The 45,599-nt window shown below is 73.3% G+C and carries 42 protein-coding genes and 2 pseudogenes; 13 read left to right on the plus strand and 31 right to left on the minus strand.

All coding sequences use genetic code 11. The features are described 5' to 3' along the window. The first annotated feature begins 924 nt into the window (after positions 1–924). Entirely contained in the window at positions 925–1,887 is a 963-nt protein-coding gene (locus ACIGNX_RS33920; RefSeq protein WP_396545521.1) for a hypothetical protein, read from the plus strand. A gap of 1 nt (position 1,888) precedes the next feature. Here the strand turns inward: ACIGNX_RS33920 and ACIGNX_RS33925 are convergent, their stop codons facing one another. The 8 genes and pseudogenes from ACIGNX_RS33925 to ACIGNX_RS33960 form a co-directional block, all read right to left on the minus strand. After that, entirely contained in the window at positions 1,889–3,052 is a 1,164-nt protein-coding gene (locus tag ACIGNX_RS33925) for an acyl-CoA dehydrogenase family protein (protein WP_396545523.1), read from the minus strand. Continuing rightward, entirely contained in the window at positions 3,049–4,950 is a 1,902-nt protein-coding gene (locus ACIGNX_RS33930; RefSeq protein WP_396545525.1) for an acetyl/propionyl/methylcrotonyl-CoA carboxylase subunit alpha, read from the minus strand. Before ACIGNX_RS33930 ends, ACIGNX_RS33925 begins: the two co-directional genes overlap by 4 nt. A gap of 46 nt (positions 4,951–4,996) precedes the next feature. Further along, positions 4,997–6,592 carry an acyl-CoA carboxylase subunit beta gene (locus tag ACIGNX_RS33935; protein WP_396545527.1) on the minus strand — a complete coding sequence of 532 codons (1,596 nt, stop codon included), beginning with the start codon at positions 6,590–6,592 and terminating at the stop codon, positions 4,997–4,999. Then, positions 6,589–7,743, minus strand: coding sequence for an acyl-CoA dehydrogenase family protein (locus ACIGNX_RS33940; protein ID WP_396545529.1), 1,155 nt, complete (start codon positions 7,741–7,743; stop codon positions 6,589–6,591). Before ACIGNX_RS33940 ends, ACIGNX_RS33935 begins: the two co-directional genes overlap by 4 nt. Then, positions 7,740–9,247: pseudogene (locus tag ACIGNX_RS33945) on the minus strand (acyclic terpene utilization AtuA family protein). Before ACIGNX_RS33945 ends, ACIGNX_RS33940 begins: the two are co-directional and overlap by 4 nt. A 56-nt stretch (positions 9,248–9,303) precedes the next feature. After that, positions 9,304–10,056, minus strand: a complete 753-nt coding sequence (locus ACIGNX_RS33950) for a TIGR03084 family metal-binding protein (protein ID WP_396545531.1) — start codon at positions 10,054–10,056, stop codon at positions 9,304–9,306. Next, positions 10,053–10,682, minus strand: coding sequence for a TetR/AcrR family transcriptional regulator (locus ACIGNX_RS33955; RefSeq protein ID WP_396545533.1), 630 nt, complete (start codon positions 10,680–10,682; stop codon positions 10,053–10,055). Before ACIGNX_RS33955 ends, ACIGNX_RS33950 begins: the two co-directional genes overlap by 4 nt. Before the next feature lie 71 nt (positions 10,683–10,753). Beyond that, positions 10,754–11,155 carry a nuclear transport factor 2 family protein gene (locus ACIGNX_RS33960; protein WP_396545535.1) on the minus strand — a complete coding sequence of 134 codons (402 nt, stop codon included), beginning with the start codon at positions 11,153–11,155 and terminating at the stop codon, positions 10,754–10,756. Between the two features lie 105 nt (positions 11,156–11,260). Between ACIGNX_RS33960 and ACIGNX_RS33965 the strand changes: the two genes are divergently transcribed. Beyond that, complete coding sequence (locus ACIGNX_RS33965; protein WP_396545537.1) at positions 11,261–12,643, plus strand: FAD-binding oxidoreductase; 1,383 nt, start codon at positions 11,261–11,263, stop codon at positions 12,641–12,643. Between the two features lie 22 nt (positions 12,644–12,665). Here ACIGNX_RS33965 and ACIGNX_RS33970 read toward each other — a convergent pair whose 3' ends face one another. Next, positions 12,666–14,570 carry an intein-containing Rv2578c family radical SAM protein gene (locus tag ACIGNX_RS33970; protein WP_396545539.1) on the minus strand — a complete coding sequence of 635 codons (1,905 nt, stop codon included), beginning with the start codon at positions 14,568–14,570 and terminating at the stop codon, positions 12,666–12,668. A 46-nt stretch (positions 14,571–14,616) separates the two neighbouring features. Between ACIGNX_RS33970 and pnuC the strand changes: the two genes are divergently transcribed. Together pnuC and ACIGNX_RS33980 are read left to right on the plus strand one after the other, a co-directional pair. Continuing rightward, a complete protein-coding gene (pnuC, locus tag ACIGNX_RS33975) occupies positions 14,617–15,258 on the plus strand; it encodes a nicotinamide riboside transporter PnuC (protein ID WP_396545541.1) in 642 nt (213 codons plus the stop codon). Beyond that, positions 15,255–16,406 carry an AAA family ATPase gene (locus ACIGNX_RS33980; protein ID WP_396545543.1) on the plus strand — a complete coding sequence of 384 codons (1,152 nt, stop codon included), beginning with the start codon at positions 15,255–15,257 and terminating at the stop codon, positions 16,404–16,406. The genes pnuC and ACIGNX_RS33980 overlap by 4 nt, the downstream gene beginning before the upstream one ends. 4 nt (positions 16,407–16,410) lie before the next feature. On the opposite strand, the gene ACIGNX_RS33985 is transcribed toward ACIGNX_RS33980, so the two are convergent. Next, positions 16,411–17,037 (minus strand): nitroreductase family protein, encoded by a 627-nt coding sequence (locus ACIGNX_RS33985; RefSeq protein ID WP_396545600.1) that lies wholly within the window; start codon positions 17,035–17,037, stop codon positions 16,411–16,413. A 257-nt stretch (positions 17,038–17,294) separates the two neighbouring features. Between ACIGNX_RS33985 and ACIGNX_RS33990 the strand changes: the two genes are divergently transcribed. Beyond that, positions 17,295–18,698, plus strand: a complete 1,404-nt coding sequence (locus ACIGNX_RS33990; protein WP_396545545.1) for a YibE/F family protein — start codon at positions 17,295–17,297, stop codon at positions 18,696–18,698. On the opposite strand, the gene ACIGNX_RS33995 is transcribed toward ACIGNX_RS33990, so the two are convergent. Beyond that, positions 18,625–18,987 (minus strand): DUF1304 domain-containing protein, encoded by a 363-nt coding sequence (locus ACIGNX_RS33995; protein WP_396545547.1) that lies wholly within the window; start codon positions 18,985–18,987, stop codon positions 18,625–18,627. The genes ACIGNX_RS33990 and ACIGNX_RS33995 overlap by 74 nt on opposite strands. 102 nt (positions 18,988–19,089) lie before the next feature. On the opposite strand from ACIGNX_RS33995, the gene ACIGNX_RS34000 reads away from it, so the two are divergent. Both ACIGNX_RS34000 and ACIGNX_RS34005 read left to right on the plus strand, forming a co-directional pair. After that, positions 19,090–19,389 carry a hypothetical protein gene (locus ACIGNX_RS34000; RefSeq protein ID WP_396545549.1) on the plus strand — a complete coding sequence of 100 codons (300 nt, stop codon included), beginning with the start codon at positions 19,090–19,092 and terminating at the stop codon, positions 19,387–19,389. A gap of 7 nt (positions 19,390–19,396) precedes the next feature. Further along, positions 19,397–20,260, plus strand: coding sequence for a spermidine synthase (locus ACIGNX_RS34005; RefSeq protein WP_396545551.1), 864 nt, complete (start codon positions 19,397–19,399; stop codon positions 20,258–20,260). 32 nt (positions 20,261–20,292) lie between these two features. Here the strand turns inward: ACIGNX_RS34005 and ACIGNX_RS34010 are convergent, their stop codons facing one another. Genes ACIGNX_RS34010 through ACIGNX_RS34020 form a run of 3 tightly spaced genes read right to left on the minus strand, consistent with a single transcriptional unit; the run spans position 20,293 to position 22,888 of the window. Then, complete coding sequence (locus ACIGNX_RS34010; protein ID WP_396545553.1) at positions 20,293–20,922, minus strand: hypothetical protein; 630 nt, start codon at positions 20,920–20,922, stop codon at positions 20,293–20,295. After that, a complete protein-coding gene (gene hisS, locus ACIGNX_RS34015; RefSeq protein WP_396545555.1) occupies positions 20,919–22,181 on the minus strand; it encodes a histidine--tRNA ligase in 1,263 nt (420 codons plus the stop codon). Before hisS ends, ACIGNX_RS34010 begins: the two co-directional genes overlap by 4 nt. A gap of 5 nt (positions 22,182–22,186) precedes the next feature. Then, complete coding sequence (locus ACIGNX_RS34020; RefSeq protein ID WP_396545557.1) at positions 22,187–22,888, minus strand: MBL fold metallo-hydrolase; 702 nt, start codon at positions 22,886–22,888, stop codon at positions 22,187–22,189. Between the two features lie 144 nt (positions 22,889–23,032). Between ACIGNX_RS34020 and ACIGNX_RS34025 the strand changes: the two genes are divergently transcribed. Beyond that, positions 23,033–23,899, plus strand: a complete 867-nt coding sequence (locus tag ACIGNX_RS34025; RefSeq protein WP_396545559.1) for a peptidylprolyl isomerase — start codon at positions 23,033–23,035, stop codon at positions 23,897–23,899. Between the two features lie 145 nt (positions 23,900–24,044). Here the strand turns inward: ACIGNX_RS34025 and ACIGNX_RS34030 are convergent, their stop codons facing one another. The 4 genes from ACIGNX_RS34030 to ACIGNX_RS34045 all read right to left on the minus strand — a co-directional run bounded on the left by ACIGNX_RS34030 (position 24,045) and on the right by ACIGNX_RS34045 (position 27,966). Next, positions 24,045–24,440, minus strand: a complete 396-nt coding sequence (locus tag ACIGNX_RS34030) for a hypothetical protein (protein ID WP_396545561.1) — start codon at positions 24,438–24,440, stop codon at positions 24,045–24,047. A 40-nt stretch (positions 24,441–24,480) separates the two neighbouring features. After that, entirely contained in the window at positions 24,481–26,781 is a 2,301-nt protein-coding gene (locus ACIGNX_RS34035; protein ID WP_396545563.1) for a RelA/SpoT family protein, read from the minus strand. 155 nt (positions 26,782–26,936) lie between these two features. Next, positions 26,937–27,113 (minus strand): DUF397 domain-containing protein, encoded by a 177-nt coding sequence (locus ACIGNX_RS34040; protein WP_396545565.1) that lies wholly within the window; start codon positions 27,111–27,113, stop codon positions 26,937–26,939. After that, positions 27,106–27,966, minus strand: a complete 861-nt coding sequence (locus ACIGNX_RS34045; protein WP_396545566.1) for a helix-turn-helix domain-containing protein — start codon at positions 27,964–27,966, stop codon at positions 27,106–27,108. The genes ACIGNX_RS34040 and ACIGNX_RS34045 overlap by 8 nt, the downstream gene beginning before the upstream one ends. 98 nt (positions 27,967–28,064) lie before the next feature. Between ACIGNX_RS34045 and ACIGNX_RS34050 the strand changes: the two genes are divergently transcribed. Next, complete coding sequence (locus ACIGNX_RS34050) at positions 28,065–28,814, plus strand: hypothetical protein (protein WP_396545568.1); 750 nt, start codon at positions 28,065–28,067, stop codon at positions 28,812–28,814. A gap of 24 nt (positions 28,815–28,838) precedes the next feature. On the opposite strand, the gene ACIGNX_RS34055 is transcribed toward ACIGNX_RS34050, so the two are convergent. From ACIGNX_RS34055 to ruvC, 7 genes and pseudogenes are all read right to left on the minus strand, one after another. Continuing rightward, a complete protein-coding gene (locus ACIGNX_RS34055) occupies positions 28,839–29,357 on the minus strand; it encodes an adenine phosphoribosyltransferase (protein ID WP_396545570.1) in 519 nt (172 codons plus the stop codon). After that, a complete protein-coding gene (secF, locus tag ACIGNX_RS34060; protein WP_396545572.1) occupies positions 29,354–30,547 on the minus strand; it encodes a protein translocase subunit SecF in 1,194 nt (397 codons plus the stop codon). Before secF ends, ACIGNX_RS34055 begins: the two co-directional genes overlap by 4 nt. A gap of 1 nt (position 30,548) precedes the next feature. Continuing rightward, positions 30,549–32,387: a protein translocase subunit SecD gene (secD, locus tag ACIGNX_RS34065; RefSeq protein ID WP_396545574.1), complete on the minus strand. Its 1,839-nt coding sequence runs from the start codon at positions 32,385–32,387 to the stop codon at positions 30,549–30,551. 152 nt (positions 32,388–32,539) lie between these two features. Then, complete coding sequence (gene yajC, locus ACIGNX_RS34070; RefSeq protein ID WP_396545576.1) at positions 32,540–32,920, minus strand: preprotein translocase subunit YajC; 381 nt, start codon at positions 32,918–32,920, stop codon at positions 32,540–32,542. A gap of 97 nt (positions 32,921–33,017) precedes the next feature. Further along, positions 33,018–34,070 (minus strand): Holliday junction branch migration DNA helicase RuvB, encoded by a 1,053-nt coding sequence (gene ruvB, locus ACIGNX_RS34075; protein WP_396545578.1) that lies wholly within the window; start codon positions 34,068–34,070, stop codon positions 33,018–33,020. After that, the gene (ruvA, locus tag ACIGNX_RS34080; protein WP_396545580.1) at positions 34,067–34,657 is read right to left on the minus strand and encodes a Holliday junction branch migration protein RuvA; all 591 of its coding nucleotides are present in this window, start codon (positions 34,655–34,657) and stop codon (positions 34,067–34,069) included. Before ruvA ends, ruvB begins: the two co-directional genes overlap by 4 nt. Before the next feature lie 215 nt (positions 34,658–34,872). Continuing rightward, positions 34,873–35,451, minus strand: a pseudogene (gene ruvC, locus ACIGNX_RS34085) (crossover junction endodeoxyribonuclease RuvC); the annotation flags it as partial. Positions 35,452–35,648: 197 nt separating this feature from the next. On the opposite strand from ruvC, the gene ACIGNX_RS34090 reads away from it, so the two are divergent. Together ACIGNX_RS34090 and ACIGNX_RS34095 are read left to right on the plus strand one after the other, a co-directional pair. Beyond that, on the plus strand, positions 35,649–37,172 hold the full coding sequence (locus ACIGNX_RS34090; protein WP_396545582.1) for a diguanylate cyclase domain-containing protein: 1,524 nt from the start codon (positions 35,649–35,651) through the stop codon (positions 37,170–37,172). 56 nt (positions 37,173–37,228) lie between these two features. Next, positions 37,229–37,675, plus strand: coding sequence for a cupin domain-containing protein (locus ACIGNX_RS34095; protein ID WP_396545602.1), 447 nt, complete (start codon positions 37,229–37,231; stop codon positions 37,673–37,675). Between the two features lie 3 nt (positions 37,676–37,678). On the opposite strand, the gene ACIGNX_RS34100 is transcribed toward ACIGNX_RS34095, so the two are convergent. Continuing rightward, a complete protein-coding gene (locus tag ACIGNX_RS34100) occupies positions 37,679–38,209 on the minus strand; it encodes a DinB family protein (protein ID WP_396545584.1) in 531 nt (176 codons plus the stop codon). A 115-nt stretch (positions 38,210–38,324) separates the two neighbouring features. On the opposite strand from ACIGNX_RS34100, the gene ACIGNX_RS34105 reads away from it, so the two are divergent. Beyond that, entirely contained in the window at positions 38,325–39,377 is a 1,053-nt protein-coding gene (locus ACIGNX_RS34105) for an ATP-dependent DNA ligase (RefSeq protein ID WP_396545586.1), read from the plus strand. 12 nt (positions 39,378–39,389) lie between these two features. Here ACIGNX_RS34105 and ACIGNX_RS34110 read toward each other — a convergent pair whose 3' ends face one another. The 5 genes from ACIGNX_RS34110 to ACIGNX_RS34130 all read right to left on the minus strand — a co-directional run bounded on the left by ACIGNX_RS34110 (position 39,390) and on the right by ACIGNX_RS34130 (position 43,014). Beyond that, positions 39,390–39,866 carry a TspO/MBR family protein gene (locus ACIGNX_RS34110; protein ID WP_396545588.1) on the minus strand — a complete coding sequence of 159 codons (477 nt, stop codon included), beginning with the start codon at positions 39,864–39,866 and terminating at the stop codon, positions 39,390–39,392. Positions 39,867–40,052: 186 nt separating this feature from the next. Next, the gene (locus ACIGNX_RS34115) at positions 40,053–40,655 is read right to left on the minus strand and encodes a uracil-DNA glycosylase (RefSeq protein ID WP_396545590.1); all 603 of its coding nucleotides are present in this window, start codon (positions 40,653–40,655) and stop codon (positions 40,053–40,055) included. A gap of 77 nt (positions 40,656–40,732) precedes the next feature. Beyond that, positions 40,733–41,485 carry a DUF427 domain-containing protein gene (locus ACIGNX_RS34120; RefSeq protein ID WP_396545592.1) on the minus strand — a complete coding sequence of 251 codons (753 nt, stop codon included), beginning with the start codon at positions 41,483–41,485 and terminating at the stop codon, positions 40,733–40,735. Positions 41,486–41,551: 66 nt separating this feature from the next. Beyond that, positions 41,552–42,106, minus strand: a complete 555-nt coding sequence (locus ACIGNX_RS34125) for a DUF305 domain-containing protein (protein ID WP_396545594.1) — start codon at positions 42,104–42,106, stop codon at positions 41,552–41,554. Beyond that, positions 42,103–43,014, minus strand: coding sequence for a DUF1996 domain-containing protein (locus tag ACIGNX_RS34130; protein ID WP_396545596.1), 912 nt, complete (start codon positions 43,012–43,014; stop codon positions 42,103–42,105). Before ACIGNX_RS34130 ends, ACIGNX_RS34125 begins: the two co-directional genes overlap by 4 nt. A gap of 186 nt (positions 43,015–43,200) precedes the next feature. Between ACIGNX_RS34130 and ACIGNX_RS34135 the strand changes: the two genes are divergently transcribed. Continuing rightward, positions 43,201–45,336: a discoidin domain-containing protein gene (locus ACIGNX_RS34135; protein WP_396545598.1), complete on the plus strand. Its 2,136-nt coding sequence runs from the start codon at positions 43,201–43,203 to the stop codon at positions 45,334–45,336. The last annotated feature ends 263 nt before the right edge of the window (positions 45,337–45,599 follow it).

Consider the following 45,599-nt stretch of genomic DNA (forward strand, 5'->3'; position numbering starts at 1 on the left):
GTCCTCTGGGCACTGCTGCGCGACGGCCGAACCTTCACACCGACCGCGCCACCACCGGCCACCACCGCAGCTTGACACGATCATTCAGATTCCTTTGCAGGGTGGAGGTGACTACCTGGCGGGCGGCCGGTTCAGGAGCCGGCCGGGTCGGGGTGGGCGGGCGCGGTGAGCGGCACGAGGGTCGACGCGGCGGTGGCGGGGCTCGGTGGGAGTCTGCGCAAGGCTTTCCTCCGCGGGGTGAGGAGACCCGGCGCGGATCACGCGCGGACTGCCAGTGTGCCCGAACCCGGGCCGTCGGGAGGCCGTGTCCGCACAACGGCGGAGATGCACGTGCGCCGCACCCGGACTACGTGATTGAGAAGCGTTTCAACGCTGTGGAGAAAATACGGCAGACCACCCGACCGAAACGAGAGGCGCGCGTCCCCGGCGGCGTCCGGAGAAAGTCCTCCCGGGCAACCGGGCGACTTTCGAGGCCGGCGCCCGGTCCCGGAAGGCGTCGCCGTCACCGCCGGCGGGGTCCACCACCAGCGAAGACGGGATCGGGTACCGACAATGCCACGCGGTCAACGTGACCTTCGGCATAGGGGTCGACCTTCTCGATCGGCAACGCTTGTCGGAACGGATTGCGATCGTTGCCGCAACGGGCCGACCGGGGCGGATGTGCGCCGCGTCACCTCAAGAGCCCGCGGACCGTGGGCCGCACCGCCCACCGGGACGGGGCCGGACGTCCGAACCCGGTGCGTCGATCGCCGGTACGTCCGCTGCGCGCCGCCGATGTTAATGAGAATTCAAACACGGCCCGTCCGGCGGGATTTCACCGTCCGATTCGGTCAAATTCACGCTCCGAAACCCGATCGGCTGTACCGCGCCGGTGATTTCGCACGATAACGTCGCTCGCCTTGTCCTTGGGAGAACGGAGCGAAGATGCCTACGCCAGTCGTCGGACCGGAATCGGGGACCCGCGATCCCCGACGGATCGACGCGGGGGCCGACCCCTTCGCGGACGCATTGCGTGCGGCGATCCGCACCAAAGGGCTCAGCCTCGAACGCATCCAGCACAAGCTGCGGAACCGGGGCGTCGCGGTCAGCATCGCCGCGCTGAGCTACTGGCAGTCCGGCCGCAGGCGACCGGAGCGACCCGGCTCGCTCACCGCGGTGGGCCACCTGGAGGAGATCCTCGACCTCGGCCCCGGCGCGTTGAGCTCGCTGCTCGGCCCGCCCAGGCCGCGCGGGAAGGCCCGACCCCGGTCGCGCGTGTCCGGGCCGGAGGGCTGGGTCGGCGAGAACGACTACGACACCATCGCCGAGCTGCTGGCCGACGTCGACACCAGCACCGACCAGGACCTGACCCGGCTCAGCCTGCGCGACCAGGTGGAGCTGGCGATGGACGGCAGCACCCGCCGGGTGCGCTCGCGGCAGGTGCTGCGCGCCGAGCGGTCGGGCGTGGACCGCGTGCTGCTCGGCTACGACACGCGCCTGCCCGGCGACCCGCTGCCGGTCATCGGCACGCTGCGCTCGTGCCGGCTGGGCCGGGTCTCCGCCGACCCGCGCAACGGCCTGATGGTCGCCGAGCTGCTGCTGGACCGACCGCTGCGCCGGGGCGAGCGGACCGCCGTCGAGTACGAGCTGATCCACGTCGCACCGCACCACCCCACGTTCGACAACACCCACTCGCGCCGCTTCCGCCACCCCGTCCGGGAGTACGTGCTGGAGGTCCGCTACGACTCGCGGTGCCGACCCGTGCGCTGCGAGCAGTTCACGACCGGCCTCACCGGTGGGGACCCCACCGACGTGCGCGAGACCCCGGTGGACACCTGGGGCTACGCGTACGCGGTCGCGCTGGACTTCGGCCCCGGGGTGGTCGGCCTGCGCTGGGAGTGGGCCTGATTCAGTAGGAGCGCGGCAGCCCCAGGGTGTGCTGCGCCACGAAGTTCAGGATCATCTCCCGGCTGACCGGGGCGATGCGGGACAACCGGGACGCGGCCAGCATGGCGCCGAGTCCGTACTCGGACGACAGCCCGTTGCCGCCGTGGACCTGGATGGCCTGGTCGACCGCCCCCGCCACCGCCTCCCCCGCCGCGTACTTGGCCATGTTGGCCGCCTCACCAGCCGCCCGGTCCTCCCCAGCGTCGTAGAGAGCCGCGGCCTTCTGGGTCATCAGCCTCGCCAGCTCGACCTGGATCGCGCACTGCGCCAGCGGGTGCGCGATGCCCTGGTGCGCGCCGATCGGCGTGTCCCAGACGGTCCTGGTGCGGGCGTACTCGCTCGCCTGGTCCAGTGCGCGGCGGGCCATGCCGGTGGCGAAGGACGCCGCCATGATCCGTTCCGGGTTCAGGCCCGCGAACAGCTGGGCCAGGCCCGCGTCCTCGGTGCCGACCAGCGCGTCCAGGGGCAGCCGGACGTCGTCGAAGAAGCAGGTGAACTGCTTCTCGGGCGACAGCACCTCCATTGGGATGTGCCGGAACGTGAAGCCGGGCGCGTCGGTCGGCACGACGAGCAGCGAGGGGAGCAGCCGCTGACCGGTCGCGTCGACGTGCCGCGCCACCACCATCACGGCCTCGACCTCGTCCACGCCGGAGATGTAGGTCTTGCCGCCGTTGAGGACCCACTGGTCGCCGTCGCGGTGCAGGGCGGTGCTGAGCTTGTGCGAGTTGGAGCCCGCGTCGGACTCGGTGATGGCGAAGGCCATCTTGGTGGTGCCGTCGGCGAACCCGGGCAGCCACCGCCGCTTCTGGTCGGGGGTGCCGTAGCGGGAGACGACCGTGGCGCAGATGGCGGGCGAGACGACGGTCAGCAGCAGCGGGCAGCCCGCCCTGGCCAGCTCCTCGCACACCGCGGCGAGGTCGCCGATGCCGCCGCCACCGCCGCCGTACTCCTCGGGCACGGCCACCCCGAGGTAGCCCAGCCGCCCGGCCTCGGCCCACAGCTCGTCGGTCTTCTCCCCCGCCTTCGCCTTGGCGGTGAAGTACTCCTGGCCGTACTCGCCGGCGAGGTCGGCGACGGCCCGGCGCAGCGCGCGCCGCTCCTCGCTCTCGGTGAAGTCGATCGTCATGCCCCGGCCGTCCCTTCGCTCGACCCCGCACCCGGGTCCTCCGCCACCACCGCGAGCACGTCGCCCGCGTCGACCTGCTGACCTGCCCGCACGGGCACCTCGGTCACCGCTCCGCCCGCGGTGGCGAGGACGCGGTGCTCCATCTTCATCGCCTCCAGCACGAGCAGCTCCGCGCCGGCCTCGACGCGCTGCCCGGGCTCGACCGCGACCCGCACCACCGTGCCCGGCATCGGCGCGACCGCCGCGCCCGCGGCGACCTCGGCCCGCGGTGGCGGGAACCGGGGCAGCAGCCGCAACGACACCGCGCCCACCTCCACCCGGTCCCCGTGGACGGCGACGGGGTGGGTCGTGCGCACCCCGCCCCGCTCGAACGTCACCGCGTCCGGCGAGGCCGCCACGACCACGAGGTCCAGGCCCGTCTCCACGCCCGCGCGGGTGTGCCGGTAGTCGACCTCGACGGTGTCCTCGCCGTGCCCGAACGCGACCCGCTGCGGCTGGGAGGCCAGGTTGCGCCAGCCCAGCGGCAGGTTCGCGCGCCTGCGCTCGGCCAGCGCGAGGGCCGCGGCCAGGGCGGCGGGCCGGACGTCGACCAGCTCGGGGGTGGTCAGGCCGTGCTCGTCGAGGAAGCCGGTGTGGGTCTCGCCCGCGCCGAACGCCGGGTGCCGCAGCGTGCGGACCAGCAGGTCGCGGTTGGTGACCAGGCCGTGCAGCTCGGCGCGCTCCAGGGCGGCGGCGAGCTTGCGGACGGCGGCGTGCCGGGTCGGGGCCCAGGCGATCACCTTGGCGAGCATGGGGTCGTAGTGCACGCCGACCTCGCTGCCGTCCTCCACGCCGCTGTCCACGCGCACCCCGCCGGGCACGGCGAACCGGTGCAGGGTGCCGCTGGACGGCCGCCAGTCGTGCGCCGGGTCCTCGGCGTACAGGCGCGCCTCGACGGCGTGGCCGTCCGGGGTCGGCGGCACGGCGGGCAGGCGGGCGCCCTCGGCGATCGCGAGCTGCCAGGCGACCAGGTCGAGGCCGAACACCTCCTCGGTGACCGGGTGCTCCACCTGCAGCCGCGTGTTGACCTCCAGGAAGTGGAACGAGCCGTCGTCGGCGAGCAGGAACTCCACCGTGCCCGCGCCGACGTACCCGATCGCCTCGGCGGCCCTGGTCGCGGCGTCGAACAGCCGCGCCCTGACCTCCGGCGTCACGGCCGGGCTCGGCGTCTCCTCGATGATCTTCTGGTGGCGGCGCTGGACGGAGCACTCGCGCTCGCCCAGCGCCCACGTGGTGCCGTGCGCGTCGGCCAGGACCTGCACCTCGACGTGCCGCGCGCGTTCCAGCAGGGGCTCGCAGAACACGGTGCCGTCGCCGAAGGCGGACTCGGCCTCGCGCCGGGCCGCGGCGACCTGCCCGGCCAGCTCGGACGCCGACCGCACCACCCGCATCCCGCGCCCGCCACCGCCCGCGGACGCCTTCACCAGCAGCGGGAACTCGTCGGCGGTCGCCGGGTCGAGCTCGGGCAGCACGGGCACGCCGGCCGCGGCCATCCGCTCCTTCGCCGCGACCTTGGACCCCATCGCCTCGACGACCGCGGGGTCCGGTCCGACCCACGTCAGGCCGGCGTCGAGCACCGCGCGGGCGAAGGCCGCGTTCTCGGACAGGAAGCCGTAGCCGGGGTGCACCGCGTCCGCGCCGGCGGCCAGGGCGGCGGCCACCAGGGCGTCACCGCGCAGGTAGGTCTCCGCGGGCGCGGCACCGGGCAGCCGGACCGCCGCGTCGGCCTCGCGCACGTGCGGCGCGTGCTCGTCGGGGTCGGCGAACACGGCCACCGGCGAGACGCCGACCTCGCGGCACGTGCGGATCACCCGACGGGCGATCTCGCCCCGGTTGGCGATCAACAGCCTGCGGATCATCGGCCCTCCAGCGGCGGGTTCGGACGGACATCGCGGTTCATCGCCCTCACATCCGGAAGACGCCGTAGCGGTCGGTGCCCTCGACCGCGCCGCTGTGGATCGCCGACAGGCACAGGCCCAGCACGGTGCGGGTGTCGCGCGGGTCGATCACGCCGTCGTCGTAGAGCCGGCCGGACAGGAAGGCGGCGACCGACTGCCGCTCGATCTGCTCCTCGACCACCGCGCGCATGGCGGCGTCGTGCTCTTCGTCGTAGGGCAGCCCCTTGGCGGCGGCGGCCTGGCGGCCCACGATCGACAGCACGCCCGCGAGCTGCTTGGGCCCCATCACGGCCGACTTGGCGTTGGGCCAGGTGAACAGGAACCTCGGGTCGTACGCCCGGCCGCACATGCCGTAGTTCCCGGCGCCGTAGGACGCGCCCATCACCACGGTCAGGTGCGGCACGCGGCTGTTCGACACCGCGTTGATCATCATCGCGCCGTGCTTGATGATCCCGCCCTGCTCGTACTGCGCGCCGACCATGTACCCGGTGGTGTTCTGCAGGAACAGCAGCGGGGTGTCGCTCGCGTTGGCGAGCTGGATGAACTGGGTGGCCTTCTGGGCCTCCTGGCTGAACAGCACCCCGCGCGCGTTCGCCAGCACGCCGACCGGGTAGCCGTGCAGGTCGGCCCAGCCGGTGACCAGGCTGCCGCCGTAGTCGGGCTTGAACTCGTCGAACCGCGACCCGTCCACAACCCGGCCGATCACCTCGCGCGGGTCGAACGGCACGCGCAGGTCGGTCGGCACCAGGCCGAGCAGGTCCTCCTCGTCGTGCAGCGGCGGCTCGACGGCCTTCGGCGCGGGCCCGAGCTTGCGCCAGTTGAGCCGCGCCACCACGCGCCGGGTCAGCCGGAGGGCGTCCAGCTCGTCCTCGGCCACGAAGTCGGCCAGGCCGGACGTGGTGCCGTGCATCCGCGCGCCGCCCAGCGACTCGTCGTCGGACTCCTCGCCCGTGGCCATCTTGACCAGCGGCGGGCCGCCGAGGAACACCTTCGAGCGCTCCTTGATCATGACCACGTGGTCCGACATGCCCGGGACGTACGCGCCGCCCGCGGTGGCGTTGCCGAACACCGTGCTGATCGTCGGGATGCCGGCCGCCGAGAGCCGGGTCAGGTCGCGGAACGCCCGGCCGCCCGGGATGAAGATCTCGCTCTGGCCGGCCAGGTCCGCGCCGCCGGACTCGACCAGCCCGATCAGCGGCAGCCGGTTGGCCAGCGCGATGTCGTTGGCCCGGAACGTCTTGCGCAGCGTCCACGGGTTGCTCGCGCCGCCGCGGACGGTCGGGTCGTTGGCCACGATCACGCACTCGACGCCCTCGACCACGCCGATGCCCGTCACCACGCTGGCGCCGACCGGGTGGTCGGTGCCCCACGCGGCCAGCGGCGACAGCTCCAGGAACGGGCTGTCCGGGTCGACCAGCAGCTCGATCCGCTCGCGCGCGAGCAGCTTGCCGCGCCGGTGGTGCCGCTCGGTGTACTTCGGCCCGCCGCCGGCGAGCGCCTTGGCGTGCTCGGCGTCCAGCTCGGCGAGCCGGTCCAGCAGGGCCTGCCGGTTCGCCGCGTACTCCGGCGAGCGGCGGTCGACCGCCGTGCGCAACGTGCTCATGCCGTGTACCCCAATCGCCGTGCCGCCAGCTCCGCCATGACCTCGGTCGCGCCGCCGCCGATGCCGAGGACGCGGGCGTCGCGGTAGTGCCGCTCCACCTCGGCTTCGCGCAGGTAGCCGAACCCGCCGTGCAGCTGCACCGCCGCGTCCACGACGAACGAGCACGCCTCCACGGCCGCGTTCTTCGCGAAGCACACCTGCGCCACGACCTCCTCGCCGGCCAGCACCCGCGCCGCCACCTCGCGCGTGTACGCGCGGGCGAGGTCGACCCGCTGCGCCATCTCCACCAGCCGGTGGCGGACGACCTGGCGCGCGATCAGCGGCCGGCCGAACGTCTCCCGCCCCCGCGCGTAGGCCGCCGTGAGGTCGAGGCACCGCTGGGCCGTGGCGTAGGCCTGCACCGCCAGCGAGACCCGCTCCACCTGGAACTGGCGCATGATCAGTGCGAACCCGGCGTTCTCCGGGCCGACCAGGTTGGCCGCGGGCACCCGCGCGTCCACGAAGGACAGCTCGGCGGTGTCCGAGCAGTGCCAGCCCATCTTCTCCAGCCTGCGGTCGACGGCGAACCCGGGCGTGCCCTTCTCCACCACCAGCAGGCTCACGCCCTGGTGGCCGGGACCGCCGGTGCGCACGGCCGTGGTGACGAAGTCCGCCCGGTCACCCGAGGTGATGAACGTCTTGGTCCCGTTCACCACGTAGGTGTCACCGTCGCGACGGGCCGTGGTGCGCAGGGCCGCCACGTCCGAACCGCCACCCGGCTCGGTGATGGCGAGCGCCCCGATCAGCTCACCGGCCACCGTGGGTTGCACGAACCGCTCGACGAGGTCCGCGTCGCCCGCGTCCACGATGTGCGGCAGCGCGATGCCGTGCGTGAGCAGCCCGGCGACCAGCCCGGACGACCCGCCCGCGAGGATCAGCTCCTCGGTGGCCACGACGGTGTCGATCAGGTCGCCCGCGCCGCCGACCGACTCGGGGAAGCCGAGCCCGAGCAACCCGATCCCGGCCGCCGCGCGGTGCAGCGACCGGGGCAGCTCGCCCGCCCGCTCCCAGTCCGCCAGGTGCGGCACGACCTCCCGCTCGGTGAACCGGCGCACCACGGCGCGCAGGTCACGGCGCTCCGGTGTCTCGAACAACGCGGACGTGGTGGTCACAGCAGGGCCTCCGGGACGTCGACGTGCCGCGAGCGCAGCCACTCGCCCAGGGCCTTGGCCTGCGGGTCGAAGCGCGTGGACGAGGCGACGCCGTCGCCGAGCAGGCCGTGCAGCACGAAGTTCAGCGCGCGCAGGTTCGGCAGCTCGTGGCGGTCGACGTCGCCAGCCTCGGGCAGCAGCTCCTTGAGCCGGGCGACGGTCAGCTCCGCCCGCAGCCACTCGTACTGCGCGTCGGTGCGCACCCACACGCCCAGGTTGGCGTCACCGCCCTTGTCACCGGAGCGCGCGCCCGCGATCGTCCCCAGCGGGACGTTCCTGGTGCTCATACCTCCACCACCTCCCCGCCGGGCAGCACGGCCCGGTGCGGCACGGACGCCCGCGGCACGTACGCGGCCCGGTAGACGCCGAACGGCGTGCCGTCGCCGGGCGGCGCGGTGACGTGGAAGCCCGGGTAGGACGCCAGCGCCAGCTCGACCCCGGCCCGGGAGAACGCCTTGGCGCGCTTCGGGTCGGGCGTCTTCACGGTCACGTGCAGCAGCGCGCTCGCCGTCTCCTCGGTGTCGGCGTCGGGGTGGTCGGTGCGCGCCAGGGTCCACGTCAGCCCCTCGCCGCCGATCGCCGCCTCCAGCTGCCGCCGGACCAGGTCGGCCTTCGCCTCGACGTCCAGCCCGGTCAGCACGAACGTGGTGGCGTTGCGGAACCCGCCGAGCGCGTTCAGGCACACCTTGAGCTCCTCGGGCGGCGGCGAGCCCCTCACCCCGGAGATCCGCACGCCGCGCGGGTGCGGGTCGAGCCGGATCGTGTCGAAGTGGCTGACCACGTCCGGTCCGGGGTAGGCGGGCGCGCCGATCTCGTAGAGCAGCTGGGCGGTCACGGTGTCGACGGTGACCGCGCCGCCCGTGCCGTCGTGCTTGGTGATGACCGACGAGCCGTCCGCCTCGACCTCGGCGACGGGGAAGCCGGGCGCGGTCGCGTCGAGGGAGGTGAAGAACGCGTAGTTGCCGCCGGTGGCCTGCGCGCCGCACTCCAGCACGTGGCCGGCGACCGTCGCGCCGGCCAGCGCGTCGAAGTCCTCCCGGCCCCAGCCGTGGTGCGCGGCGGCCGGGCCGACGACCAGCGACGCGTCCGTGACGCGGCCGGTGACCACGACGTCCGCGCCCGCCTTCAGGCACTCGGCGATGCCCCACGCGCCCAGGTAGGCGTTCGCGGTCAGCGCGTCGGGGAACCGCTCGCGCAGGTCGTCCCCGGTCACGTGGGCGACCTTCGCGCCGAGGCCGAGCCGGTCGATCGCCTCGGCGAGCCCCCGCGGGTTCAGCCCGCCCGCGTTGGAGACGATCTTCACGCCGCGGGCCAGCGCGTCGGCGAGGTTCTCCTCGAGCTGGCGCAGGAACGTGCGGGCGTAGCCCAGGCCCGGGTCCTTCGCCCGGTCGCGGCCCAGGATGAGCATGGTCAGCTCGGCCAGGTAGTCGCCGGTGAGCACGTCGAGGTCGCCACCGGTCAGCATCTCGCGGACCGCGCTGAACCGGTCGCCGTAGAAGCCCGAGGCGTTGCCGATGCGGATCACGGCCGCACCTCGCGGTCGCGCCCCGGGCCGGGCGGGCCGGCGAACGCCTGCGCGACGGGCAGCCAGGCCGTGGCCACCTCGCCCACGGCCGTGACGGCGAGGTCGTCGCGGTGCCGGCGTTGGGTGGCCAGCAGGCAGAAGTCCAGCGCGGGCCCCGTGATCCGGTCCGCCGCGTCCTCGGGGCCCCACGTCCACGGCTCGCCGTCCGGTGCGACCAGCTCCACCCGGACCGGCACCTGCGGCACGGGCAGGCCGTTGACCAGGAACGACCAGCCGAACGTGCGGACGGCGAGGTGCGCGACGTGCTTGAGCCGGCGCGTGGGCTCGCGGGTCGCGCCGAGCGCGTCGGCCACGTCCTGGCCGTGCGCCCACGTCTCCATCAGCCGGGCGGTCGCCATGGAGGCCGCGCTCATCGGCGGCCCGAACCAGGGCATCTTCACGCCCGGCGGCAGCGTCGCGAGCGCGTCGGCCAGCTCCGCCCGGCCCCGCCGCCACTGCTCCAGCGTGACCGGCTCGCGCGCGCCCTCGTCCACCATGTCGGCGGTGGCGCGCGTCAGCGCCGCGGTGAACGCGCCCGGGTCGCGCGCGGCGAGCGTCGCCACGCGGTCGGTCCAGCGCAGGTGGCTGATCTGGTTGGCGATCGTCCAGCCCTCGGCGGGCGTGGGGACCGACCAGTCGGGCAGCGGCGCGACCAGGTCGTCGAGCACCTGGCTCTCGGCGCGCAGGTCGTCCAGGAGCGCGGTGATCACGGTGCCCGCCCTTCGAGGAGTGCCTCCAGCACGTGCGACCAGTGCCGGACGATCCGGTCGCGCCGCCTGCCGTCGTCGGTGAGCTGGTTGGCCAGGGCGAGGCCCCGCACCAGGTCGAGGGTGGCCTGCACGGTCTCGCGGACGCCCGGCCTGGCCTCGTCGGCGCCCAGCAGCTCGACCGCGAGGCGGTGCGTCTCGCGGCCGAGGCGGGCCTCCAGCGGCACCACCACGGTCTTCAGCTCGGGGTCGGTGCGCGCGGCGACCCACAGTTCGAGCGCGGCGGTGAACAGGTCGCTGGCGTAGAAGTCGGCGATCAGCGCGACGACGGCGCCGATCCGCTCCCCCGGCGTGCCGCCGTCGACCCGCCGGGCGCGTTCCCTGAGGTCGGAGACGCTCTCCGCGCCGAGGTGCTCGACCGCGGCGGCGACCAGCTCGCCGCGGGTGCGGAAGTGGTGCAGCTGCGCGCCGCGGGACACGCCCGCGCGTTCGGCCACCAGGGTCGTCGTCGTGCCCGCCCAGCCGCGCTCGACCAGGCACTCGACGGTCGCCTCCAGCAGCTTGCGCCGGGTCTCGCGGCTGCGGTCGGCCTGGCGCCGGGTCTCCCGCTGCCCGGTTTCGGTGGTCATGCGACCGAGTGTTCCGCGCCAACTAACAAACAGTCAAGACTGATTGTTAGTTGGCGCGGACCCGGCACCCGCTACCAGCCGCCCTGGACCATCGTCTGGAACAGCCACCTCCCGTCGGTCTTGACCAACAGGTCGCCGTACCGCACGACCTGGGAGGACTCCCCGACGGTTATGGTCGCGTCGGTGATCACGAACACCAGGTTCGCGTTGACGAAGACGGGCGTGCGGACGGACTCCATGCGCACGTCGCCGTCACCGAGGTTCGCCGCCATGTCCTCCAGGAACCGCGCGCGGTCCCACGACTGAACCGCCCCGTCGGTCACCGCGTTGACCGGGAACAGCGCCAGGTCGGCCATCGCCTCGACGTCCTTGGCCACGGCCAGCGCGTCCCACCGCTCGAACCACGCGAGCACGCCGGCCACGTCCTCGTCGGTCGGCGTGAACCCCGCTCCACTACTCGGCACAGCACTCATGTCGTACAGTGTACCGTACGCTGTACGAAGAAAGGCACGAGCCTCCGAACAGCGGTTCTGCGCCTGTCCGGCACCTTGTTGGATGGGGGTCGGGGAGGAGTCGGCGTGCTTTCGAGACGTGGTTTGCTGCGGTGGGCGGGTGCGGCGGCCGTCGCGGGACACCCGGGCCCGCGACCCCGGCCGGGGCGGTGGGACCGGCTGCGCGAGCGCCTGGCGGGCGAGCTGCTGGTGCCCGGGGACACCGGCTACGACACCGCCCGGCTGCCGTTCAACTCCCTGTTCGACCACCACCGACCGGCCGCGATCGCCCGCTGCGCGCGGGCCGACGACGTCCGGTACTGCCTCGACGAGGCCCGCCGGTCCGACGTCCGGGTCGCCGCCCGCGGCGGCGGCCACAGCTACGCCGCCTACTCCACCCCGCACGACGGGCTGGTGGTCGACCTCGCGCCGATGAACGGGGTCGACGTGCGGGCCGACGGCACGGTCCTGGTCGGCGCGGGCGCCCGGCTCCGCGACGTCTACGCGGCGCTCGCCGCCGCCGGCCGGTGCCTGCCCCTGGGCAACTGCCCGTCCGTCGGCATCGCCGGGCTCACCCTGGGCGGCGGCCTCGGCTGGTCGCAGCGCACGTACGGCCTCACGTGCGACTCGCTGCGGGCGGCCCGGGTCGTCACGGTCGACGGCCGCCTGGTCACGGCCTCGGCCGAACGCGACGCGGACCTGTTCTGGGCGCTGCGCGGCGGCGGGGGCGGCAACTTCGGCGTCGTCACGGCGTTCGAGTTCGCCACCGCGCCCGTGCCCGAGGTGCTGACCGTGTTCCGGCTGCGGTTCCCGGCCGGAGCGGCGGCGGACGTGCTCGGCGCGTGGGAGCCGTGGATCGCCGACGCACCGGAGCACGTGTCCAGCACCTGCGTGGTGCTGCCCGACGGTGCGGTGGACGTGACCGGCTGCTCGGTCGGCCCGGCCGGGCCGCTCCGGGCGGAACTGGCGCGGCTGGGGCTGTCCGGTCCCCTCGAACACGCCGAGGTCGACCACCCGACCGCGACGTCGGTCATGACCGCGGGCCACCCGCCGCGCAACGCGTTCCGCGCCTCGTCGCGCATCGCCGACCGCGCGTGGCCGGACGCGGCGGCGGTGGCCGACACCCTCCGGGGTCGGGACGCCGTCGTGCTCGTCGTCGGCGCGCTCGGCGGTGCGATCGACCGGCTCGGCCCGACCGACACGGCCTACCCGCACCGGGGCGCGCGGACATCGGTCGAGGTCTTCGGCACCGTCGGCGACCTGCCGGCCGAGCACGTCACCCGGGAGGTGGACGAGGTGCAGTCGGCGTTGGCGCGGCTGATCGGCGTCGGCACCTACGTCAACTACCTCGACCCGGAGCAGGAGGACTGGGCGCGCACGGCGTACCGGCACAACCTGCGCCGGCTGCGCTCGGTGGCGCGCCGTTACGACCCGGACCGCGTGCTGCGGTTCCCGCGGTCGGTCCGCTGACCGGCCACCGGGGCCCGGGGCGTCAGAGCAGGGTCAGCTGCTCCTGCGCCACCGGCGCCGCCGGGGTCGAGGACGGCAGGCTGCCCTCCGGCCACCGGCCCCCGTCGTCGCCCGGCACGCCGACCGCGTCCCGCCCGCCCTTCGCCCCGAGGCCGTGGCGGACCAGCAGCGGCTCGATGCGCGCCGCCAGCCGGCGCCGGTACCGACCGTCCACGGAGGACCCCCGCGCGTACAGCTCCCGGTACTCCCCGACCAGGTCGGGCCGCTCCCGCGCGAGCCACCGGGCGAACCACTCCCGCGCGCCGGGCCGCAGGTGCAGCGGCAGCACGGTCACGCCGGTGGCGCCGGCCTCCGCGATCGAGGCCAGCAGCGCGTCCAGCCGCTCCTCGGAGTCGGTCAGCCCGGGCAGCACGGGCGCGACGAACACCCCGCACGGCAGCCCGGCCTCCCGCACCCGCCGCACCAGTTCCAGCCGCGCCCGCGGGCTCGGCGTGCCGGGCTCCAACCCGGCCTGCAACTCGCGGTCCAGCAGCGCCAGCGACACGCCGATGCCCACCGGCACCTGCTCCGCCGCCCGCGCGAGCAGCGGCAGGTCCCGGGACAGCACGGTGCCCTTGGTCAGGATCGAGAACGGCGTGCCGGAGTCGGCCAGCGCCCGGATGATGCCGGGCATCAGCGCGTACCGGCCCTCCGCCCGCTGGTACGGGTCGGTGTTCGTGCCCATCGCCACGTGCTCGCGCCGCCACCGCCGGGACCGGAGCTGCCGCCGGAGCACCTCGGCGGCGTTGACCTTCACCACGACCTGGGTGTCGAAGTCGCGCCCGGCGTCCAGGTCGAGGTAGGTGTGGGTGTTGCGGGCGAAGCAGTTGTGGCTGACCAGGCCGTTGGCCACGAAGTCACCGGTGCCCGTGGTGATGTCGTACAACGTCCGCGTCACGCCCAGCGACTCCACCGACACCACGGACAGCCGGGGCGCCGTCGGCACCGGCACGCCGTCCACCGCGCTGCCGTGCGCGGTCGCCGGGCCGACCAGGTGCAGGAACCGCAGCCGCTCGGCCAGGCCGCCGGTGATCCGGATGCCGCGCACCTCGATCACGTGCGCCACCCGCAGCCGCGCCAACGCCACCACCGCGGCCTCGAACACCGCGCTGTCCGAACTGGACAGGACCACCTCGCCGCCGGTCGAGCTGCCGCGCGCGTCGAACAGCCCGGCCAGGAAGCCCTTGGCCCACTCCTCCCCCGGCGCGGTCGGCCACTCGACCAGCTCGCCCTCGCGCGGCACCCGGCCGCCGGCGAACTCGCGCACGCGCGCGAGCACGTCCGGGTGCGTGGGCAGGCCGCCGCGCACCGAGCCCCACAGGTAGCCCGACCGGTACTGCGCGTCCCGCGCGGGCGGGGTGGCGAACCGGCCCGTCCCCACCAGCCGGGAGCCCTTGGCCAGGAACGGCCGCTCCTCGAAGTCGGCGCACCGGCCCGGCGTCAGGTGCTTCCAGCCCTCGTCGGTCAGGAACCGGTGGTCGCCGCCCGCCACGACCCGCGTGCCGTCGCCCAGCGTCAGCCGGTAGGCGGGCTTGGCGGTCGTCCAGAGCGCCTGGACGCGGGTCGCCACGAACCGGCCCTGCGACGTGCCGAAGACCTCCTCCCCCACGGCCAGGTCCGCGATGGGCTTCGTCCGGCCGTCCGCGAGGAGCACGGGCGTGTCACCCGTCAGGCAGTACGTGCAACCGTGCGTGCACCCCCGGTAGGGGTTGACCGTCCACCGGAACGGCAGGCCGTCGCCGGGCACCTCGTTGAGCACGGACTTGGCGTTCACCTCGTGGAACACGACGTCGGCGAAGTCGGGAGTTCGTACGCTGCGCACCAGTCCCGGCAACCCCGGCAGAGCCTGCTGCCGGTCCGCCCCGTCCTTCTGCCCGTCCCATCGCATGTCCACATTCGAACACGTGTTCGATAACCGGTCAAACGGAGTACCTGTGCCAGTGCTGGACGTCATCCTGTGGCCCTTCACCACTTCCGCGTTCACGTTCGCGGGCGTCGCCACGAGCTGGGGCGAGGTGGCGGGTTTCGTCACCGGCGCGCTGTGCGTGTGGCTGGTGGCCCGGCAGAACCCGTGGAACTGGCCGATCGGCATCCTCAACAACCTCGCCTTCCTCGTGCTGTTCGCGGCCGGCGGCCTGTACGCGGACTCCGGCCTCCAGGTCGTCTACGTCGCGCTCGCGCTGTACGGCTGGTGGTCGTGGCTGCGGGGCGGTACCGAGCGCACGCCGCTGCCGGTCGGCCGCACCACCCGCGCGCAGTGGTGGTGGCTGCTCGGCACCGGAGTGGCGGGCACCCTGGTGCTGGTGTGGGTGCTGACCGCGTTCAGCAACTCGACCGTGCCGTGGGCCGACTCCGCGACCACCGTGCTGTCCCTGCTGGCGACCTGGGGTCAGACCCGCAAGAAGGTCGAGTGCTGGTGGCTGTGGATCGCCGCGGACGTGATCTACGTGCCCCTGTACGCCTACAAGGACCTGTGGCTGACCGCGATCCTGTACGTCGGGTTCCTGGCGCTGTGCGTGCTCGGCCTGCGCAACTGGACGAAGGCGTTGCGCGAGGACGAGGTGGTGACCGCGTGACCGGATTCGAGGTGACCGGCTCCGGGGTGACCGGCTCCGGGGCGACCGGCTCCGGGGCGACGGACTTCGAGCACGCGTTGGTGCTGGGCAAGTTCTACCCCCCGCACGCCGGTCACCACCACCTCATCCGCACGGCCGCCGCGCGCAGCAGGCGCACCACGGTGACCGTGCTGGCGTCCGGCGCGGAGTCCATCCCGGTCGCCGACCGCGTGGCGTGGTTGCGCGCCGAGCACGCGGGCACGCCGGGCCTGGTCGTGCTGGGCGACGTGGACGACCACGAGATGGACTTCCACAGCGACGCGGTGTGGGAGCTGCACATGGGGGTGGCGCGGGCCGTGCTGGCGCGGCGGGCCATCGTGGACGGCGACCCGGCGGGTGCCCCGGTCGACGCGGTGTTCAGCAGCGAGCACTACGGCGACGATATGGCCGAGCGGCTGGGCGCGCGGCACGTGCTGGTCGACCTCGACCGCGGCGCGTTCCCGGTGTCGGGCACGGCGGTGCGGGCCGACCCGCGCGGCCAGTGGCACCACCTCGCCCGGGCGACCCGGGTCGGGTTGTGCGCGCGGATCGTCGTGCTGGGCGCGGAGAGCACGGGCACCACGACGTTGTCGCGCGACCTGGCCGAGGCGTTGGGCGCGCCCTGGGTGCCGGAGTACGGCCGGGAGCACACGGAGCTGAAGCTGGCCGCCGCGCGGGCGTTCGACCCGGACGCCGGAGTCGAGGATCTGGTGTGGACGGTCGGCGACTTCCAGGACGTGGCGCGCAGGCAGCGGGAGCTGGCCGACGCGGCGGTGGACGGCCCGGTGCTGGTGTGCGACAACGACCCGTGGGCGGCGACCGTGTGGGGCCACCGCTACCTCGGCGCGCCGCACCCGGACATCGCCTCGGATGCCCACCGGCCCGCCCTGTACCTGCTGACCGATCACGTCGGCGTGCCGTTCGAGCAGGACGGGTGGCGGGACGGCGAGCACCTGCGCGCGTGGATGACCGAGGAGTTCCGGGCCGGGCTCGCCGCGCGGGGCGTGCCGTGGCGGCTGGTCACCGGGTCCCGGGACGAGCGGCTGCGGCACGCCCTGGCGGCCTGCGAGGAGGCGGTGGCGGAGCACTTCCGCTTCGCCCCGCCGTTGGCGCCGCGCGAGGCCCGGTGAGGACTCAGACGGTGACCAGGACCTGGTCCAGCGACTTGCGGACCAGGTCGGGCACCACGCAGTCGTCGGCCGGGTAGCCGACCGGGATCACCGCGAACGCCTTCTCGTTGCGCGGGCGGCCCAGCACCTCGCCGAGGAACTTCATCGGCGAGGGCGTGTGGGTCAGCGCGGCCAGCCCGGACAGGTGCAGCGCGGTCAGCAGCATGCCGACCGCGATGCCCACCGACTCGTCCACGTAGTAGTGCTTGCGCCGGCTGCCGTCGGGGGCGAGGTAGTAGCGCTGCTGGAACACGACGATCAGCTCCGGCGCGTCGGTCAGGTGCGGCTTCACGTCGTCGGTGCCCAGGGGCCGCAGGGCGTCCAGCCACTCGTCGCCGAGCCGGCCCGCGTAGGAGACGCGTTCCTCCTCCTCCGCCGCCTCGCGCACGCGTCGACGCACCTCCGGGTCCTTGACCAGGACGAACGTCCAGGGCTGCTGGTGCGCGCCGCTGGGGGCGGTCGCGGCGACGGCGATGGCGTCGAGCACCACCTGCTCGGGCACCGGGTCGGCCGAGAACATCCGCACGGTGCGGCGCTCGTCCATCCGGGCGCGCAGGTCGGCGGCCGTGCGCAGCGACTCGTCGACCGGCATCCTGGCCGGTCGGTACGGGACCGGCGCGAAGGCGCGGCCGTGAATGGGTGTCCAGTTCGTGGTCACGGGGCGAGCGTGGCACCCGGCCGGGACCGGTCGGCGGAAACACACCGAAGCGCGCACCGTTCTGTCCGACATGCGGACGGCCGGGGTGGGCGGGCAGTATGTGCGCCGTGCGCGCCAAAGATCTTCTCGCCGCCCGTGGGCACGGGCACGGACACGGGCACGGCGGCCCGGTCGGCCCGGCGTCGGCGCGGGTGCGGAAGTTGTTGCTGGTGCTGCTGCTGCCGCTGGTGCTGGCGACGGTGGTCGGCGCGCTGGTGCTGTACCCGTTCGGGCACGACCAGCGCACCGGCGCGGAGGCCGGGCTGGCGCAGCAGCCGGTGCGCGGTGACGTGACGGCGGTGGCGCGGGGCGGGTGCGGTCCGGACGCGGGCGACCCGGGCGCGACCGGCTGCGTGCTGGTGACCGTGAAGATGAGCGACGGCGCGGCGGCGGGGCGGGAGGTCCGGGTGCCGGTGCCCGACCAGCCCGGCACGCCGACGTTCACCGTGGGCGACGCCGTGGTGCTCTCCTACGGCGGCGGCGACCCGGGCGACAGCACGTCCTACCAGTTGGCCGACTTCCAGCGCGGGGTGCCGCTGCTGCTGCTGGCCGTGCTGTTCGCGGCGGCCGTGCTGCTGCTGGGGCGGTGGCAGGGGTTGGCGGCGCTGGGCGCGCTGGTGCTGAGCTTCGTGGTGCTGGTGCTGTTCGTGCTGCCCGCCATCCTGGCCGGCGAGGACCCGTTGGCCGTGGCCGTGGTCGGCGCGGGGTTGATCATGTTCGTGGTGCTGTACCTGACGCACGGGCTGTCCGCGCGGACGTCCACGGCGGTGCTCGGCACGCTGGTGAGCCTGGCGATGATCGGCGTGCTGGGCGCGTTGTTCTCGGCGTTCGCCAAGTTGACCGGGTTGGACCAGGAGACGGCGAACCTGGTGTCGTTGCTCGGGCACGGCATCGACACCCGCGGGCTGCTGCTGGCGGGCACGATCATCGGCGCGCTCGGCGTGCTGGACGACGTGACGGTGACGCAGACCAGCTCGGTGTGGGAGCTGCGCCGGGCGAACCCCTCGCTGGGGTTCCGGGAGCTGTACGCGGCGGGGTCGCGGATCGGGCGCGACCACCTCTCGTCGGTGGTGAACACGCTGGTCATGGCCTACGCGGGCGCGGCGCTGCCGCTGCTGCTCGCGTTCACCCTGTCGGGGCGCACGCTGGGCGAGATCCTGACCGCCCAGGAGGTGGCGCAGGAGGTCGTGCGCACGTTGGTCGGCAGCATCGGGTTGGTGGCGGCGGTGCCGGTCACCACGGCGTTGGCGGCCTGGGTGGCGGGGCGCGAGCCCGTGCCGGAGGTCGAGCGCCGTGCCGCCGACGAAACCGCCGTCGACGAAGCCGCCGACGAAGCCGCTGACGAAGCCGCCGACGACGAGGCCGGCACCGACCAGGCGGGAGCCGCGCGGGCGGACGTGGACCCCCTGTGGCGGCGGCACGTGCGCGGTGACCTGCGCACCGGGTACGACCCCGCCAAGGGGCCGTGGCGACGGCCCCCGGTCAGCGGGCCAGCAGCACCAGCAGCAGCGCGATCGCGGCGGGGACGGACTGCACGAGGAGGATCCGACGGCTGACCGTCGCCGCGCCGTACAGGCCCGCCACGATCACGCAGACCAGGAAGAACACGGCGAAGGCGAAGCCGGTCGTGCCGCGCGCGACCAGTGCGAAGACCAACCCGGCGGCCAGGAAGCCGTTGTAGAGGCCCTGGTTGGCGGCCAGCACCTTCGACGCGGCGGCGAACTCGGGCGTCGTGCCGAACGCGGCGCGCCCGCGCGGCGTGTTCCAGAGGAACATCTCGAGCACGACGATGTAGAGGTGGATGGCCGCGACGAGCGCGGTGAGGACGTCTGCGGCGAGCTGCACGACCGAGCAGCGTAACGGCGGTCCGCGGCGACGTCTCGGACGGTCGTTCGAACCACTCCACCGCGCCCCGCGCGGGGCACGGGGGTCGGTACGGTGTCCGGCATGCTGCTGGGTCTGGCCGCCCGGGTCGTCACCGGGCTGGTGGCGGGGGTGCTCGCGCTGCCGCGCATCGCCGACGCGCTGGAGAAGCTCGCGGAGCTGCGGGGCGCGGTGGAGCGGTTGGAGCAGTTGGCCACCTTCCTGGCCAACGAGATGCCCGAGGCGCTGCACCAGCTGGAGGCCGTGCAGCACGAGCTGGAGGCCGTGCGGGCCCAGTTGGAGGCGGTGCGGCGGCAGTTGGCCTGGCCGGGCGGCGCGGGCGAACCCGACCGCGAGCGCCGCTCGCGGGCCGTACCGGGATAATCGCCGGGTGGGACGGATCCGGAAAGCCGACGAGACCATCAGCCGGGAGGTCGACTCGGGCATCGCGGAACTCGTCCCCGACCAGGACGTGCCCAGGGCGTGGACGCTGCGGCTGAACGGCACGCCGCAGTCGCACGTCGACCTGGACGACCCCACGCACCTGGAGTTCGAGTACCTGCGGCGGTTGGGGCACGTGGCCGACCTGGTCGCCCCGGCGGGCGAGCCGATCCGGGCGCTGCACCTGGGCGGCGGCGCGTTCACCCTGCCCAGGTACATCGCGGCGACGCGACCGCGGTCCGGCCAGCAGGTGGTGGAGATCGACCCGGCGCTGGTCGACCTGGTGCGCGGGGTGCTGCCGCTGGACCGGAACTGGCGGCTGCGGATCCGCAACGGTGACGCGCGGGCGGTGCTGGAGAAGGCGCCGGAGGACGCGTTCGACCTGGTGGTGACCGACGTGTTCGCCGGTGCCCGGACGCCGGCGCACCTGACGTCGGTCGAGTTCGTGGGGTTGGCGTCGCGGGTGCTGCGGGCCGGGGGCGTCTACGCGGCCAACATCGGCGACGGGGGCAAGCTGGCGTTCGCCCGCGCCCAGGCCGCGACGGTCCGGGCCGTGTTCCGGCACGTGTGCGTGCTGGCGGAGCCGGCGGTGTTCCGGGGGCGGCGGTTCGGGAACTTCGTGCTGGTCGGGTCGCACGCCGAGCTGCCGGTGCCGGCGCTGACGCGGTTGACGGCGGGCGACCCGTTCCCCGGGCGGGTGGAGCACGACGAGTCGCTGGTCCGGTTCATCGGCGGGGCGGCGGTGACGACGGACGCCACGGCCAGGCAGTCCCCGCCACCGCCCAGGGGCACGTGGGGCCTGCCCGACGACTGACGGCGCGGTCCTCGGGACGACCTGGTGGCGGGTCAGGTCTGGTCGAGGGTGCTCACGAAGCGGGAGATGGCCTCCGGGGTCAGCTTCTGCGCCAGGCGGCCCGCCGGTGCCAGCGCGCCCAGCCGGTAGAGCGGGCGGTCGGCGGCGGCCAGGCCGCGGGCCTCCGCGCGCAGCTGGGCGATCAGCAGTTCGGAGAAGACCAGGCCCGGGGCGTCGCCGCGACCGGCCAGGACGTCGGCCAGCTTCCGCAGCGGGAAGACGCCCTGCTCCCGGCCCCCGGTGCCGGCGTAGGTGGCCAGCGCCAGGTTGATCGCCTTGCCGCCGCCCCGGACGAACAGGCCCACGGTCCGCGCGCCCCGCACGTCGGTCACCAGCAGGTCGAGCTGGTCCGCGGTGTGGAGGTCCACCGAACGGGTGCCGAACGCCCGCACCGACAGCACGTGGCCCTCCAGCCACACCCGCCGCTTCGCCTCCGACCACGCGAGCAGCAGCAGCGGCACGGCGAAGACCGCCGCCGTCACCAGGCCGGCGGTCCGGCCCGCGAGCAGGCCCAGCAACCCGCCGAACGCGGCGGCGACGATGAGCGCGCCGATCGCGACCGTCCGCGCGCGCTTGCGCACCGCCTTCGGGTCCAGCAGGTCCAGGGCAATCCGCTCGCTCACCGGCCCAACGCCTCCAGCACCGAGGTCACCACGTCCTCCAGCGGCACCTCGCGCTGGTCGCCCGAGGCCAGCTCCTTCACCTGCACGACACCCGCGTCGAGGTCGCGCTCGCCGAGCACGAGCGCGAACCGCGCGCCCGAGCGGTCGGCGCCCTTCATCGCGCCCTTCAGGCCCTTGCCGCCGTAGGACAGGTCGAAGCGCACGCCGGCCGCGCGCAGCGGCGCGGACAGCGCGACCAGCCGCGACTTCGCCGTCTCGCCCAGCGGCACGCCGTACACGTCGCAGCGCGTCTCGTCACCCGGCGTCACGCCCTCGGCCTGGCACGCCAGCAGCGCCCGGTCGACGCCGAGGCCGAAGCCGACGCCGGACAGCGGCTGCCCGCCGAGCTGCTCCATCAACCCGTCGTACCGGCCGCCGCCGCCGATGCCGGACTGCGCGCCGAGCCCGTCGTGCACGAACTCGAACGTGGTCTTGGTGTAGTAGTCCAGGCCCCGGACCATGCGCGGGTTCTCCGCGAACTTCACGCCCAGGTCGTTGAGGTAGCCCTTGACCTGCTCGTAGTGCGCCAGCGACTCGGCCGACAGGTTGTCGACCATGAGCGGCGCGTCGGCGACGAGGGCGCGGACCTCGGGGCGCTTGTCGTCCAGGACGCGCAGGGGGTTCAGCTCGGCCCGCCGCCGGGTCTCCTCGTCCAGCGGGAGCTTCGCCAGGAACGCCTGGAGCTTCTCCCGGTACTGCGGCCGGCACGTGGAGTCGCCCAGGGAGGTCAGCTCCAGCCGGAAGCCGGTGAGGCCCAGGGCGCGGAAGCCCGCGTCGGCGACGGCGATCACCTCGGCGTCCAGCGCCGGGTCGTCCACGCCGATCGCCTCGACGCCGACCTGGTGGAACTGGCGGTAGCGGCCGGCCTGCGGCTGCTCGGCGCGGAAGAACTGGCCGGCGTAGGCGAGCTTCACGGGCAGCTGGCCGCGGTCCAGGCCGTGCTCGATGACGGCGCGCATCACGCCCGCCGTGCCCTCGGGCCGCAGCGTGATGGACCGCCCGCCGCGGTCGGTGAAGGTGTACATCTCCTTGCTGACCACGTCGGTCGACTCGCCGACACCGCGCGCGAACAGCGCGGTGTCCTCGAAGACCGGCAGCTCGACGTAGCCGTAGCCGGCGCGGCGCGCGGACGCCACGAGCGTGTCGCGGACCGCGAGGAACTGCGCGGAGGTCGGGGGGAAGTAGTCGGGCACGCCCTTGGGCGCGGCAAACGTCGTCACGGTTTCTACAGTCCTCGGTGAGGTGCGGCAGGCGCGTCGGGTGAGCCGAGTTCCAGCAGGAACGGGTTGCTCACGCGCTCGCGGCCGATGGTCGTCGTCGGTCCGTGGCCGGGCAGCACCACCGTGTCGTCGGCCAGCGTCAGCACCTTGGTGCGCAGCGACGCCAGCATCTCGCGGTGGTTGCCGCCCGGCAGGTCGGTGCGCCCGATGGAGCCGGCGAAGAGGGTGTCGCCGGACAGCACGAGCCGTCCGCCCTCCTCGGTGCCGGCGCGGAACATCACCGACCCGCCGGTATGGCCCGGCGTGTGGTCGACGGTCAGCCGGAGGCCGGCCAGGTCCAGCTCGACGCCGTCGGCCAGCTCGCGCACCTCGCGCGGCTCCCGCAGCTCGATGTCGCCGCCGAAGAAGGACTTCGACTGGGCGCTCATGCCCTTGAGCGGGTCGGCCAGCATCCCGCGGTCGTCGGGGTGGATCCAGGCGGGGATGTCGTTGCCGTCGCAGACGGGCGCGACGGAGAACGTGTGGTCGAAGTGGCCGTGCGTCAGCAGCACGGCGACCGGGGAGAGCCGGTGCTCGCGCAGCGCCTCGGCGATCGGCTCGGCCGCGTCCTGGCCGGGGTCGACCACCACGCACGCCTCGCCCGCGCCGGTGGCGAGCACGAAGCAGTTGGCCTGGAGAGCCCCGGTCGGGAACCCGATCACCAGCACGGGATCACCTCTCGACGGCAACGGATCGACAACGGATCCCAGCGGACCCCCGGACCAGCCTATCCGGCATACACAGGTCACATGCGAGCCCCCTAGACTGCTCTCCGATCGTCGCCGTCGACGCAGAGATCAGGGAGGTTGCAGGTGCCGACCAACGTGCAGCGCCGCGAGCAGGCCAAGCGGAAGCTGGAACGCCAGCTCGTCCGCCGGGCGGAGCGCGCGAAGCGGCGCCGGATCATCGCCGTGGTCGCGACGGCGGCCGTCGTCGTCGTGGTGGCGGGCGGTGTGTACCTGCTGGCCGCGACCGACGTCTTCAGCTCGAAGAGCGACGACGCCGCCGCCGCCAGCTCGACCTCGGCCGCCCCGATCCAGATCCCGACCGAGGTCAAGGCGCTGCCGACGCGCCCGACGCCCATCGCGGACCCGGCCACCTGCGAGTACCGGCCGTCGAAGGAGCCCGCGTCCAAGGAGGGCACGAAGGCCCCCGAGGGCAGCGCGCCCGCGACCGGCACCGCGACGGCCACCATCAAGGCCAACATCGGCGAGCTGAAGCTGACGCTCGACCGCGCCCTGGCCCCGTGCGCCGTGAACAGCTTCGTCAGCCTGGTCAAGCAGGGCTACTACGACGGCAGCACGTGCCACCGCATCGGCACCGAGGGCCTGCAGATGCTCCAGTGCGGCGACCCGACGGGCACCGGCACCGGCGGCCCCGGCTACACGTTCGACAACGAGACCTGGCCGGAGCTGACCTACGGCCGCGGCTACCTGGCCATGGCGAACGCCGGCGCGGACCCGGAGACGCAGAAGGGCACGAACGGCAGCCAGTTCTTCATCGTCTACGGCGACGCCCAGCTGTCCCCCGACTACACGGTCTTCGGCAGCATCGACGAAGCGGGCCTGAAGCTGATCGACGACGTGGCGCGCGCGGGTCACGACGGCTCGTTCGACCCGTCGCCCGGTGGCGGCAAGCCGAACAAGGAAGTGAAGTTCGAGACGGTCACCGTCGCCTGATCGGGCGGTTCGACGCGCGGGAGCCCGGCACCCGGGAGAGGGGTGGCCGGGCTCCCGCGTCTTCCCCGTCGGGTGGTGAGGCCGACGTGCGCCGATCGTGGCAGCCGGTGATGACGTTTCGCTGACGCTGGGCGGCCTCGCGCCCTCAGCCGCGGCGGGGGCGGCGCAGGCCGCGGACGAGCCGGTCCAGCCCCGGGCGCGCCCACCCGGGGACGCCCTTGGCGAGCCACGCGAAGTGCGCCGCGAACAGCACCACCCACAGGCCGGTGAGCCACGCCGGCACGTGCGAGGCGTCCCGCGCCACCAGCTCCTGCACGGGCCACGCCCACACCAGGCACCACAGCAGCGCGAGGACGCCCGACACCGCCGCCCGCACGCGCCGGTCCCGCCGGGCCGCGTCGAAGTCGTGGAAGGCGAACACGACCAGCAGCAGCACGCCGCCGATCACGCACTCGAACGGCTCCCACGCGCCTTCGGCCGACGACGTGCTCAGCACCGCCGCGACGGCCGCCGCGAGCAGGGCCACCTGATCGAACTTCACGACCACCGATATCGACCGCAGGCGGGGCGGCGTTAACCGGTCAGGACGCCGAGGTCACCCGGTAGACGTCGTAGACGCCCTCCACGCTGCGCACGGCCTTGAGGACGTGACCCAGGTGCTTCGGGTCGCCCATCTCGAACGAGAAGCGGCTCACCGCCACCCGGTCGCGGGACGTGGTCACCGAGGCCGAGAGGATGTTGACCTTCTCGTCGGCCAGCACCTTCGTGACGTCGGACAGCAGGCGGTGCCGGTCGAGGGCCTCCACCTGGATCGCGACCAGGAACACCGAGGACGACGACGGCGCCCACTCGACGTCCAGCAACCGCTCGGGCGTCTTCAGCAGCTCGTCGGCGTTCGTGCAGTCGGTCCGGTGCACCGACACCCCGCCGCCGCGCGTGACGAAGCCCAGGATGTCGTCACCGGGCACGGGGGTGCAGCACCGGGCCAGCTTCACCCAGACGTCGGCCGCGTCCTTGACGATGACCCCGGCGTCGCCGGTGACCCGCCGGCGCGCGACCGTGGACGGCGTGGACCGCTCCGCCAGCTCGTCCTCGGCGTGCTCGACGCCGCCGAGCTGCGCGACCAACCGCTGCACGACGTGCCGCGCGGACGTGTGCCCCTCCCCCACGGCCGCGTACAGCGCCGACACGTCGGGGTAGTGCAGCTCCTTCGACAGCGCGCCCATCGAGTCGGCCGACACCAGCCGCTGCAGGGGCAGCCCGACGCGGCGGACCTCCTTGGCGATGGCGTCCTTGCCGATCTCGATCGCTTCTTCCTTGCGCTCCTTGGCGAACCACTGCTTGATCTTCGCCTTGGCGCGCGGCGAGGCCGCGAACGACAGCCAGTCGCGCGACGGACCCGCGCCCTCGGCCTTGGACGTGAAGATCTCGATCACTTCGCCGTTCTCGAGCTTGCGCTCCAGCGCGACGAGCCGGCCGTTCACCCGCGCGCCGATGCACCGGTGCCCGACCTCGGTGTGCACGGCGTAGGCGAAGTCCACCGGCGTGGACCCGGTGGGCAGCGTGACGACGTCACCCTTCGGCGTGAAGACGAAGATCTCCCGCGCGGCCAGGTCGAACCGCAGCGACTCCAGGAACTCGCCCGGGTCGGCCGCCTCCCGCTGCCAGTCGAGGAGCTGGCGCATCCACGCCATCTCGTCCACCTCGACGCCCTTGCCGCTGTGCGTGCCGCGGGTCTCCTTGTACCGCCAGTGCGCCGCGATGCCGTACTCGGCGGTGCGGTGCATGTCGTAGGTGCGGATCTGCACCTCCAGCGGCTTGCCGTCCGGGCCGATCACGGTGGTGTGCAGCGACTGGTAGACGCCGAACCGCGGCTGCGCGATGTAGTCCTTGAACCGGCCGGGCATCGGCTGCCACAGCGCGTGGACCACGCCCATCGCCGCGTAGCAGTCGCGCACCTCGTCCACCTGGATGCGCACGCCCACCAGGTCGTGGATGTCGTCGAACTCCCGACCGCGCACGATCATCTTCTGGTGGATCGAGTAGTAGTGCTTCGGCCTGCCCTCGACCTTCGCGGTGATCTGGGCCGACGCCAACTGCTGCGACAGCTCGGTGATCACGCCGCCGAGGTAGGTGTCGCGCGACGGCGCGCGGTTGGCCACCAGGCGCACGATCTCGTCGTACTTCTTCGGCTGGAGGATCGCGAACGCCAGGTCCTCCAGCTCCCACTTCACCGTGGCCATGCCGAGCCGGTGCGCGAGCGGGGCCAGGACCTCCAGCGTCTCGCGCGCCTTGCGGGCCTGCTTCTCCGGCGGCAGGAACCGCATGGTCCGCATGTTGTGCAGCCGGTCGGCGAGCTTGATGACCAGCACCCGGGGGTCCTTGGCCATGGCGATGACCATCTTGCGGATGGTCTCCGCCTCCGCCGCCGCGCCCAGCTTCACCTTGTCGAGCTTCGTCACGCCGTCCACGAGCAGCGCGACCTCGTTGCCGAAGTCGACGCGGAGCTGGTCCAGCGAGTAGTCGGTGTCCTCCACCGTGTCGTGCAGCAGGGCGGCGACCAGCGTGGTCGTGTCCATGCCCAGCTCGGCGAGGATCGTCGCCACGGCCAGCGGGTGCGTGATGTAGGGGTCGCCGGACTTGCGCCGCTGCGGCCGGTGCTTCTCCTCGGCCACGTCGTAGGCGTGCTGGAGCAGCGCCAGGTCCGCCTTCGGGTGCAGGTCGCGGTGGACGGCGGCCAGCGGTTCGAGCACCTGTTTGACCGGCGCGGCGCGCTGGGCGGTGATCCGACGTGCCAGTCGCGCGCGCACGCGCCTCGTCGCCGACGCCGGCCGTGCGGGCACGGGCTGCGACGTCTGGGCGGGTTCGGTGTCCTGGCTCAACCACGCTCCTCGGGTCTAGGAACCGAGGATAACTCCGTCGGGGCGCCGGCTCCGGTGGCCGAGCCGACGAGCGGTGCGGTTCACACGACGAGCAGCACCGCCCGTTCGGCCCGGCAGGTCGGCGGGCCACCCCGTTCACCAGCCTGAACGCGCTCCTAGCCGTTCTTCAGGCCCGTGAGGAACGCGACGAACCTGGCCCGGGGGAAATCCAGCTCCCCGCCCTCCGGCTGCTTGCTGTCCCGCACGGCCGTCCGGTGAACCCCCACCGCCAGCTCCACGCACGCGGCGTTCGTCGAACTGCGCGTCGACTTCCGCCACTCGTAGTCAGCCATACCTGGCATCCCTCACCTCTCGTATGCGCTGCGCGGTCTGCTCTCGGCTGAGCGCGAACTGCGCCGCCTCCTCCCAGATCGCGGTCAGCATGCCGACCGCCCGTTTATCCTCCACCACCCTCGTTCCGTTGTAGCTCTCGACGTAGACCGAGAGCGGCTCGTCGGGCTCCGGGTAGTCGAGCAGGACCAGGGCACCGAAGTGCGCGCCGTACGCCCCGGCGTCGAAAGAGGCGAGCCGGAGCGTGACGTTCTCCTGGGCACCCACCGTGAGCAGGTGTGTCAACTGCCGGGCCATCAGTTCGCGGCTGCCGACCGTGCGGTAGAGCGCCGCCTCGTCGATCAGCGCGTGCAGCTGGAGCGGATGGGGCTGCCGGGAGAGCAGCCGCTGCCGTTCGCGCCGCTCGGCAGCCGCCTGGGCCGTCCACCCCTTGCCCGCTGTCAACGCCTGGCTGCGACGCCCGAGTTCTTCGGCGTACTCGCCGAGCTGGAGGATGCCCGGGATCAGTGCCGGGTCGAGCGAGCGCTCCCCCGTCGCCTCGCCCTCGTCCATCCGGAACCGGAGGTAGCCCGACCACAGGGTCGAGGCGTGCTCGACCACGACGGCGTCCACGTTGGCGCGTTCCCAGAGGGCCGTGCCCTCGGCCAGCTCCGCCTCGGTGGCCCGGAGCACGGTCATGATCGCCAGGAACGTCGGGTAGCGCGGCAGGTGGTCGCCGGACAGCAGTCGGTTGACCGTGTCCTTCGACGTCTTGACCAGGGCCGCGACCTCGGCGGGCTTGAGCCCGGCCCGTTCCACGATCGGTTTCACGTGTCGGCCGAGCCTGCGCTTGGCCCGTGTGGTTCCTACCGCCATGACGATCACCTTAACCACTGTGCGTAGTCGACCCGCACGCAGAGTTCACTCGATTGCTTACCGGGGTTTTGCCGCTGGCAAACAATAGGGTGGCACGCATGACCGAGAACGTGGACGAGGCGGCGGAACGACTCAGCCGCCGCTGGTTGGAGCTGCCGGACGGCGTCGAGGGGGCGGTCGCCCTGCACGAGGAGACGCTGGACCTCGCCCGGCGGCACCCCCTGGCCGAGTCCGTCGCCGAGTCGCTGGAGATCGCGGCGCAGGTCTACGCGCGCCTCGGTGCCCTGCACGCGGCCACGACGATGGCCGCGCGGGCGGTCGAGGTGCGGCGGGACGCCTGCCTCGACGCGGTGACCGCGGAGCGGCTCGGCAGCCACGTCTTCGCGCTCGACCTGCTGGCGGGCGTCTTCCGGGCCCGCGGCCTCGAAGACGCCGTCACCGGGTGCCTGGTCCAGCTGGTCGAGATGCACTTCCGCTGCGAGAACAACGCGGGGGTGGCGTGGGCGGTGCGGGAGCTCGGCGCGCAGGCGTTGCTGGCGGGTGACGCGGACAACGCGGTCGCGAAGCTCGCGCGGGCCGAGGAGCTGTACGCCGGGTACGGCGACGACGAGTCGCTGGCCGAGGAGCGCGGCGAGTGCCGCGTGCTGCTCGGGCGGGCGCTGCTCGCGCGGGGTGACCGGGAGTCGGCGCTGCCGTGGTTCGAGCGGGCCGTCCGGGACTTCACCGCCGCGGGTGCCGACGCGCTCGCCCGGGAGGCGGAGGCGCTCCGGGCCGCCGTGTCCGCGTCGGCGGAGCCGCCCGCGCCCGTCCTGCTGAAGATCGGGGACTTCGGCGCGGCGGACTGGTAGCCGGACGGTCAGCCGGTCACCTGGTCAGACGGTCAGCAGGGCGCTGACCTCGCGACCGGCCAGCCGCTCCCGGCCGCCCAGGCCGGGGATCTCCAGCACCACCGAGACGCCCGTGACGACGCCGCCGGCGTGCTCGACCAGCTCGCACGCCGCCGCGGCGGTGCCGCCGGTGGCCAGGACGTCGTCGACCACGACGACGTGCTGACCGGGCGTGATGGCCTCGGCGGGCAGTTCGAGCGCCGCCGTGCCGTACTCCAGGTCGTACGACACGCGGTGGGCCACGGCGGGCAGCTTCCCCGGCTTGCGCAGCGGCACGAGGCCGTAGCTCCAGCCGTAGCCGAGGGCCGCGCCGAGCAGGAAGCCGCGCGACTCGACGGCCGCCACGACCTGCGTGTCGGGGTGGATCTCGTCCTGGAGGGCGTCGACCACGGACCGGAACGCGTCCGGGTCGGCGAGGACCGGCGTGAGGTCCCGGAAGACGACCCCCGGCAGGGGGAAGTCCGGGACCTCACGCAGCAGCCCCAGGGCGCGGTCCAGCTTCAACGGTGCTTCTTGCCCGTCGGGCGGCGACGCGCGTCCGCGGCCTTGCCGGTCCGCGAGGGCACGCCCGCCGCGGCCGCCATGGCCTTCTCCTTGCGCAGTTCGGCCTGCAGGGTCTCGTCGTCCGTCGACTCGACCGCGGTGTCCGCGCCACCGGTGGCGACCACGTCGCCGGCGGCGGCCTTGCGGGCCAGGTTCTCCCGACGCGCCTTCACCCGGGCGGCCTGCGCCTTGTACCGGGGGTCGCGCATCTTCAGGTCCACCGCGACCGGGGTCGCGATGTAGATCGAGGACAGCGCGCCGATCGCCATACCGGTGAGCTGCACCAGCGCCAGGTCCTTCAGGGTGCCGACGCCGAGCAGGCCCACGCCGATCGCGAGCAGGCCCAGCACCGGCAGCAGCGCGATCAACGAGGTGTTGATCGAGCGCATCAGGGTCTGGTTCACCGCCAGGTTCGCGGCCTCCGCGTAGGTGCGGCGGGTCAGGCCGAGCAGGCCGCGGGTGTTCTCCCGGACCTTGTCGAACACGACCACCGTGTCGTACAGCGAGAAGCCGAGGATGGTGAGCAGGCCGATGACCGTGGCCGGCGACACCTCGAAGCCGACCAGCGAGTACACGCCGGCGGTGATCACCACGTCGTGGAGCACCGCGACGAGCGCGGCGATCGCCATCGACAGCTCGAAGTACAGCGCCAGGAAGATCATCACCGCGACGAAGAACACGAGGAGCGCGATCAGCGCCTGGCTGGTGATCTCGCCGCCCCACGACGCCGACACGGCGCTGTCGCTGATGGCGGTCTCGCCGCCGTTGGGCTTCAGGTCGTCGTTCAGCGTGGTCTTGAGCTTCGCGACCTGGTCGGCGTTCAGCGTCTCCGACCGGATCTGGATGGTCGTCGCGTCACCCGTGCCCACGGTCTGCGTGGCGGCGGGCTCCTTGCCGATGGCCTTCTCGAACGACTCCTTGGCCGCCTCGACCGTGATCGTGCCGGACGAGCTGGTGGCGGGCATCTGGATGCGCGTGCCACCGGTGAAGTCGATGCCCAGGTTGAAGCCGCGCAGCACGATCGACGCGATGCAGACCAGCAGGATCAGACCGAAGATCACGTACCAGCGCTTGCGCTTGCCGACGATGTCGAACGCGCCGTTGCCGACGTAGAGCCGCTGGAAGACGCCCAGCTTCTTCGTCTCGGCCACGTCAGACCTCCTTCACAGCGGTGCTCTTCGAGAGCGCGCGGTCCTCGACTGCGGCTTGGACTGCGCCGCCCAGACCCGAGAGCTTCGGGTTGGACAGGCGCTTGGACTTCGACACGATGGCGACCAGCGGGTGCGTGACCAGGAAGACGACGACCAGGTCCAGCACGGTCGACATGCCCAGGGTGAACGCGAAGCCCTTCACCTGGCCGACGGCGAGCACGTAGAGGATGGCCGAGGCGAGGAAGCTGACCATGTCCGCGGACAGGATCGTGCGCCGGGCGCGGACCCAGGCCCGCGGCACGGCGGACCGGAACGACCGGCCCTCGCGGACCTCGTCCTTCAGGCGTTCGAAGAACACCACGAACGAGTCCGCCGTGATGCCGATCGCGACGATGAAGCCCGCGATGCCGGCGAGGTCGAGGGTGAACCCGATCCAGCGGCCGAGCAGCACCAGCACCGCGTACACGACCACGGCCGACAGGACCAGCGACAGGATCGTCAGCACGCCCAGCAGGCGGTAGTAGAACAGGCAGTACACGAACACCAGCGCGAGGCCGATGCCGCCGGCGATCAGGCCGGCTTCGAGCGAGGCCAGGCCCAGCGTCGCGGACACCGTCTCGGCCTCGGAGGCCTCGAACGACAGCGGCAGCGAGCCGTACTTCAGCGTGTTGGCGAGGCTGGTGGCCTCCGCCTGGCTGAACTTGCCGCTGATCTGCGTCGAACCGCCGAGGATGGCCTCGTTGATGTTCGGCGCGGACACGACCTGGCTGTCCAGCACGACGGCGACCTGCTGCTGCACGTTCGCCGAGGTGAACTGACCCCACTTCTTGCCGCCGTCGCTCTTGAAGGTGAGGTCGACGACGAAGCCCGCGCCCTGCGGGTCGGTGCCGGCCACCGCGTTGTCGATGTCCTCACCGGTCAGCCGCGAGTACAGGCTGAAGTCGTCGTCCTTCACGCTGCCGTCGGTCGGCGGGGTGACCGGGGCCAGCACGTACTTCTCGGTGCGGTCCTGGTTGCAGGTCAGCAGCGGGAGGGCCGGGTCGTCGTTGCCGATCAGCGGGTCGACGGTCGGGCAGGTGAACGCGGCGAGCGCCTGGCCGACGGTCTGCGCGTCCAGGGTCGTCAGCTGCGGGTCCTGCCGGCAGGTGCGCGACTCCTCGATGGCCTTGGTCGGGTCGTCGGAGTACTGGCCCTGGAACACCGCGCGGCAGTCGACCTGCGACTCGGCGGGCGGCGCGGACGGCGCGGTGGACTCGGCGGGCGGCGCGGTCGTCGTCGTCGGCTGGGCCTCGAACGCGGGTGCCGGGCGGCCCTGAGCCGTCGTGGTCGGCGCGGAGGCGGTCTCGCTCGGGTCCTTGCCGACGCTCGCGTCCGGCGTCGCCGAGCCGGTGGCGGTCGGCGCGGCCGAGCCGGACGCGGACGGCGTGCTGCTCTGGGTCGGCTCGGGCGTCGGCGCGTTCGGCACCGGGGAGCCGATGACCTTGCGGAAGTTCAGCTTCGCCGTCTGACCCAGGCGCTTCGCGCCCTCGCTGTCGGAACCGGGGACCGTGATCACCAGGTTCGTGCCGTCGCGGATGACCTCCGGACCGGCGACGCCCAGGCCGTTGACGCGCGTCTCGATGAGCGTGCGCGCCTGGTTGAGCGACTCTTCGGACGGCGTTTTCCCATCAGGAGCCCGAGCGGTCAACGTGACCCGGGTGCCACCCTGGAGGTCGATACCGAGCTTGGGTGTCGCCTTGCCGTTCCCGGTGAAGAACACCAGGGAGTACAGCGCGACCACGATGAGGACAAATGCGCCCAGGTACTTCGCGGGGCGGATTTGCCCGGCCGGAGGTGCCACGGTCCGTCCGTCTCCTGATAGTTGACAAGGTCAGCGAGGCCGCAGCGTACCCCTGATGGTGTGAGCTGCGCGTCACTGCCTGGAGTCGGCACGTTGACAGTTGCCGGCTCCAGGCGAGGGGTCCGCTGGTTACGCTGGGTTGCTTGTTCGGGTTACTTCTTGCTCTCCTGCTGCACGGGCTCGACGACCGCCGTCTCGGGGGCGACGACCGCGGTCTCGGGGGCGACGTCGTCCACGTCGTCGACGACCGCGTCGGTCTCGGTGTCCACCACGACCTTCTCGCGGATCGCCTGACGCAGCCAGGTGGTGACCACGCCGTCGGCGATCTCGAGGTCGATGGTGTTGTCTTCGTCGTTCACGCCGGCCACCGTCGCGTACAACCCGGAGGTGGTCATGACCCGGTCGCCCGGCTCCAGGGAGTTCAGCAGCGCCTGCTGTTCGGCGACGGCCCGCTTCTGCTTGCGGGCGCTGAGGAACAGCGGCACCGCGAGCAGCACGAGCAGCAGCGGGAACATCAAGGAGGACAGGTCCATCATTCTCCGATCAACCGGGCGGGCGGGCGCGAGCGGCGCCCGGAACGTCCGGATTTCTGGGATGCCGCTGCCGATTGTGCCAGGTGGGCGATGCGGATCACTCGGTGGCGTCGTCGAACAGGGATCGGGTCGGCTCCCCCGGTGCCTTCGGCGGGGGCTGCAACCCGAGGTGCGACCAGGCCGCGGCGGTGGCCACCCGGCCACGCGGCGTGCGCGCCAGCATGCCCGCGCGCACCAGGTAGGGCTCGCAGACCTCCTCGACCGTCGTGGGCTCCTCACCCACCGCGACGGCCAGCGTGGACACGCCCACGGGCCCGCCGCCGAACGACCGGACCAACGCGCCCAGGACCGCCCGGTCCAACCGGTCCAGGCCCAGTTCGTCCACGTCGTAGACCGTCAGGGCGTCGCGGGCGACCTCCAGCGTGACCGCGCCGTCCGCGCGGACCTCTGCGTAGTCCCGCACCCGGCGGAGCAGGCGGTTCGCGATGCGGGGCGTGCCGCGGGACCGGCCGGCGATCTCGCGCGCGCCGTCCGCGCGCAGGTCGACGCCGAGGATCCGGGCGGAGCGGCGGATGATCAGCTCCAGCTCGTCGGCGCTGTAGAACTCCATGTGCCCGGTGAAGCCGAACCGGTCGCGCAGCGGGCCGGTAAGTGCACCCGATCGTGTGGTTGCGCCGACGAGCGTGAACGGGGCGATGTCGAGGGGGATGCTGGTCGCGCCGGGGCCCTTGCCGACGACCACGTCCACCCGGAAGTCCTCCATCGCCAGGTACAGCATCTCCTCGGCGGGGCGGGCCATGCGGTGGATCTCGTCGATGAACAGCACGTCGCCCTCGACCAGGTTCGACAGCATCGCCGCCAGGTCGCCCGCGCGTTCCAGGGCGGGGCCGGAGGTGATGCGCAGCGACGCGCCCAGCTCGGCGGCGATGATCATGGCGAGGCTGGTCTTGCCCAGGCCGGGCGGGCCGGACAGCAGCACGTGGTCGGGGGGCGAGCCGCGCTGCAACGCGCCGCGCAGGACCAGTTCGAGCTGCTCGCGGACCTTCGGCTGGCCGACGAACTCGTGCAGGTCCTTCGGCCGGAGGGTCGATTCGAGGTCCCGCTCGGTCGGGTCGGGCAGCGGGTTGAGCGTGTCCTCCTCGTAGGTCATCGCTTGCGGCCCAGCGCGGCCAGGGAGCGGCGGAGGACCTCGGAGGTGCCCAGGGCGCCGTCCGCGGCGAGCACCGCGTCCACCGCCTGCTCGGCCTGCTTGGCGGGGAAGCCGAGGCCGAGGAGGGCTTCCGCGACCTGGGCGCGGACCTGGCCCGCGTCGCCCGCGGCGGTGGGGGCGGGCGCCAGGTGGCCGACCTTGTCGCGCAGCTCGATGATCAGGCGTTCCGCGCCCTTGCGGCCGATGCCGGGGACCTGGGTGAGGACGGTGGTGTTGCCCTCGGCGAGGGCGGCGCGGAGCTTGTCCGGTTCGAGGACGGCGAGGGTGGCCAGGGCCAGGCGCGGTCCGATGCCGGAGACGGTCTGGAGGAGGCCGAACAGCTCGCGGGACTCGGCGTCGGCGAACCCGAAGAGGGTCAGCGAGTCCTCGCGCACCACCAGCGCCGTGGCGAGCTGCGCCTCCTCGCCCCGGCGCAGCGCGGCCAGCGTGGCGGGGGTGGCCTGCACGGCGTAACCGACCCCGCCGACCTCGACGACGACGTGGTCCAGCCCGATGGACAGCACCTGCCCGCGCAGTGACGAGATCACTGTCCTCCACCTCCGGTCTCCCCGTCTCCGACCGGTGCGGCCGGGGGTTGCGCGGCACGGGCGGTCGCGGCCCGGGCTGCCGCGCCCATCTTCGCCGCCGCGCCGGAACGCCCCGCAGTCGGGACCGCCTCGACGGCCGGGGCCGTCCTCGGGACCGTCTTCTGGGTCGTCTTCTGGGTCGTCTTGTGGGCCGTCTTCGGGACCGACTGCCCCGCGGCGGGTCGGCGGGCGGCGGCGCGCGCGCCGGCCTCGGCCAGCTTCTCGCGGTGCTTGCGGGCGATCTCGGCGGCCTTCGCCTGGGCCTCCTCGAGCCGGGAGCGCATCGGGGCGCGCCACAGGTGGCAGATGGCCAGCGCCAGGGCGTCCGCCGCGTCCGCGGGCCTGGGTGCCACCGCCAACCCCAGCAGCTTGGTGACCATGGCGGTGACCTGGGCCTTGTCCGCCCGGCCCGACCCGGTGACGGCGGCCTTGACCTCGCTCGGCGTGTGGAAGACCACGGGCAGCCCCCGGCGGGCCGCGGACAGGGCCACCACGCCACCCGCCTGGGCCGTGCCCATCGCGGTGCGGACGTTGTGCTGGCTGAACACCCGCTCGATGGCCACCACCTGCGGCTGGTAGCGGTCCAGCCACTGCTCCACGGCGTCCGAGAGCTGGAGCAGCCGCACCGCCAGGTCGGCGTCCGCGGGCGTGCGCACGACGTCCACGGCGACCGGGCGCACGGTGCGCCCCGCCCCGCCGTCGACCACCCCGAACCCGCACCGGGTCAAGCCGGGGTCGACTCCGAACACGCGCACGCTGGTCCCCTCAACACCGCCGACGAACACCAGTTCGAAACCTTAGACCGTGATCACGCCGACGGCCCCCGGTGACACGCGCGCGGCGGCACGCGCACGGTGACCAACGGACAACCCCCGATCGACACAGCGTCACGACGGTCACTACAGTGGCTCGGGCAACTGATCGACTCCAGTGGCGGCATGAGCGGGGTGCCATGACCCTGAGGCGGTTCGGCGTCGTCACCGTCGCCGTCTGCGCCGCGGTCGTCGGCGTCGTCACCCTCGTCGTCTCCGGCGCGGTCGACCGGCCGACGTCCGTCGCCCTCGACAAGTTCACCCAGCTGGTCGCCTCGACCGCCGCGATGGTCTCCTACTGGCGGGCCGCGCGGCGGCGGCACGGCGTGGCGCGGCGCTGGCGGCTGTGGATGGTCGCGGCGATGGGCAGCCTGGTCGTCGGCCTGGCCGTGTGGATCTGGGGCCAGGTGTTCCTAGAGGTGCCGCTGCCCTCCTCCACGCTCGCGCCGATCGGCTTCATGCTCGTGCCCGCCCTCACGCTGTGCGCGGTCCTGGTCCTGGCGCACGGCGGGTCCGGCACGCTGCCCGGCCACCGCAGCAAGGTCGTCGTCGTGCTGGACGGCCTGATCGTGGTCGGCTCGCTGTTCGTGCTCACCTGGGTGTCGGCGCTGGAGTCGATGGTCCGCGCGTGGGCCACCTCCGGGCCGGGCTTCGCGACCGTCGTGGCGCACCCGGCGGCCTACCTGGTGATGCTGGTCGTGCTGCTGGTGTCGTCCTGGACGCACCGCTCGGTGCGGCAGCTCCCGGTGCTGTTCATCGCGCTGGCGGGCCTCGCGCAGTCGACGTCGGGCTGGGTGTTCGCGTTCCTGGTGAGCCAGGGCGCCACGGCCATCCCGACGGCCGCCGACATCGGGTTCATGGTGTGCCCGGCGCTGTTCTTCCTCAGCTCGATCGCGCCCGGCGGCGGCACGCGCGAGCGGACCGGCTCCACCCGGCTGCGCGCCGGCGAGCTGCTGCACCTGCTGGTGCCCTACCTGCCGCTGCTGGTCACCGGCCTGTTCATCGTGGTCGGCACGGCCACGGGGGTGCGCCTGAAGCCCGTGGAGGTCTACGTCGGGCTCGGCGTGGTGCTGCTGGTGATCGTGCGCCAGCTGCTGACCCTGATCGACAACGTCAAGCTGCTCGACCAGCTCCGGGAGAGCCGCGAGCGGCTGCGGCACCAGGCCTACCACGACCCGCTGACCGGCGTGCCGAACCGGGCGCTGTTCCGGGAACGGCTGGACGCCGCGCTCGCCGGGCCGTCGCCCGTGGTCGTGCTGTTCATCGACGTGGACGGGTTCAAGGACGTCAACGACAACTTCGGCCACGCCGAGGGCGACGCGGTGCTGCGGATCGTCGCCGCGCGGCTCCAGGCGTGCGTGCGGTCGCAGGACGTGGTGGCCCGGCTGGGCGGCGACGAGTTCGGCGTGCTGGTCGACGGCTACCCGCAGCCGCCGGAGGAGATCGGGCGGCGGGTGCTGCGCGCGTTGGACGAGCCGCACCGGACCGCCAACGGCTCGCACGTCATCCGCGCGTCGATCGGGATCTCGCACCGCGAGGCGTTCGACCCGTCGTTGACCGCCGACGACCTGATCGGCACGGCGGACGCGGCCATGTACACGGCGAAGCGGTTGGGCAAGGGCATGGTCGTGGTGCACGGCACGGTGGAAGCGGAGGTGACGTGAGCGCCGACCAGGTGAACGCGGACGAGGTGAACGCGGACGAGGTGAACGCCGACGAGGTGAGCGCCGACGAGGTGATCGCGGCGCTCGGCCTGGTCGAGCTGCCGGTGGAGGGCGGGTGGTTCGGGCAGTCGTGGCGCTCGCCGGAGGCATCGGCGATCCACTACCTGCTGCGCGAGGGCGAGTTCTCCGGGGTGCACAAGCTCGACCACCTGGAGGTCTACGCCCACCACCAGGGCGCGCCGGTGCGGATGCTGCTGCTGCACCCGGACGGCTCGGTGACCACCCCCGTGCTCGGTCCGGACCTCGCCGCGGGGCAGCGGCCGCAGGTCGTCGTGCCCGCCGGGGTGTGGCAGGCCGGTGAGCCGGACGGTGGGTGGTCGCTCGTCGGCACGGTCGTGGTGCCGCCCTACACCGACGACGTCGTCACGTTCGGTGAGGCCGACACCCTCGCGCCGCGCTACCCCGCGCACGCCGACCTGATCCGCCGGCTGTGCCGCCGCTGAGGCTCAGCCCATCGTCTTCTGGCCGTCGATCGTCTCGCGGATGATGTCCGCGTGGCCCGCGTGCTGCGAAGTTTCCCCGATCAGGTGAAGCACCACGCGGCGGACGGTCCACGACGCGCCCGGCTCGAACCACGGCGCGGCGGGCAGGGGGTGCGCGGTGTCCAGGTCGAGGTCCGCGAGCAGCCGCGCGGTCTTCGCGGCGGTCGCCTCGTAGTCGGCGACCAGGCCCTCCAGCGTCTCGTGCTCCAGCATCCGGAAGCCGTTCTCCCAGTCGCCCTGCTCGCTCTGCATCAGCTCCGCGCCGCCGACCGCGAAGCGCATCCAGGCCTCCTCCACGGTCCGGACGTGCTTGACCAGGCCGCCCAGGGACAGCGCGCTCGCCGTCGGGGTCAGCCGCGCCTGCTCGTCGGTCAGCCCGCGCAGGGTGAACAGGAAGAAGCCGCGGTGCTTGTCGAGGGTCGCCAGCAGGTCGGTCAGCTCGGTCGGGGCGGCGGTCGAGGGCGCGGTGGAGGTGGCGGTGGCGGTGGCGTTCATGGTGGTCCTGTCCTTTCGGTTCGGCGTTGCCGTCACGCTAGGGCCGATCGCGGACACCCGCCGCCCGGAATTCGACGTGAGGTGGAACCGGGTCGGGCGACCTAGGCTCGGCGGTGTGGACCTGCCCGTGATGCCGCCGGTGCGCCCGATGCTCGCCAAGTCCGTGCCGGCGGTGCCGCGCGAACCGGGCCTGCTCTACGAGCCGAAGTGGGACGGGTTCCGGTGCGTGGTGTTCCGCGACGGGGCGGAGCTGGAGCTGGGCTCGCGCAACGACCGGCCACTGACCAGGTACTTCCCCGAGGTGGTCGACGTGCTGCTGGCCGGGCTGCCGCCGCGGTGCGTGGTGGACGGCGAGGTCGTCATCGTCACGCCCGGCGGGCTGAGCTTCGACCTGCTGCAACTGCGGCTGCACCCGGCCGCGTCGCGGGTGCGCAAGCTCGCCGCGGAGACGCCGGCCGGGTTCGTCGCGTTCGACCTGCTCGCGCTGGACGACCGGGACCTGACCGGGACGCCGTTCGGCGAGCGCCGCCGGCTGCTGGAAGGCGTGCTGCGGGACGTGCCGGGGCTGTACCTGACGCCCGCCACGGACGACCCGGACCAGGCCGAGGACTGGTTCACCCGGTTCGAGGGCGCGGGCTTCGACGGCGTGGTGGCCAAGCGCGCCGACCTGCCGTACGAGCAGGACAAGCGGGTCATGTGGAAGGTCAAGCACGAGCGCACGGCCGACTGCGTCGTGGCCGGGTTCCGGCCGCACAAGGACGGCGAGGGCGTCGGGTCGCTGATGCTGGGCCTGTTCGACGACGCGGGCGCGCTGCGGAACGTGGGCGTGGCCAGCAGCTTCAGCGCCGCGCGCCGCCGTGAGCTGCTGGACGAGCTGGCCCCCTACCGGCGGGACGCGCTGGTCGACCACCCCTGGGCGGATTGGGCGGGCGTCGACGCGGCCACGCCCGGCGCGCAGAGCCGGTGGAACCCGACCAAGGCGCTGTCGTGGGAGCCCGTGCGGCCCGAGCTGGTGGCCGAGGTGCGCTACGAGCACGTGCAGGCGGGTCGGTTCCGGCACACGACCCGCCTGGTCCGCTTCCGGCCGGACCGCACGCCGGCGTCGTGCACGTTCGGCCAGCTCGAAGAGGTGCCGCCGGCGGAGCTGCGGGAGCTGTTCGGGCCGTGATGGGGCGGGACGTCAGTTCAGGCTGAGGATGCTCGCGTTCAGCGCGGTCGCGAAGCCCACCCAGGCGAGGTAGGGCACGAGCAGGAGCGCGGCCGGGCGGTGCTTGCGGCCGAACGCCACCACCAGGGCGATGATGACGACGAGCAGCGCCACGATGTCGACCAGCGCCCACCCGTACCGGCCGGCGGCGAAGAACAGGGGCGTCCAGGCGGCGTTGAGGACGAGCTGCACGGCGTACAGGGCCAGTTCGGGGCCCGTGCCGTTGCGCTTCCAGAACAGCCAGCCCGACAGCGCGATCATCACGTACAGCGCCGTCCAGACCGGCCCGAACAGCCAGGACGGCGGTGCCCAGGACGGCGTGCGCAGCTGCTCGTACTCCGCCGAGGAGGACACGGCGGCCAGGGAGCCGATCACCGCGACCGCCGCGACGGCGGCCGCGAACACCGCCAGTCCGACCAGGGGGTGGCGGCGCGTATCCAGGTGGGCCATGCGTCCAGGCTAGGAAGCCCGGTGGGCGCCCGCACGACGGAGAGCGCGGGAGGCCGCCGACCCGGCCGGGTCGTTGCCCCGGGCCACGCCCACCGCCGGTGCCTCGGGGAGCACCGGCGCCCGTCACCCGTCACCCGACGCCTGGCACCCGACGCCCGGCACCCGGCGACCGTCACCCGGCGGCCGTCACCCGGCGGCCTTGGCGGCCTCCCGGAAGGCGTCCACGAGCTGCGGCCACCGGGCGGCCCGGTTGCGGTTGATGGACAGCGGCGAGGGGTGGGGTGCGTTGACCACCTTCAGCTTGTGCCCGCGGCCCGAGAGGGTCCACCCCGTCCCCGCGGGCCTGCCCAGCACCACGACCGCCTTCAGCGCGGTCAGCATCCGCAGCAGCTCCACCAGGTACGGCACGGCCGCGCGCAGGTCGGCGGGCGTCGGCTCGCGGTTGGACAGGTACCAGGGCACCACGTTCCAGCTCAGGCTCACCCGCCGCGACAGGCCGGCCTCGGCCATCGCGGTGAACACGTTGGCGGCGGTCGGGTCGTCGTTGTCCGGCGAGTTCAGGCCCGATCCCGACGAGGCGGACCCGGGTGACTCCAGCAGCAGCAGCACCTTGGAGTTCACCCCGCCGCTCGCCGGGTCGAACAGGGGCACGTCGACCTTGCGCTCGGTGGCGATGCGCTCGGCGAACTCGGTCAGCTTCGCCAGGTGGGGCGCCTTGAGCAGGGCCTTCTTCCGAGCGACGACCACGGGGTTGCGGTGTGCCCTCGGCGTGGAGGGGAAGACGTCCATGGTTGGCTAGCGTTCCCGTCTTGATCAGGTCCGACCATCCGCCGTCCGGGCGGCTCCCCTCCCCGCGCCTGCGCCGGTCAGCCGACGTGGGTGCGCGGCCGCTCCTCCAGCACGCCGTCGACGTAGGTGTCGACCTTCTCGTTGTAGAACGCGACCAGGCCCGCGACCTCGCGGCTCTCCGGCAGCGGGTTGCGGTAGCCCCACACGACGTTGTCGTAGGTCTGCTCCCCCACCACGACCGACCAGTACTCGGCGGTGCCCTTGTAGGGGCAGCTCGTGCGCAGGTCGGTCGGCCGCAGCAGGTCCAGCCGCACGTCGGTCATCGGCAGGTAGTAGCGGGCGGGCAGGCCGGTCTCGAAAAGGACCACCGGGCGGTGCGAGTTCGCGACCTCGACCCCGCCCACCTCGACCCTGATGTGCCTGCTGCTGCGCAACGCGTCCACCCGCGTGTACGGGTCGCGCGGGTGGATGTAGACCGGCTCGTCCTCCTCGAACCACTCGTCCATCGCGTCCCAGTCGAGCCGGACCAGGCCGCGCAACGCCTCCAGCGGCGAGTCCGGGTAGCGCAGCGCCGCGCCGGCGGCGGTGCCGGCCCCGGTCTTGACGTCGAGCACCTCGCCGTCGCCCCGGCTCGGCGACCGCCGCGCCTCCCCGTTCGGCACCAGGGTCGCCCGGACGTCCTCCGCCGGGAAGTAGTACGTGGGGTAGTACGGCTTCTCCCACACCAGCGCCGGTCGCGTGGTGTCCACGACCAGCTCGCCCGCGAGGTAGGCCCGGACCCTCTTCGTCCCGGTCTCCACCCGCACCCGTCCGCGTTCCGCAGCGCTCATGGTGCCGACGCTACGCCCACCGCCGACCCGTTGGCACACCTGGGTTTTCTCCGGGGTTGCCCAACGTCACGGCGCCACCGCCGCGAGCCGCGCCACCTGGGCGGCCCGCGCCGCGCCGATCGACGCGGCCAGCTCGCGGGTCTCCGGGTCCGCGCCGCTGTCGCGCTCGCCCTGGGCCAGCAGCGCCGACTGCTCCAGGTGCTCGCGCAGCTTCTTCGGCAACCCGGAGGGGTCCAGGCGCAGCCCGGCCAGGTCCGCCTCCGACACCAGGCCGGGCATCTGATGGCCGGCGTGCGGGTTGTCGCCCGACAACCCCGCCCGGTCGCGCAACCGCTTCAGGCGCGCCAACTCCTCGCCGTGCGACGCCCTCAGCTCCGCCGCGAACGGCGCGAGCGCGGGCGGCGCGAGGTCGAGGGCGGGCAGGACCTGCTCGTTCATCGGGATCATGAGCTGGATCCACGCCGTGTCGGTGGGGTTGAACGGCGACGAGGACGCCGACGCGGGCGGCGGCACGGGAGCGGTGGCCGGAGCCGGAGCCGGCGCGCACGCGACCAGGAGCAGCAGGGTGGCACCCCAGGGCGCGCGGCGGCGCCCCGGGGTGGCCGGATCGTTCGTCCTCACCGCGGCAACCGGTAGTCGGGCCCGAGGGCGGCTCCGCGCTGCGGCTTGTACTGGTCGTAACCGCGCGGGTCGCACTGCAGGCCGCCGTTGACGCAGTGGCTGACCAGCGCCTGCAACGTGGGCGCGTCCCACGCGTTCATGAAGTCGTAGTGCCAGGTGTACCCGCGCCCGCTGGACAGCCGCACGCGGGACATGTCGCCCGACACCGGGAACGCGATCTTGAACTCCAGCATCGGCACGGGCACCGGGTGCGTCGCCGGGCACACCAGCGTCGTCCGGTCCGGGTAGGCCATGTGCGACTTGTGGTCCGCCGAGTCGAGGTCGCGCCCGTTCCAGCAGCTCGGCGCCTGGTAGCGGATGTTGAGCTGGCTGCCCGGCGGGCAGTAGGACGGGAAGTCCCAGTTGTGCGAGCTGTTGCCGCACTCCCAGCCCTCGACCGCGCCGGGCGCGGTGCGGAACTGGTCCTGCGTCGCCGTGGGGCTGCCCACCACGAACCGGATGCCCGCCGGGAACGAGCGGACGTCCTGGTACTTCAGGATGCCGGACTTGTAGTAGATGACCTGCGGGAAGTCGGGCACGATCAACTGGTCGCCGTTGTAGACCGACGGGAACCAGTACGCCGACTTGTCGTCCGGGGTCCTGCAGTTGGTCTGCCCGGACGACAGCGAGGTGTTCGTGCTGCTCGCGTTGGTCGACTGGTTGCCGAGGAACGTGTGCATGTGCGACGCGCCGGGCAGCCCCGGCGAGACGATCGGGTCGTCGGGCCGGTGCGTGGTGACCGAGCAGTTGGCCTGGAACTCGTGGTGCGTGACCAGGTCGTCGGCCTGCGCCGGCGGGGTGGTGACCGCCAGGGCGGCCGCGAGTAGGCCGGCCGCCGCGGCGACCGACGAGCGAAGTTTCCGGGACACCTTTGTCCTCCTGCCGACGTGGGGAACGTGGCTGGGAGAGCGCTCTCCCAACTGAGGTTGCCCGCTGGGCCGCCGCGGTGTCAAGAGGCCCGTCATTGACAGATCCGTAGTCGGTTCGTAACGTTTCGAGCCGGGTTGAGAGAGCGCTCTCCCGCACTTCGACCCGACAATCCGGCAGGAGACGCCATGTTCCGCCTCCGATCCCCCAGCACGCCGTGGGCCGCGCTGCTGGGGTTCGCCCTCTTCACAGGACTCGCGGTCGTGCCAGGCACCGCGAACGCCGCACCCGTGCTGCTCTCCCAGGGCAAGCCGGCCGCGGCGTCCTCGACCGAAGGCGCGGGCACGCCCGCGTCGGCGGCCGTCGACGGCAACGCGGGCACCCGCTGGGCCAGCGCGTGGAGCGACCCGCAGTGGTTGCGGGTGGACCTGGGCGCCACCTCGACCCTCAGCCGCGTGGAGCTGGACTGGGAGGCCGCGTACGCCACCTCGTTCCAGCTCCAGGTCTCCGCCGACGGCAACGCCTGGACCACCGTCCACACCACGACCGCGGGCACCGGCGGCAGGCAGGGCTTCGACGTCACCGGCTCGGGCCGGTACGTCCGCGTGTACGGCACGCAGCGCGCCAACGGCTACGGCTACTCCCTGTGGGAGTTCCGCGTCTACGGCACGCAGGGCACCGACCCGCAACCGGGCACGGGCGTGCGCGTCACCGGTTCCCAGGGCAACTGGCAGCTCACCGTGGACGGCCGGCCGTGGACGGTGAAGGGGCTGACGTGGGGTCCACCGGCCGCCGACGCGGCGCGGTACATGCCCGAGCTGAAGTCCATGGGCGTCAACACGCTGCGCACCTGGGGCACCGACGGCTCGACCAAGCCGCTGCTCGACGCGGCCGCCGCCAACGGCATCAGGGTGATGAACGGCTTCTGGTTGCAGCCCGGCGGCGGCCCCGGTTCCGGCGGCTGCGTCAACTACGTCACCGACACCACCTACAAGACCGACGTGCTGAACGCCATCAAGCAGTGGGTGACCACCTACAAGGACCACCCCGGCGTGCTCATGTGGAACGTCGGCAACGAGTCCATCCTGGGCCTGCAGAACTGCTACTCGGGCGCGGAGCTGGAGAACCAGCGCGTCGCGTACGCCAGGTACGTCAACGAGGCGGCGCGGGCGATCCACGCCATCGACGCCAACCACCCGGTCACCAACACCGACGCGTGGACCGGTGCCTGGGCCTACCTCAAGGCCCACGCGCCCGACCTCGACCTGTACTCGGTGAACTCCTACGGCAACGTGTGCCAGGTGCGGCAGGACTGGACCAACGGCGGCTACACCAAGCCGTACCTGCTCACCGAGGCCGGGCCCGCCGGCGAGTGGGAGGTGCCCGACGACGTCAACGGCGTGCCCGACGAGCCGACCGACGTGCAGAAGCGGGACGGCTACACGCGGGCGTGGAACTGCATCACCGGGCACACCGGGGTGTCGTTGGGCGGCACGCTGTTCCACTACGGCACCGAGTACGACTTCGGCGCGGTCTGGTTCAACCTGACCCCGGCGGGCAAGAAGCGGCTGTCGTTCTACGCGGTGCAGCAGGCGTTCGGCGGCGCGACGCCGGCCAACACCCCGCCGGTGATCACCGCGATGAACCTGCCCACCAGCGTCGCCGCCGGCGCGCGGCTGGACGTCGACGTGGCCGCGAGCGACCCGAACGGCGACCCGATCACCTGGTCGGCGGCGTTCAACAGCAAGTACGTCGACAACAGCGGCGCGTTGGCGGGCACGCCCGTGCAGGTCAACGGCAACCGGCTGACGGTCACCGCGCCCGACCGGCTCGGCGTGTGGAAGGTGTACGTGATGGCCGAGGACGGCCGCGGCAACATCGGCATCGAGACCAGGTCGGTCCGGGTCGTCGCGCCGCGGCCGGCGGGCGTGAACGTGGCCCTGGACAAGCCCGTCACGGCGTCGTCCTACCAGCAGGTGGGTGACGGCGCCCCCTTCCCGCCGTCGAACGCCGTGGACGGCAACGCGGGCTCCCGCTGGGCGACCGACTGGTCCGACCCGCAGTGGTTGCGCGTGGACCTGGGCGCGACGACCACGTTCCAGCACGTGCAGCTGGTGTGGGAGGGCGCGTACGGCCGGGCCTACGAGATCCAGGTGTCCGACGACGGCGGCACCTGGCGGTCGGTGTACGGCACCACGACCGGCAACGGCGGCGTCGACTCGATCGACGTCACGGCCACGGGCCGGTACGTGAGGCTGAACGCCACCCAGCGCGGCACGGGCTGGGGCTACTCGCTCTACGAGTTCGGCGTCTACCGGCGCTGAGGCGGCAAGCCGAGGGGGCGGGGGGAGCACGTCCCCCCGCCCCCTCGGCGTTCCCGTCGCCGGGCGCGGCCACCCCGGCGACGGCGCACGGGTGAGGGGCGGGGGGGGGGGGCCCCCCCCGCCCCCCCCCCCCCCCCCGGGGGCGGGGGCCCCCCCCCCCCGCGGGGGGGGCGCGGGCCCCCCCCCCCCCGGGGGGGGGGGGGGGGGCCGGCCCCCCCCCCCCCCCCGGCGCCCCCCGCCACCGCGTCCGGGCGGGTCCGGGC

The organism is Actinosynnema sp. NPDC053489 (assembly GCF_044544865.1).
In the GTDB taxonomy this organism is placed as follows: Bacteria; Actinomycetota; Actinomycetes; order Mycobacteriales; family Pseudonocardiaceae; genus Actinosynnema.

Excerpts from the sequence above, each read along its gene's own strand:
- ACIGNX_RS34100 (WP_396545584.1), bottom strand. The coding sequence starts at position 38,209 with ATGAACGCCACCGCCACCGCCACCTCCACCGCGCCCTCGACCGCCGCC.
- ACIGNX_RS33985 (WP_396545600.1), bottom strand. The coding sequence starts at position 17,037 with ATGCCGGTCGACGAGTCGCTGCGCACGGCCGCCGACCTGCGCGCCCGG.
- ACIGNX_RS34090 (WP_396545582.1), top strand. The coding sequence starts at position 35,649 with ATGACCCTGAGGCGGTTCGGCGTCGTCACCGTCGCCGTCTGCGCCGCG.
- ACIGNX_RS34135 (WP_396545598.1), top strand. The coding sequence starts at position 43,201 with ATGTTCCGCCTCCGATCCCCCAGCACGCCGTGGGCCGCGCTGCTGGGG.
- ACIGNX_RS34000 (WP_396545549.1), top strand. The coding sequence starts at position 19,090 with ATGCTGCTGGGTCTGGCCGCCCGGGTCGTCACCGGGCTGGTGGCGGGG.
- ACIGNX_RS33935 (WP_396545527.1), bottom strand. The coding sequence starts at position 6,592 with ATGAGCACGTTGCGCACGGCGGTCGACCGCCGCTCGCCGGAGTACGCG.
- ACIGNX_RS33920 (WP_396545521.1), top strand. The coding sequence starts at position 925 with ATGCCTACGCCAGTCGTCGGACCGGAATCGGGGACCCGCGATCCCCGA.
- ACIGNX_RS34115 (WP_396545590.1), bottom strand. The coding sequence starts at position 40,655 with ATGGACGTCTTCCCCTCCACGCCGAGGGCACACCGCAACCCCGTGGTC.
- ACIGNX_RS33970 (WP_396545539.1), bottom strand. The coding sequence starts at position 14,570 with ATGCGATGGGACGGGCAGAAGGACGGGGCGGACCGGCAGCAGGCTCTG.
- ruvB (WP_396545578.1), bottom strand. The coding sequence starts at position 34,070 with ATGACCTACGAGGAGGACACGCTCAACCCGCTGCCCGACCCGACCGAG.
- ACIGNX_RS33930 (WP_396545525.1), bottom strand. The coding sequence starts at position 4,950 with ATGATCCGCAGGCTGTTGATCGCCAACCGGGGCGAGATCGCCCGTCGG.
- ACIGNX_RS34045 (WP_396545566.1), bottom strand. The coding sequence starts at position 27,966 with ATGGCGGTAGGAACCACACGGGCCAAGCGCAGGCTCGGCCGACACGTG.
- ACIGNX_RS33955 (WP_396545533.1), bottom strand. The coding sequence starts at position 10,682 with ATGACCACCGAAACCGGGCAGCGGGAGACCCGGCGCCAGGCCGACCGC.
- ACIGNX_RS34040 (WP_396545565.1), bottom strand. The coding sequence starts at position 27,113 with ATGGCTGACTACGAGTGGCGGAAGTCGACGCGCAGTTCGACGAACGCC.
- ACIGNX_RS33960 (WP_396545535.1), bottom strand. The coding sequence starts at position 11,155 with ATGAGTGCTGTGCCGAGTAGTGGAGCGGGGTTCACGCCGACCGACGAG.
- ACIGNX_RS34050 (WP_396545568.1), top strand. The coding sequence starts at position 28,065 with ATGACCGAGAACGTGGACGAGGCGGCGGAACGACTCAGCCGCCGCTGG.
- ACIGNX_RS34110 (WP_396545588.1), bottom strand. The coding sequence starts at position 39,866 with ATGGCCCACCTGGATACGCGCCGCCACCCCCTGGTCGGACTGGCGGTG.
- yajC (WP_396545576.1), bottom strand. The coding sequence starts at position 32,920 with ATGGACCTGTCCTCCTTGATGTTCCCGCTGCTGCTCGTGCTGCTCGCG.
- ACIGNX_RS33925 (WP_396545523.1), bottom strand. The coding sequence starts at position 3,052 with ATGACGATCGACTTCACCGAGAGCGAGGAGCGGCGCGCGCTGCGCCGG.
- ACIGNX_RS34120 (WP_396545592.1), bottom strand. The coding sequence starts at position 41,485 with ATGAGCGCTGCGGAACGCGGACGGGTGCGGGTGGAGACCGGGACGAAG.